A 49,869-nucleotide genomic window follows, 5' to 3' on the forward strand; every position below is an offset into this window, starting at 1 on the left:
TTCTTCGCCCACTTTTTGCGCGATTTTCTTGGTGCCTTTTTGATAAAGTTTCGCCGTGTAAGACGTTTCGGGATCCGCGTTTTTACGTTCGGCAAGTTCGCGCTCCAATTTGGCAAACCACGTCCAATCGCCTTCGGATTGAGTTTCAAACTGATGGAAACAGCTTTCTGCGCCCGTGTGGCAAGTCGGGCCGATTGGATTGGCTAAAATCAATAAGGTGTCGTTATCGCAATCCAGGCTCACATCCACCACGTTTAAGAAGTTGCCCGAGGTTTCTCCTTTTGTCCATAAACGTTGTTTGGTGCGAGAGAAAAACGTCACTTTTTTCTCGGCTAATGTTTTGTTTAATGCTTCTTGGTTCATATAACCAAGCATCAGCACTTCGCAGGTTTGGGCGTTTTGGACGATAACTGGAAGGAGGTTATCGACTTTTTGCCAGTTGATTTTGTTTTGCATATTTATCCTTACTGAGGAAGTAATCCGTAAATTTTTCTTAAATACTTAAAGAAGCTTGTTATATATTTTATATAAGTAAAAATTTTATTTCGCCCTTCTGTAATAGATAGATGCCTTGACTCTAATTTAGCAAAAGTAAACGCTATTCTGCGAGAATATAAAAGAACACTACCTGATAACTGAACATTTAAGAATAATGATAATATTTTTCTTATTTCATCAGTTGTTAAATCTAATGAATTTTCCCAAGCACCAACAACATAAAATTTTCTTTCTGGAGTAGATATTTCACTTTCTGAAGGATAAATAATAGCCACAACAGAACCATTCATAGAATAAGAAAAAACTAAATTAGTTCCTTTTTCTATCAAAACTTTTTGTTTTCCCAGAGGTTTAAGTGGAAGAGCTGTACTTCCAAATCTAATTGAAACCGTATCTCCATAATAAGTTTCTTCATCGGGTATTTTTCTTTTTTCAATATCATCTTTCAAATCTGAAATATACAAACATGTCAAACCCGAAAGAGAAGTCCTAAATAAATTTAATTCTTGTAAAATAAGTTTTTTTACACAAATATTCCAATTTAAACCTGAATAATATTTAGGGTTTATTCCTTTTCGAGTATTTATAGAATTCAAATACTCGAATTCTTCTTTATAATTGAAATTTTCCACTGATCGCTCCTCTTACTAATTAAGGCTATTACCTGCGAACCTCAACACCTTCTTTCCCTAGATATTCTTTCAATTCCCCAATATTGATAATCTGTTTATGAAACACACTCGCCGCCAGCGCGCCGTCCACATTCGCTTCCACAAACGCATCGCGGAAATGCACCATTCCGCCGGCGCCGCCTGAGGCGATCAGCGGCACGTGGCAGACTTCACGCACGAGTTTGAGTTGGGTTAAATCATAGCCGTTGCGTACGCCGTCTTGGTTCATCATATTCAGTACGATTTCTCCAGCGCCACGTTTTTGCACTTCTTGCACCCAATCAAGTAGCTGCCAGTTGGTTTGGCGAGTGCGTTTTTCATCGCCCGTATATTGATTCACCCAATACTTGCCTGTTTCTTTCTCAAACCAACTATCAATCCCCACCACAATGGCTTGTACGCCAAAGCGATCCGCAAGGCGGGAAATCAGTTCAGGATCCGCAAGTGCGGGCGAATTTATGGAAATTTTATCGGCGCCGAAGGCAAAAATTTGCTCGGCGTCGTCAATGGTTTTAATGCCGCCTGCTACGCAAAACGGAATATCGATTACTTCCGCCACGCGCTGCACCCAGCTTTTATCAACGGTTCTGCCGTCTGATGAAGCGGTAATATCGTAGAACACCAATTCGTCCGCGCCTTCTTCCGCATAGCGTTTGGCAAGCGGTACGATGTCGCCGATAATTTCGTGATTGCGGAATTGTACGCCTTTGACTACTTGCCCGTCACGCACATCTAAACAAGGGATTATCCGTTTTGCCAACATTCGATAGCCTCCGCTACATTAAATTTACCTTCCAACAGCGCACGTCCCACGATCACGCCAGCCACGCCTGTACCTTTTAACGCTTGAATATCCGCAAGCGAACCAATACCGCCCGATGATTGAAAATTCACATCAGGGTATTTGGCACAAATTTCTTTATATAAATCCACGTTTGACCCTGCCAATGTGCCATCACGGGAAATATCGGTGCATAAAACGTGCTGCAAACCAACTGATTGAAAATCGTCAATCAATTCTTCCAACGACACACCGCTTGCTTCTTGCCAACCGCTAATCGCAATAATTTTTTGACCGCTTGCATCAATGTTCACGTCCAACGCTAACACGAATTTTTCTGCGCCGTATTTGTTAAACCAGCCCTTAACTATCTCACGTTCTTTGACCGCTGTGGAGCCAATCACCACACGGTTCGCTCCCACCGCCAATAAATCCGTCACATCTTGCTCGGTGCGAATACCGCCGCCCACTTGGATTTTACATTTGGTCGCCGCAATAATCTCACCGATAAGTGCGGTCTGTCTTTTGGCAGGATCTTTCGCCCCCGTCAAATCCACCAAATGCAACTGCTCCGCCCCTTGTGCAAGGTAGCTCGCAAATTGCTCAATCGGGTTGTCGCTATAAGTCGTCTGTTTGGCATAATCGCCTTGGTGCAACCGCACCACCTGCCCATCAATCAAATCAAGGGCAGGGATAATAATAGATTTTTTCATGTTGTGTTTGTTCCTGATTAAAATACTGAGAGCGAGGTTTTCTGTATCCCATGCTCATCAAAATTACTATCTGATAGCCAATTCTGAAATCGTTTTTTCTGCGAGAGCCATTCACTATCTAACATTGAAAACCAAGCTGTATCGCGAGTTCTCCCTTTGTAAACCTGTGCCTGGCGGAATGTACCTTCATAGGTAAAGCCTAATCGTAATGCAGCCTTTCGTGACGGTGCATTCAAACTATCGCATTTCCATTCATAACGACGATATTTCAAATCTTCAAAGACATACTGAGCCAATAAAAATTGAGCTTCGGTGGCAATTCTTGTTTTTTGTAATTGGGGAGAGTAAATTACCCAGCCCACTTCAATTACGCGGTTATTCGGGTCAATTCGCATTAATGCAAAAGTACCTACCGCTTGTTGCGTTTGTTTATCAATAATCGCCAAATAATAAGGATCTTGGCTATGCTCTAACAACTGTAAAAACTGATCAAAATCAGATTTTTGTATGAAGGGAGCCAAGGGCAAATATGTCCAATTTTCCAAAGGTGAAGAGTAAACTGCAAATAAATCATTGTGATGTTTTGCAAAAGACAGTTTTTCCAAGCGACAAAAATGCCCTTCCAATACGTTTACATCAGGTCTTTTCCCTACAGAAAAATCGGGCAAGGCTTCGCCAATCGGTTGATTAAATTCGTTATATCTCATTTCTTAACACCTAACATTGCAATATTCCAAGAATATTTAACCGCTTTAAGTTAACTAAATCCGCCCCAACTGATTTCTCAACGTCCGCTTAAACGCCTCTGCCAACACTTCGCAAGCCAACGCTTTTTCTAGCTCCGCACGCATTACCTCGGTTGGCTTTTGTGCGGCAAGTTGGTTTAGATGCATAATGTTTAAATCTGGATATGGGCGTTGCAAGCGGTGGATTTTGTCGCCTTTTTTGCAAACACCGGTTTGAACCACACGCACATACCAACCCGTTAAACCTTGCTCTCGCACGATTTTTTGCGTCTCCTCACACTCAGAATTGAGCGACAACCGCTCACAAGGTTTACGCGGTTGCGACACTTCTAAAATTACATCGCCGATTTGATAACGGTCGCCCACACAAACATTGGTTTCGTCCAATTCGGAAACGATAAAATTCTCGCCGTAAATCGCCGTGTTCTTCCAATCGAAATCTTTACCGATAAGTGCGGTCAATTTTTCAAAGGTTTTTTCCGCCATAAAAAATAATGCTTTATCCACACCGCCGTGATGGGCTTTCAAACCTACATCATTGCCTTCTGCCCCTAATTCGTGAACGGTGATTTTGTCCACTGGTTGCTTGCGAATGGCGCTTTCTAAGGTCGTACCGTCCGCAAAAGTCACGTTTTTTACCAAACCGATTTTTAAAGCTAACACTTCCGCCATTAAATATTCTCCACAAAATTTTTCAACAACTGCGCTCCGTTTTTGCCCGAACGCTCAGGGTGGAACTGCACGCCATAAAAGTTTTTGCTCGCAATCGCCGCCGAAAAATCCACGCCATAGTTGCTGGTCGCGATAGTGTTTTCATTCGGCAACACCGCATAACTATGCACAAAATAGAAATGGCTGTCTTGCTCAATACCAGCAAACAACGGATGATCCGCCGCATAACGCACACGGTTCCAGCCCATATGCGGCAACGGCAAGCCTGTATTCGGAATTAACTCCGTTTTACCGCTCATCAGGCGCAAAGTTTCCACATTGCCCTCGGTGGAAAATTCCGTCATCAGCTGCATCCCCAAACAGATCCCAAGCATCGGTTGAGTAGCGTTTTGGATAGTTTCAATCAGCTGACGATCCTGCAGATTTTTCATCGCCGCAATCGCCGTCCCCACGCCTGGTAACAACAATTTATCCGCCGATTTGATTTTTGCCAAATCACGGCTAATTTCCGCTTGAATCCCCAAACGGTCGAATGCAAATTTTACAGAAGACAGGTTTGCACAGCCTGTGCCGATGATGGTGAGATGTTGTGTCATAATATTTCCTATAAAACGTTCAAAAAATTGACCGCACTTTTAATAATTTTTGAGGTAAATTAGCTTAAACATCGCTTTATAGAGCCTGTTTAACTAAGCTCATTATATATTCTAAATTTTTACTATCTTCAATGAGTAATTCATAATCACCCGTTCCCCAATGACCTGTTTGAGAAACATCCCGAGCTAAATTTTTAGGATCGTCAAGTTTCCCCGAAACAAGATTAATCCAAAGTTTAAGCGCTTTTTTCTGTAAGTGTATTGCAGCAATATTTCTTTCTGTTTTAAATACCATATACAGCTTTTTAGGTTCAATATTGATATCATTATTTAAATTTAGAATAGCATTTTTAAAAGTCATATATAGATCCTGAATATCTTCGGATTTATCTTTTAAGTGATCTTCTTCACTATACACTTTTAATTCTTTTAGCGTATTAATTTCCCCCTTATTTTTTATAGAGTTAATGCTTGGAGAGGCTTTGGATTTTTTTATAGAACTTACATAGATAATACCATCTTCAAATTGTTTTACTGTCCATAACTCAATCGGCAAGTCTTTAAAGTTAGAAGCTTGAATTTGAAAATCGGTAAATGATGATGAAATAAAAATAACTTTAGATTGAGACCAATCTACATCACTTCGTTTTAAATTCTTATTTTTCTTTTCATTATACTCAATAATGAAATCAGCTTTGTACTCCAACATTAAATTAAGGTAAGAAATACCTTGATCTATGACACTGATATTTTGACTGCGTTTATATTCAATAATAACAAAAGAGTTATTTTCCGGATCAAATGCTAATGTATCAATTCTACTATTTTTTATAGTGAATTCACTTGAGATAAAGTGATAGTCTGTAATTTTAGATAAGTTTTTTCAAATAAATTTTGTAAGTACCTTTCTTTTTCAAAAGGTTTATCATGTAAGAGAGATAATTTACCATTTATATTTTTAAAGATACGCATAAGTTATAATTCCATTATAATTATTCAACTTTAATATTCTCTTTTTGCAAAATGAACCGATCTTGCTCTTGCTGTTCTTCTTCAAAAATCCGCTTGCCGATATGCCAATACATTAGCACCTATTGGAAATCCACCGCTCGAATTGCGGTTTCGTGGGATTGAAGAATAATTTGTTTGATGTCGGTGGCTATAAGGTTTGTTATTAGCACTTTTACTCCTGTTGATTAAATACAAAAATTTACAGCGAATAAATAATGAATTTTTGTAGTTTGTATTAGATAATAGCAAACATATTATGTTTTTTCCTATAAAACATCCAAAAGTTGATCTTGTTTTAATTATATTTCATAAAGTTTGTCTATTAGTTATTGAGAGAAAGTATTTCTCTTAATAAATTTATTATATCTTACATATAATTTATTATAATTGATATTTTGAGAGAATGCTCTATCGTCAAACCCACGCAATATTTTTATTAATAAATGATCTGCGATGTTATATACATCTTCATCTTCCAATAAAGATATATCTATTTCTCTATTATTATGCATCGTATCAAATAATTCCTTAACAAATGGATTTTTGCTAAAATTAATAGAGATTTTTTCTTTATTTATTATTAACATATCTTCTTCATTTAAGACATTTTCTAGAAGTAAAATTTCTAAAAATTTTAGATCTAAATTTTGAAATAGAGAAAGGTCTGAGATATATTCTTTTTCGTTTCTACCCAAAGATAAACATGCTAATAAAATCATATCATTGCTATCCAATACAGATTTTAGTAAATTCAAATAACTGTTTTGCTCATCATATTCTCTATTATCATAAAGATATTTGATGATTGAAATTAAACATAAATAATATGGTAAGAATTTAGTATACAATTCTCTATTTTCTTTGAATTTCTCAGAAAAATCATAGTCATTTCTATTTGCCATAAACAAATAGTAAGTGTTATTAGAGCAAATTACTTCAATTATTTTCTCAATATCTTTTTTAAGATTTTTTTGTTTTATGTTCTTTTGTTCTAAAAGAATAAAGAAATTTCTCTCAAAATCTTCTTTTCTTCTTCGTTCTTCTTGCTCTTTCTTATCTTTCTCAAATTCTTCTTTTTGTTCATTAAAACGTTTACGTTCTAATTGCATTCCATGCAAAACACTTAATAAAGTAACAGCTGAAAAAATTCCACCAATATAACTTCCGAAATGATCCCATTTTTCACTATCTGATGATAAGCCACCATGAAATTGATAAAAATATAATCCTAATAACCCCAAAACTAATAAAACATACCATTTGTTATTTTTTATAAAATTAAAAATTTCTTTAAGCATTTATAACCTCTATACAAACAGCCGCTTTCCCCAAAAAACTTTGTAAAATTTCACCGCACTTTTCTTTATCCGAAACCGTTTGCGTATGGACTTTGGATTCTAGCAGATAATTTCGGAAATTGTTTAAATCTTTCTAGGTATCACAAAAAATGCGATTGCCGCCAGGGCCGACATGGTGATGAACATGGCTTGCGGCGAGAGCGGATAAATTTTTCCGCAGATCATGGTCATCACGGCGACGCCCAGACAGTTCGCCAGGCCACTGTATAACGATTGCAATTTGACGATCGTATTTTGCGGTTGGCGGGCGATGTAGCGAATCATGGCGATATGCATGACGGCGAAAGTGAGGGCGTGGAACGTCTGCAATAATGTCAGCCAGAGGATGGATGTAGTGCTGCCGTATACGCCCCAGCGGATAACGGCGGCGAGGGTTGCCAGCAACATTAAATGACGCACGGACCAGTCACCGAATAAGCGTTTGGAAAAGAAAAACAGCAGAATTTCCGCCGTCACGGCGCAGCCCCAAAGCAGGCTGGTGAGTTGGACGGGAATACCGTTTTCGTTCCAATACAATATGCTGTAAACGTAATAACCGGCGTGGGAGCCTTGAATAAGAAAGGCGGCGAGCAACATTCTGGCGTGGTCGGCATTTTTTAGTAACGTCCAATAATTTACCGAATTTTCGCCCGCACTTTCCGCTTCGTCGTGGGGTTTTGGATGCGGATTAAGCATTAACAGCAAAGAATAGAACACGAAAAGTACGGTCAAAATCCAGATAATATTTTGTTCGCCGGTGAAACGGATAAGCTGCCCCACCGCAACCAGGGCGAGAGTAAACGCCAGCGAACCGAGCAGGCGCGCTTTGCCGTAATCCAGTTCCAGCTGTTTTTGCCAGGTGGCGGCGAGGCTGTCGGTTAACGGCATGCCGGCGGCGTTCAACATACTGAAAATGCCGATACTGACAGACAGCCACCAGAAATTTTGTGCCGTCAGCGCCATTATGCAAGTCATGCCCACCATAGACCAGGCGATCAGCCGCAAAGCGGTGAAAAGCTGATGGCTGTGTTTAATCATTCGCCCGAAGAAAAAGCTGCCGATAAAGCGAAAAAAATAGGAAGAAGACAGAATGATGCCGATAAATTGCGGATCGTAAGCGTGGGATTTCACCCACACCGGCAGGTAAGGTACCAGCACGCCGTAGGCAAAAAAATAGCCGAAAAAAGCCAATGCCAGCCAGTTGAACGGAGAGAGTCGCATCAAAATAATTTTTCCATTTCCTGTGAACGGGCAACGCAGGCCTGCATGGCAAGTTGCACGGTTTGCGCGAATTGACGTTCGTTGAACACCGCCAGTGCGGCAGCCGTGGTGCCGCCCTTGGACGTGACGTTTTCGCGCAAAACGGTAAGCGGCGTTTGCGGATTTTCAATCGCCATTTTTGCGGCTCCTAAAGCGGATTGCTGAATCAGTTCACGCGCCTGTTGATCGTTTAATCCCATCGCTAATAAAGCTTGCTGCATGGCTTCCATAAACAGGAAAAAATAAGCGGGACTGGAGCCGGAAGCGGCGGTGACGCTGTGCATATCCGATTCGTTTTCCACCCAACAGATTTTTCCCACCGCTTTCAGCAGCGATTCGGCCTGTCGTTTTAATTCGTCGGGCACGGACGGCGGCGCGAACAAGCCGGACATGCCGGCGGAAACCAAGGCGGGCGTATTCGGCATGACGCGAACAATATGGCGAACCGTAGGAAAAAGTGCGGTCAATTTTTTCACTGAAATTGCCGCCATAATGGAAATCAAAAATTTATCGGAAAAATCGACCGCACTTATTGTTTGCGCGAGTGTCGACGCGCCTTGCGGTTTCACGGCAAGCACCACAATTTCCGCCTGTTCGGCGGCGGTTTGTGGATCTTGTGTAACCCGCACGCCTTGAGCCGCGAACAACTCGCGTTTGGCCTGGTTGCGGTCGCAAACGGTAATTTTGTCGGCAGGGTAGCCCTGTTTTAACAAACCGAAGACGATAGCTTGCGCCATATTGCCGCCGCCGATAAAAGAGAGGAATTTATGTGACATGGTTTCAACCGTTTTTTATTTTCTTAAATGTAGATCACATTCTAATGAAATTTAGAAAAAACTAAACCCTGAGTTTAGTATTCTTTTCAGGATTTATGATAGACTACCGCCCAGATTCGCCAATCGGCTTTAGGAAATAAATGTATGAACGCTTTTTTAAATTTATACCGTAAAACTTTAGCATGGCCGTTGTCTTTTTGGGTGAAAGACAACCCGATTCCCAGTCATCCTATTGAAGAACTGACGCTCAATATCGAGCAACCTATCGTTTATGTTTTGCCTTATACGTCGCAGACTGATTTGGTGGTGTTGCGGAAAAACTGCCTCAGCCTGGGCTTGCCGGATCCTTTTCAGGATAACCGTATCGAGGGCAAAGTGCTGCCGCGTTATGTGTTTTTAGACGAAGGTCATCAATTTTTTAAATCGAAAGGCGCCAAAAAAGAAACGGAGAAGATTTTCAAAAACTATCTGGAATTGCACCGCACTTTGCCGGATTTGGACGTGCAGGTGGTGCCGGTTTCGGTGTTATGGGGCCGTTCTCCGGGGCGCGAGGACAAAGGCTTACCGAAATTGCGTTTGTTGAACGGTTTGCAGAAAACCATCGCGGCGATTTGGTTCGGGCGGGATACTTTCGTGCGTTTTTCCCAGGCCATGTCCATGCGTTACATGGTGAATGAATACGGCGAGGATGAGAAATTAGCGCAAAAACTGCCGCGTATTGCCAAAATGCACTTCGCCAAACAACGGATTTCGGCGACGGGCCCGCGTTTACCGAATCGTCAGGCGATGTTTAACAAATTGTTGCAACATCCGGCCGTGTTGCAGGCGATCGAAGATGAAGCCCGTACCAAAAATATGTCGAAAGAGAAAGCCCGTAAAGAAGCGAAAAAAATTCTGGATGAAATTGCCGCCGACACCAATTACGGCAGTTTGCGCATTGCGGATCGATTCTTAGGCTGGTTGTGGAATAAGCTTTATCAGGGCATTGAAGTGGAACATGCCGATCGGGTGCGCCGTCTGGCGCTGGAAGGACACGAAATCGTGTACGTGCCTTGTCACCGCAGTCATATCGATTATTTGTTGCTTTCTTATGTGTTGTATCATCAGGGCTTGGTGCCGCCTCATATCGCGGCGGGTATCAATCTGAACTTCTGGCCGGTGGGACGTATTTTCCGAAGCTGGGGCGCCTTTTTTATTCGCCGTACGTTCAAAGGCAATCGCCTGTATTCCACGCTTTTCCGCGAATATTTGGGCGAACTGTTCCATCGCGGGTATTCCGTGGAATATTTTATTGAAGGCGGACGGTCGCGCACCGGGCGTTTGTTAACGCCGAAAACGGGGATGATGTCCATGACGTTACAGGCGTTACAGCAGGGCCAAACCCGTCCGATTTCCATTGTGCCGGTGTATGTGGGATACGAACACGTACTGGAAGTGGATACCTACGCGAAAGAATTACGCGGTGCCGAAAAAGAAAAGGAAAATGCGGGCTTAGTGTTACGGGTAATTAAAAAATTGCGTAATCTCGGACGCGGTTTCGTGAATTTCGGCGAACCGATTACGCTGAACACGTATTTAAATCAACATTTTCCGGAATGGAAAAACGAAGAGCAGGAAGAACGTCCGCTTTGGTTTAACAAAGCGGTGGATTCCATTTCTCATCAAGTGATGGTGAATATCAATAAAGCGGCAGCGGTGAATGCCATGAACTTAACGGGCACCGCTTTGCTGTCTTCCCGCCAACGTGCGTTGTCGCGCGAACAGTTGCTGGAACAGCTGGAAAGCTATCAGCAATATTTACTGAACGTTAGCTATTCCGATGATATTCTGGTTCCTACCGCTCCGCCGAAGGAATTGCTCGATCACGTGCTGGGACTGGACCGGGTAGGAATTCTTATTGAAAAAGACAACTTTGGCGAATTAGTTCGGCTGGAACGTAATCACGCGGTTCTCATGACCTATTACCGCAATAATATTCAACATTTACTCGTGTTGCCGTCTTTGGTGGCGAGTATTGTTCTGCATCACGAATCCATTCAAAAAGACTTGGTGATTGCCGCGGTGGAAAAACTTTATCCGTTTTTAAAAGCCGAGCTTTTCATGCACTTACCGCTAGAAGCGTTGCCTGAAAAAGTGGAACGCATTATTGCGGAACTGCATCGTCAGCAACTGATTAAGCTGAATGAAAACGTGCTGAGTATTAACCGCCCGCGGGTGCGCACGTTGCAGTTGTGGTCGGCGGGGATGCGTGAAATTTTACAACGCTATTTGATTACGGTTGCCATCCTGTTGCAAAATCCGACCGTTTCACGGGGCATGCTGGAGAAAGAAAGTCAGTCTATCGCGCAACGTTTATCCGTATTACACGGCATTAATTCGCCGGAATTTTTCGATAAAGCGGTGTTTTCTACTTTTATCGCAAGTTTGAAAGACAACGGCTATTTCGATACGGCGGGCGAAGCGGATGTCGCGAAATTGCAAGGCATGGCGGATATTCTTGAACACGTAATTTCCGCAGAAATTAATTTAACCATTAAAAGTGCGGTGGAAACCGCGATGGATTTGGATGATATTGAGAGCGAATAAACGGTGAAAGATTCGGCATTAGTGGAACTTTTTCTTAACGATATTTGGTTGGAAAAAGGGCTGTCTGAAAATACGATTCAATCATACCGGTTGGATTTGACCGCACTTTGTGATTGGCTGCTGGCGCACAATTTGTCGTTAATCTCACTGGATGCCGTGGATTTGCAAGGGTTCTTGGGGCAACGGGTGGAAGCGGGGTATAAAGCCACCAGTACCGCCCGTTTGTTGAGCGCCATGCGAAAATTATTTCAATATCTTTACCGTGAAAATTATCGCACGGACGATCCCTCGGCGACATTGAGTTCGCCCAAATTGCCGGGGCGCTTGCCGAAATATTTAACGGAGCAGCAGGTGAGCGATTTGCTCAGCGTGCCAAGCACCGACATACCGCTGGAATTACGGGATAAAGCGATGCTGGAACTGCTTTACGCCACCGGTTTGCGGGTGACGGAACTGGTTTCTCTGTCCATGGATAACATAAGTTTGTCGCAAGGCGTGGTGCGGGTGATTGGTAAAGGCAATAAAGAACGCATTGTGCCTATGGGCGAAGAAGCGGCTTATTGGGTGGGCGAATTCATTCGTTACGGTCGTTCGATGTTGCTGAACGGACAAAGTTCGGATGTGGTTTTTCCTAGCAGACGGGCTGTGCAAATGACGCGTCAGACCTTCTGGCACCGCATTAAATATTATGCCGTATTGGCGGATATTGACAGCGACAGCCTGTCACCGCACGTATTGCGGCACGCTTTCGCCACCCATTTGGTGAATCACGGCGCGGATTTGCGCGTAGTGCAAATGTTGCTGGGACACAGCGATTTATCCACCACCCAGATTTACACCCACGTGGCGAAAGAGCGGCTCAAACGTTTGCACGAAAAATTTCATCCGCGCGGCTAACCGTTTTAGAAAATAGAAAAGTGCGGGCAAAAAATTTAACGTTTTTTGCCCGCACTTTTGTTTTTTGCGTCTGATTTTCGGGTTTATAATTAAGCCACGATACCGAATTTTTCTTTCATTAGCGCTTCGAAATCTGTGCAACCGCCAATAGGTTTCTCATCGATAAAAATTTGCGGCACGGTTTCAACCGGTTTGCCGACGGATTTTGATAAATCTTCTTTAGTGATGCCTTCCGCATGAATATCCACGTAGCGATAGTCGAAATCCGCCACTTCGTTTTTCAATTTTTCCGCTAAATTTTTTGCGCGAACGCAATAAGGACAACCCGGACGGCCAAAAATCACTGTAAACATAGTTTTCTCCTTGAATGAATTTTCCCGTATTTTACCGATTCGTGATAAAAGAAAAAAGCGGTTTTCGCCGAATAGTCCGATTGATATTTCGTATCAAATTGACGACGAAGATCACAAAACGGGCAAAATGTGAAGATTTTTGACCGCACTTTAGCGTAAGATGTCGGTACAGGCTAAAAAGAGGAGGTACGTCGATGATTATTTATTTACATGGCTTTTCTTCAAGTCACGCCAATGATTACGGAAAACTGATGCAGCTGCGTTATATTGACGAAGACGTGCATTTCGTTAATTACAGCACCATGCATCCCCGGCACGATATGCAGCATTTGCTGCAGGAAGTGCATAAACTGATTTCCCGCAGCCCGGATAAATCACCGCTGATTTGTGGCTTGGGGCTGGGCGGTTACTGGGCCGAACGGATTGGTTTTTTGTGTGGAATTAAACAGGTTCTGTTTAATCCGGATTTGTTTCCGAACGAAACTTTGCAGCATAAAATTGATCGACCGGAAGAATTTGAAGACATCAAAACCAAATGCGTCAGCCATTTCCGCGAGAAAAACAAAGGTCGTTGTCTGGTGTTTCTGGCCAGTCTTGATAACCATATTAACGCCAATCGTACGGCGGACGAACTGGTGCCTTATTACGATATCGTGTGGGATGACATTGAAACCCACGAGTTCGATAAAATCGCTCAGTATGTGCTGGCGATTAGAGATTTCAAAAATAAAGATTGAAAGCCGAGAAAACAACAAGCCCGCATATCGAGGCGGGCTTGTCCGTTAAAACAGCGTTAATAAGGCTTGCACCGGATGTTTGAGCGTTTGCCCTTCAAAGCGTTTTACCTGACTGCGGCAGGAATAACCGGTGGCCAGGCAATATTCGGGATCTTTGCCGGTCAGTTTTTCGCGCCAGGATGCGTCATAAATGGCTTTCGACATGGACTGATTTTGCACTTCGTGTCCGAATACGCCCGCCATACCGCAACAGCCTACATTTTGAATCTGCAGATTTTCGCCGAAGGCAGAGAAAATCAGTTGCCATTCTTTCGGGCTGGTCGGCATAGCCGTAGCTTCCGTACAATGCGGAAATAAATGCCATTCATGACAAGTGCGGTCAGATTTTTGCCATTTTTTTACCGCACTTTGCAGGTGTTCCGACGACAATTGAGAGCGCAGCCATTCATGGGCGGTAAGGACGTGGAAATCGCCGCGGGCGGCGCCCAACACTTCTTTATATTCGTCGCGGTAAGACAACACAATCGCGGGATCCACCCCGACCAGCGGTAAATCCAGTCTGGCCACGCGATTCAGCATTTCCGCCTGATTTCTGGCGGTGCGCGCAAATTGTTTTAAGAAACCTTTAATATGTTGGGCTTTTCCGTTCGGTTTGAACGGCAGCAAAATCGGTTGATAGTCCAGTTTTCGGCACAACGCCATAAAATCCGCCACTACTTTGGCGTCATAATAAGACGTCCAAGGATCTTGCACCACCAACAGCATGTTTTCTTTTTCCGCTGCACTCAGTTTTTCCAGTTGTTCTAAGGATTTTCCCTGATATCCGATTTCCACCAACTGAGTTTGCAGATTCGGTATGGAAAGTAACGGTAAATCCGTCATGCCGACGGTTTTTTCCACCGCGTTTTGTACGATTTTATTTCTGACAAAAAAATTGAAGAACTGCGGCGCTTTGGCTAAATAAGGTGCGACGGTTTCCAGATTCGCCACCATATAATCTTTTGCTGGTCGCAAGTAACGCTGGTGATAGAAATAAAAGAATTTTGAACGGAAGCTTGCAACATCGATTTTGATCGGACATTGACTGGCGCAGGCTTTGCAGGCAAGGCAAGTGTCCATTGCCGCTTTTACTTCGTGAGAAAAATCGTATTCTTTCTTTTTATTGAAGCTGTTTTTTATTTTTTGTACGAATTCGGACAGCTTGACTTCCACATTACGAAAATCCAATTGTTCCGGCGAGACGTTTTCGTTCGCCATTAAACGTAACCATTCGCGTACCATAGCGGCGCGTCCTTTCGGGGAAAATACGCGATTGCGGCTGACTTTCATGGAAGGGCACATGGTGCTGTGAACATCGAAGTTAAAACACAGGCCGTTGCCGTTGCAGTTCATGGCTCCGCTGAATTCTTCGCGCATTTTGATCGGAATTTGGCGATCCTGATCCGCCCGCATCGGCGACAGTATGTCATAAAGCGGCACGTCGGAACCCAGCGCGGAGCAGATTTTGCCCGGATTCAGACGATTATGCGGATCGAACAGAAATTTGATGTAACGCAATTCCTGCCATAATTCCGGGGTGAAGAATTTCTCGCCGTAATGGGAACGCACGCCTTTGCCGTGTTCGCCCCAGATTAAACCGCCGTATTTGCGGGTAAGTTCGGCCACTTGATCGGAAATATGTTTAAACAGTTTCACCTGTTCTTTGTCGGTTAAGTCCAGCGCGGGACGAACGTGCAACACGCCGGCGTCCACATGCCCGAACATGCCGTATTGCAAATGGTGCAGGTCAAGTAATTCGCGGAATTCCAGAATGTAATCGGCGAGATTTTCCGGCGGCACGCAAGTGTCTTCGACAAAAGCGATAGGTTTTTGGGCGCCTTTGGCGTTGCCCAGTAATCCCACCGCTTTTTTGCGCATGGCGTAAATCCGTTCAATAGAAGGTAAATCCGAAGTGATTTGATAACCGATGATGTTGTCTTCGCCGTTTTTGATTTTTTCGTCTAAAGCGCGGCAAAGTGCGGTCACATTTTGCTGAATTTTTGCATGATCGCCGCCTGCGTATTCCACAATATTCAAACCCAGAATCGGCTTGTCTTCTTCCTCTGTTAACAGGTCTTTAACGGAATGCCATACAATGTCTTCTTTGGCTAGTCCCAATACTTTACTGTCCACGGTTTCCACCGAAAGTGCATTAGCGTTGACCATAAAAGGCGCGTTACGCAGAGCGGCGTTGAAAGAACTGTATTTCACATTAATCAGGGTGCGGAATTGCGGAATCGGCGTTAAATCCAATACGGCTTCGCAAATAAAGGCGAGGGAACCTTCGGAACCGGTCAGAATGCGGGTGAGATTGAATTCCGTTTCGTCCTGATTAAAGACGTTTTTCAGATCATAGCCGGTAAGAAAACGGTTGAGTTGCGGCAAGTCGCGGATGATGGTTTGTCGCTTTTCCCGAGTGCGGGTGAAGATTTCTTCATGCAGACGACGACCAAGTGCGGTCAAATTTTGCGGTAAATTTTTGGAAAAACCGTCGGTTTTGATCGCCCTTGTTTCAAGAATTTCGCCGTTAATCAATACGGCTTTCAGACCGAGCACGTGATCGGAAGTTTTGCCGTATTGCAATGAACCTTGTCCCGATGCGTCGGTGTTAATCATGCCGCCCAAAGTGGCGCGATTACTGGTGGACAGCTCCGGTGCAAAAAATAAGCCGTACGGTTTCAAATAACGGTTGAGCTGATCTTTCACTACGCCGGCCTGTACCCGAACCCAACGTTCTTTCACATTCAGCTCGAGAATGCTGTTCATGTGGCGAGATAAGTCCACAATAATATTGTTATTCAGCGATTGTCCGTTGGTTCCCGTACCGCCGCCGCGCGGTGTGAAGGTGAGCGATAAATATTTTTCCTGCTGTCCTAATTTGGTCAGCCGCACTACATCCGCCACCGATTTGGGAAATAAAACCGCCTGGGGCAACATTTGGTATACGCTGTTGTCCGTGGCAAGGCTTAAACGATCTGCATAATTGGACGCGATATCGCCTTCAAAGGCCTGTTTTTTTAAATCGGCTAAAAAATCTACCACTAAAGGCGTAATTTGGGGGATATTTTGTAAACGGGGGAGCATAAATCATCACTCATATAAAAAGAAACTGATGAGATTTTAGCATAAGCAAAAGCGTAGTGATATTTTTTGCTGCCAGAATTTTTAGGGCGTATTTTGCGCTATTTAATGAATGATCGTTCAGAAATATGGTTCTTTTGCTCAAAAAATAACCAAAAATAAGAAAAAAAAATTGATTTTCTATTTATATGGTAGATAATACGCACACTTTTGAAGCATTTTTGCGTTTTTATCATTTGCTCGAAAATGTGAATCTGCCAAAAGATGTTTGGGGTAAAGTCATCCCTTTCCGAACGGTGTCTTAGATGTGGAATGAAGAAAAAAGTTCACTTTTTTATCAAAAACATTTAAGATAAACACATAATACAGGCAACTGTATTAGGATTTCAGCTATATCAGCTGATAATTTTTTAATTAAGATGACTAAAATTTAAAAGAGGATCATCACAATGAAAAAAACAGCAATCGCATTAGCTATCGCTGGTTTAGCAGCAGCATCAGTTGCGCAAGCAGCTCCACAAGAAAACACATTCTACGCTGGCGCCCGTGTGGGTTGGTCAGCAATGCACCATGGTTTAGAGCGTGCATTCGGTGAAGATGGTTTCAACCGTAACTCTGTAACTTACGGTGTATTCGGTGGTTACCAAATCTTAAACCAAAACAATTTTGGCTTAGCAGCAGAATTAGGTTATGACTACTTTGGTAAAGCCAAAGCATCAGCTCAAGATGACCAAGGCTATCATGTAGCTCATGGTGCAAGCTTTGCATTAAAACCAAGCTATGAAATTTATCCGGATTTAGACGTTTACGGTAAAGTCGGTGTTGCATTAGTTCGCAACATGTACAAAGATGATGTTGGTGAGAAATTCAACAAAACTAAACCTTCTTTAATTTTAGGTGCAGGTGTTGAATACGCAATTCTTCCTGAATTGGCAGCACGTTTAGAATACCAATGGTTAAGCAAAGCAGGTAACTTAGATTCTGCTTTAGAAAAAGCTGGTTACTATGGTGCTGACGCACGTTACAGCCCGGATATCCACTCTGTAACTGCCGGTTTATCTTACCGTTTCGGTCAAGGTGCAGCACCGGTTGCAGCTCCTGAAGTTGTAAACAAAACTTTCACTTTAAACAGTGATGTTACTTTCGCATTCGGTAAATCAACATTAAAACCTGAAGCTTCTACAACATTAGACGGTATCTATAGCGAAATCGCTCAAGTGTCTAATCCGGCAGTAGCGGTTAACGGTTATGCTGACCGTATCGGTAAAGATGCAGCTAACTTAAAACTTTCACAACGTCGTGCTGAAACAGTAGCTAACTACTTAGTTTCTAAAGGTGTTAACTCTAACGCAATTACAGCAACTGGTTACGGTGAAGCAAACCCTGTAACTGGCAACACTTGTGATTCAGTTAAAGGTCGTAAAGCATTAATCGCTTGCTTAGCACCGGACCGTCGTGTTGAAGTTCAAGTTCAAGGTAACAAACAAGCTACTATGTAATTTGGACTTATCTAAGTGATTAGATAAATCAATTTAACAAAGACCTAGACCTCGGTTTAGGTCTTTTGTCATATAAGATTATTTTATCTATAGGAATAGAAAAATGAAAAAATGGTTAGTCGTGATTATTGTTGCAGTCATTGCCGGTTTTATGTTGATGTCGAGCTACAATAGTTTAGTAAAAGCGGAAGAAGAAATCGATTCCGTTTGGGCAAATGTTGAGACGCAATATCAACATCGTTCGGATTTAATTCCGAATTTAGTGAATACCGTAAAAGGTCAGGCAAATTTTGAGAAAGAAACCCTTACCAGCGTAATGGAAGCACGCGCCAAAGCGACTCAAACCAAAATTGATCCGGCGAATTTAACGGAAGAACAATTGGCGCAATTCCAACAAAATCAAAACCAAGTGGGTTCGGCATTGTCCCGTTTGTTGGTGACGGTTGAGAAATATCCCGAATTAAAATCCGGCGAAGCGTTCATGACGTTACAAGCGCAGCTTGAAGGGATGGAAAACCGTATTAATGTTGCGCGTAATAAATTTAACGAGGCGGCAAAAGTCTATAATGCGAAAGTACGGACTTTCCCGACCAAATTAGCTGCAATGATTTTCGGATTCAAAGAAAAACCTTACTTTAAATCCGTATCCGGTGCGGAAAACGCGCCATCCGTTAATTTCCAATAATTGCTGAGAGGTGCGTGATTGCGCACCTTTTTCTTATAAAGCGAGAAAATTATGTCTTTATTTTCCCGAATTCCTTTCGATAAACAGCTCATTGAACGGGCAATTGTCAAATTAGAGCAACAAACTTCTGCCGAATTGCGGGTATATATTGAACGTTATTTGAAAAATATGCAGGTTTTAGACCGCACTTTGCAGGTGTTTGACGAGCTTGAAATGGGCAAAACCCAAGCGCGCAACGCCGTGCTGATTTATATTGCTCATAAAGATCGTCAATGTGCGGTTATCGGCGATATCGGTATTCATCAGTTTGTTGGCAACGAATTCTGGCAACAGACGACGGACGCCATGATTGCCCGATTTAAACAGGATAACTACACCGATGGTGTGGTAGAGGCAATCCAAAAAATTGCGAAAGAACTGGCGGCACATTACCCGAATCGTCCGGATGATGTGAATGAGTTACCGAACGAGGTGATTATTCATGAATAAATGGTTAAAAAGTGCGGTCATTTTTTGCGTAGTTTTTTTCTCAAGCCTGGCTTCGGCGGTGGATTTCCCGAGTTCGCCGAATCCGTTTCGTTATGTGAACGATTATACTCATACGTTGACGGAAAACGAAAAAAATGCGTTGGAAAACAAGCTGATTCAATACAGCCGGGAAACCAGTTCGCAAATTGCCGTAGTGCTGATTCCGACTACCGGCGAATATGACATTTCTCAATACGCCTTTGAATTGGGAGATAAATGGGGAATCGGTCGTAAAAACGACAATAACGGCGTATTGATGCTGGTTGCGAAAGATGATCGCAAAGTCTTTATTGCCACCGGGCAAGGATTGGAAGGGGCTTTGCCCGATGCTTTTTTGTCACAGGTGATTCGTAAAGTTATGCTGCCTAACTTCCGTCAGGAATTCTATGCAAACGGTATCAGCAAGGCATTGGATTACATCATTGCGGCAAGCAAAGGCGAATTTGCGCCGCAAGCGCAGGAAGAAAATACGGCTGACGAATACATTCCGTTTATCATGATTGCGTTGTTCGTGTTTTTTGTGATTCTGGCGGAATGGAACTGGCGTAGAAAACCTTATATCAGCCCGACGTCAAATCATAACAATTTGCAAAATGCGGCAATTATCGCTTCTATGATTGAAAACAGCCGGCGTAATCGTCGCGGTGGCGGAGGTTTCGGAGGCGGTTTCGGCGGAGGCTCCGGCGGTGGTTTCGGTGGCGGCGGCTTTGGCGGCGGCGGTGCCGGCGGAAGTTGGTAATACTTTATAAATGCGCTTGGTTTCTCAAAAACTTGTGCTAAAATGACCGCACTTTACCGAATCGTAACAACAAGGAAACAGAATGGAAACATTAGATAAAATCAAAAAGCAAATTGCAGAAAATCCGATTTTAATTTATATGAAAGGCTCGCCGAAATTACCGGCATGCGGTTTCTCCGCTCGCGCAGTGGAAGCGTTAATGAATTGCCAGGTGCCGTTCGGTTACGTGGATATTTTACAACATGCGGATATTCGTGCCGAATTGCCGAAGTTTGCGAATTGGCCGACATTCCCGCAATTATGGGTGGAAGGCGAGTTAATCGGCGGTTGTGATATCGTGCTGGAAATGTACCAGGCGGGTGAATTGCAAACTTTATTGAAGGAAGTGGCGGAACGTCATGCCGCGTAACTTCCGATTTGAATGAAAATGGCAGCGAATTAACGCTGTCATTTTTTATGGAAATTGAATCCGTGAAATTATTCGGAGAGTTAACGGTAATAAAAAGCGATGAGAATTCATCGCTTTTTACATGATTAAATTTTGAGAATGCGGAATTAGAACCCTTCTTCAAAATCTTCTTTTTCAACCACTTTAACTTGCATATGCTCGCGTTTCAAACCGAGATCATAGGCGATAGAAATTGCGACGAAGATGGATGAATAAGTACCGAATGCAATACCGATTAATAATGCCAATGAGAAGCTGTAAATCGTCGGACCGCCGAACGCCAATAAGGCGATAACCACGAATAAAGTGGTAACGGACGTCATCATTGTTCTCGATAAGGTTTGCGTTAACGAGATATTAATGATTTCATCGCTTTCCAACCGTCGGATTTTACGGAAGTTCTCACGTACACGGTCGAATACCACGATACTGTCGTTGAGCGAGTAACCCACCACAGATAAAATTGCCGCCACGAAGGTTAAATCCATTTCAATCTGTAAGAAAGAGAAGATGCCCAATGTCACAATCACGTCATGGGCTAAGGCCAGGACACCGCCGGTGCCTAAACGCCATTCGAACCGTAAAGCGACATAACCTAATAAAAGCACTAATGTGGCGAGCGTGGCATAAACGGCGCTTTGCGCCAACTCATCACCCACATTCGGACCTACGAATTCCACGGATTTGATCGCGATATCGGCATCAAGTGCGGTCATAATTTCTTTGATTTTTGCCCCGATTTGCGCATCGCCGGCGGCTGCCGGCAGACGGATCATGACATCGCTGGTTGAACCGGTGGTTTGCACCAATGCGCTTTCAATACCGTTTTGATTTAACGTTGCCCGAACTTTGTCAAGATCCGCAGGGTGAGAGAAATGGGTATCGATAACCACGCCGCCGGTAAAATCCAGTCCCCAGTTAAAACCTTTGGTAAAAATGAAGAAAAAGCAGGTTGCCGTTAATAAAATCGAGAAAAGATAACCCCATTTCCGATATTGCATGAAATGCACTAAGTTGAAGGGCAAACCGACGCCTTTATATTCGTGCTTTTGTTTTATTGAACTCACAATATGTTCTCCGCACTAAATTAATAATTTTTCAACACGTTTGCCGCCGTAAATCCAGTTCACGAGCATACGTGTGCCCGTAATCGCGGTAAACATGGAAATCGCCACCCCTAATGACAAGGTGATGGCAAAGCCTTTAACCGGACCTGTACCCACTGCGTACAGAACGATAGAGGTTAAGATCGTGGTTAAGTTGGCATCGAAGATAGATGTCCAGGCGCCGTTATAACCTTCGTGAATGGCTTGTTGAATCGGACGGCCGTTACGAATCTCCTCTTTGATTCGTTCGAAAATCAGCACATTGGCATCCACCGACATCCCCACGGATAAAATAATCCCTGCGATACCCGGCATGGTGAGCGTTGCGCCCGGTAATAACGACATCAAACCGACCACCAGAATCATGTTAGCACACAGCGCCAGACTGGCGATAAGACCGAACAGTTTGTAATAAGCTAAACAGAATAGAATGACGATAGCCAAGCCCCATAGACCGGCTTTCAGCCCTTGTTCCACATTTTGTGCACCCAGTGACGGTCCGACCGTTCGTTCTTCTACGATTTGAATCGGCGCAATTAACGCACCGGAACGGAGCAATACGGAAAGATTTTGCGCTTCCGCCATGGTGCCGGAACCGGTGATCTGGAAGTTACTGCCGAAACGCCCCTGAATGGTCGCCACACTGATAACTTCTGCGTGTTTTTCTAAAATCACTTTGCCGTTTGCGTCTTTTTTACCGGAATCCTTGTATTCAACGTACAGGGTTGCCATCGGTTTTTTCAAATTCAGCTTGGTGATTTGCGACATAATATCGCCGCCTTCCGCATCAAGAGTCACGCTGACTTGAGTACCGCCCGTTTGGTTATCGATACCGGCGGAAGAGTTGATAATATGTTCGCCGCCCAGCATGGATTTCTTGAATAACGCCACAGGCGTACCGTCTTGTTGATATTGAATTTCGGTGTCCGACGGAACAATATTACGGCGCATGGCTTCAGGCGTCACATTGGTATTGACCAAACGGAATTCCAGCGTAGCCGTCGCACCTAGAATTTCTTTGGCGCGCGCCGTGTCTTGAATACCAGGTAATTCAACCACAATACGTTCGGCGCCCTGGCGTTGAATAACGGCTTCCGAAACACCCAGTTCGCCCACACGTTTACGTAAAATGTTGAGATTCTGCTCAATCGCGCTGTCGCGGGCTTCAATTAATGCCGCATCGGACAGTGAAAGGGAGATGGTGTTTTCGTTGGTATCCGTCACGGTTAAGTTCGGATGAGATTTACGCAATAACTGTAATGCCTGGAAACGCTGTTCCGGGTTGACTAAAGTCACTACCGAACTGTAATTTTCGCCGTTTCGTACGCCGGCATATTGAATTTTTTCTTTGCGCAGTTCGGTTTTAACGCTGTCCTGCAGTTGTTCCTGGCGTTTGCTTAACGCCGTATTCATATCCACTTCCATCAGGAAGCGTACGCCGCCGCGTAAGTCCAGACCCCATTTCATCGGGCTGCCGCCAATGCTGCTTAACCAGGCAGGCGTCGCCGGTGCCAGGTTTAACGCAACGGAATAACCGGTACCGAGTTTTTCAACGATTTTATCTTTGGCTAACAGCTGATCATTGGTGTTTTGAAAACGGGCTAAAATCGAGCCGTTTTCCAATACGATAGATTTGGTGTTAAGTCGGTTATCCGCCAACAGATTTTGCACGTCGGCTAACGTTGTCTCGTTCGCCTCGTGGCCGCGGGTACCGGAAATTTGTACGGCGGGATCTTCACCGTAAATATTTGGAAGGGCGTATAAAGCACCAATGGCGATCGTAAAGATCACCATTAGATTCTTCCATAAAGGGAAACGGTTTAACATAAGTTAAATACCTTTTGGAACGGATTAAAGCGTTTTGACTGAACCTTTCGGTAATACGGCCGCAATGTAGTTACGATGAATGGTGATTTCAGTATCGGCGTTCAATTGAATCACGATTTCATTGCTGCCTTCGGTAATTTTGCTGATTTTACCGACCACGCCGCCGGCGGTTAAAACTTCGGTTCCTTTGCTTAATGAAGCCATTAAATTTTTGTGTTCTTTATTCCGTTTTGCTTGCGGACGGTAGATCATAAAATAAAAAATCAAACCGAAAATCACAAAAATCATCAGCATTGACATCGGGCTACCTTGTTGAGCTTCCATGTTTTTTTCCTTTTTGTTAGTAAAATGAATGACAAATAGGCGGTTAAAATAGCATAAAATCGGCGGAATGTGAAAATGATCTTGCGCGGCGAGTAAAAATTTCGTGAAAATCGGCAATAAGATTATTCGTTTTTCCCGGGGCGTTGGTAAAACCGGCGTTCAAAAAACTTCGCTTTTTTGCCCGCACTTTTAAGCCGGATTCCCGTCGCTTAATTTTTGAATCCGCAATTTGAGATGCGCATCCGTATTTTCCAGCAACGTCAACGAACAGTTCTGCTGTTCGCAAAGCAGTTCCATGTCCTGCAAGGCGGTGCTGTGATTCATCAACAACGTGAGGCGGTCGCTGCGCGCTAATTTCGTCAGCGTTTGTTTAGCCATGATAAGCGGCAACGGGCAGAGATATTCGCGAAGATCCGATTGATAATCCATGCGCTAATCCAACTTGGCCCGTTCGAAACCGCAATGATGAAGCCATTCGCGCATAAACAGCAAATGTCCTTTGATTTCTCCCGAATTCGATAAATTATCGGGCATGCTTTGATATCCGGCGGTATATTGGAAAACCCGTTCCAAATGGTCGCGGTAGAGCACGCCTTGCGGGGCGAGCGGGCGCAATAGTTCGTCCTGCACAATCAGCTCCGCTTGCGGCGGAATATATTTCTGCACGGAGGAAATCATATCTTCGATCAGTATAATGGCTTGTTCCCATTCGCATTCGTCCGGGACGTCATGCAGAAATAGTTTTCCGACGCTGACGGGCAAGCTGTAACGATCGGTTTGCGTTGTGATCACCACATTGTTTTCTTCAATGGAAAGATAAACGGTTTGCTGCATATTGCCTCCGGAAGAAAAGAGTTCATAAAACAAATCTTAGGCGGATGAGCGGGGAATGTCTAGCGGATTGAAAAGTGCGGTAGATTTTTTCACAGTTTTTTAGGGTGAAGCGATACGTCCGGCGGGCTATTTGCGGATTTTTCTGCGTTCCGCCATAATTTTGCCCATGGCGGTTAATTGGTCCGCCGGAATATGTTTTTGTCCTAATTCAAACAAGGGTTCTTCCAGCGCGATATGGCGCGCATAGGCGGTGCGATAATCATCCAGTAGATTTTGTTCGACGTCGGTACGTTTTTCGTCAATCAGTTCCTGCAGTTGAACGCCTAATTGCGCCCAGATTTTGTGAATGCCGACATGTTCCGCTTCAAGCTTCAATATATCGGCTTTGGCTTGCGGTACATAGCGCAAAAGGGCGGGGAAAAAATCCGTTTCTTCGTCTTCGTGGTGCAGCGGTGCGGCGACATTAAAATAGGTAATGATTTGTTTAACGTCATTTTTAACCGCCTGATTTATCCCGTTTTTGGCTAAATAATCCGGCAGCATGCCCAGTTGCCGACAGAAATTCTTTACCCGACCGTGACAGGCAAACAGCATTTCGATAGGTTGCGCCCAACTGGCGGATTGAGCGTGGACGGTCGGTTGGATGTGGATCATATTCATTTCCTCTTAAAATGTTCCGCCCTTCGTTGGTGAAAAGGGCGGAGGAGATCAGGCTTTTTGCAACGGCGGTACGTCTTTGCCTATACGTGCGTAAAATTCCGTCACGAAATCATCAAAACGATCTTGTTCGATAGCGGTGCGGATTTCTGCCATTAAACGTTGATAATAACGCAAATTGTGAATGGTGTTTAAACGCGCGCCCAGAATTTCTCCGCATTTATCCAAATGGTACAAATAAGATTTGGTGTAATGCTTGCAGGTGTAGCAGTCGCAATGCGGATCTAACGGGCTAGTGTCGTCTTTATATTTGGCGTTACGAATTTTCACAATACCGTCGGTGACGAATAAATGTCCGTTCCGAGCGTTGCGGGTCGGCATGACGCAATCGAACATATCAATTCCGCGGCGCACGCCTTCCACTAAGTCTTCCGGTTTGCCTACGCCCATTAAGTAACGGGGTTTGTCCGCCGGTAACAGAGGCGTAGTGAATTCTAAAATACGGTGCATTTCTTCTTTCGGTTCGCCCACTGCCAAGCCGCCGATAGCGTAACCGTCAAAACCGATATTAACCAAGCCTTCGGCGGAGATTTTGCGCAATTCTTCGAAAGTTCCGCCTTGTACGATACCGAATAAAGCGTTTTTATTGCCTAATTCGTCGAAGTGCGCACGACTGCGTTGCGCCCAGCGTAACGACATTTCCATGGATTTTTTGGCATAATCGAAAGTCGCCGGGTAAGGCGTACATTCGTCGAAGATCATTACGATATCCGAGCCTAGATCATACTGAATTTCCATGGATTTTTCCGGGGAAAGGAAAATGCGTTCGCCGTTAATCGGATTCTGGAATTGTACGCCTTCTTCCGTAATTTTGCGTAATTTGCCTAAGCTGAACACCTGAAAACCGCCGGAATCCGTTAAAATCGGGCGATGCCATTGCATAAAATCATGTAAATCGCCGTGTTTACGCATCACTTCCTGCCCCGGACGCAGCCATAAATGGAAGGTGTTGCCGAGCAGAATTTCCGCACCGGTGGCGCGCACTTCTTCCGGCGTCATGCCTTTCACCGTACCGTAAGTTCCCACCGGCATAAAGGCCGGCGTTTCCACTTTAAATTCCCCTTGCGGGCGTTGGAAAATCAGTCGCCCGCGACGCGCGAGACCGTTGGTTTTGTCGAGTTCGTATTTCATTTTATCCTCTATCAACGAATAAACAGTTCGAAGACCTATTAAAAGAGCGGTATTCTAGCATAGAATTTGAAGAGGCTCATTTTTATCATGATATTTTGGCGTTAAACGGGATTTTTTGTTTTAGTTTGACGAAATACATTAGCAATGCGCTAAGGCTTTAACGGCGGAGTTGATAGGGCTTCTTATCTTTAAAAAAACTTCTGAAAAATCGCCCGCACTTTTCAGTGATAAAACCCTACACCGGAGTGTAGGGGTGAGTCGATTAATGATCAATTCGGCCGAATTTGCCGCTGTTGATGTCGTTGAACGCTTGCACGATTTCTTCTCTGCTGTTCATTACGAACGGGCCGTAACCGACAATCGGTTCGTTTAACGGCTCGCCGCTTAAAATCAGCAATTTGGCTTCGTTATTGGCTTCAATTTGCACATCGGCGCCGCTTTTTTCAAAGGTCACCAGTTCGCCGCGACGGGCGATTTCGTCACCGTTAAATTGAACGGTGCCGTCCAACACCAACACAATCAGGTTATGGCTTTCCGGCATGGCAAAAGTATGGGTTTTGCCGGCATTCATGCGTACATCCCACATATTGATCGGGCTGAAGGTGGATGCCGCGCCTTGAGTTTCCGCCAAATTGCCGGCGATAATGCGGGCGCTTCCGGCGTTGTCGGCCAGTTCGACGGTCGGAATTTCCGCCGTCGTAATGGCTTGATATTTCGGCGCCGTCATTTTATCTTTCGCCGGTAAATTCACCCAAAGCTGTACCATTTCAAACATTCCTCCCTGTGCGGAGAATTTCTCGGAATGATATTCCTGGTGCATTAAGCCGGAACCTGCGGTCATCCATTGTACATCGCCGGTACCGATGGTTCCGCCGCCGCCATAAGAATCCCGGTGGGATACTTCGCCTTGATAGGCAATGGTGACGGTTTCGAATCCGCGATGCGGATGTTCGCCCACGCCGCGGAAATCACTTTTGCGACCGCCGTCGAAATAACGCGGCGGGTTGTAGTCCATCAGCAGGAACGGATCAAGATTTTTATCGGTATCGTTATAACTGAACATGGATTGCACTTGGAAACCGTTACCCACCCAATGTTTTGCCGGGGCGGTGTGTACGTTTGCAACCTTTTTCATATTTTGCTCCTTTGTTAATTTTTTATTTGAGCGTTTATCTCTCAAAATTAATACGTATCGGGAATAAATATACAAAATGCGGATTTTTCCGAAAATGAAATACTTATCCCTTGAAATTTTTCGGTAATTCAGGGGCGACCAAACGTTTGAGTAAGGTACCCTGTAAGTCAATATCGCCGAAGCGCGGATGTCGGTTATTCCAGTCCGTCACGGCTTGTTCCAGAGCTTCTTTGCCGTCGGCCACAAAATTCCACCAAATCACCGTCGGATGCGGCAGCGGTTCGCCGCCGAGCAGCATGATATGGGAACCTTGTTCGGCCCAAAGTTGAAGCCCGTCGTCAGCGTGTGCGCAATCGGATAACACCACCAGTTCGTCGGCGCCGTAGCCTTTACCGTTGACTTCGATTTCGCCTTTTAACACCAAGATGCCGTATTCGAATGTCGGTTGGCGCTCGATATTGAAAGACTGCGCTTGTTTAAACTGCATATCGACACCGACTAAAGGGCTGAACTGCGTGGTCGGCGCTTGATGACCAAGATAATTGCCGGTGGTCAGAATATATTGAACGCCGTCTTGTTCCCACTCCGGCAATACGGGATAGTGTTCGAAATTAGGTTCGATTTCCTGATCCATCGGTAACGCAATCCACAATTGTACGGCGTGTAAATCATGCACGCCCTCGGGCGTTTGCTCGGTGTGACTGATACCGCGCTTGTCGCCGGTGCCCGCCGTCATTAAATTGACCTGTTTCGGTCGAATAAGCTGGCGATTGCCGAGACTATCCTGATGCCAGACCTCACCTTGCAGCATCCAAGTGAAGGTTTGCAGATTAGTATGCGGGTGAGAGCCAACCTGTAAGCCCGCAGAATCTTCCGCAAATTCCGCCGGGCCGGCATGATCTAAAAAACACCATGCCCCGACGGTTTTACGCCGGCTCTGAGGCAATAAACGCGCAACGGGGATGCCGCCTACGTCTTTGGTATTGGCGGTTAATTTATCAATACTCATATTTAATCCTTATTCACCCAATTAAAGAACGAAGCGGCAAATTTATCTAAAAATGCGCCGGTGCGCTCGTCAATGTCTAAGCTCGCCTTGCTTAAGTAAATTTCCGGCGCTATCAAAGTGTCGGCGCCGACCGCCTGTAAAATCTGACGCAAATGTACGCCGGCGTTAATGCCGCCGTAAGTGCCGGGAGAGGCGGTGACCACAGCGATTTTTTTATTGGTCCAAAGGTTCTGTCCGAACGGCCGGGTCGCAATATCCAAGATATTTTTTAAAGCCGCAGGGATGCTGCGATTATGCTCCGGCGAGACGATTAATACGGCATCCGCCCGTTTGAGCTGATTACGCACGCGTTCATAAGAGGGAACGACCTGTTCGTCCAAATCCTGGGTATAAAGCGGCAGATCATGGATTTGAATTTCTTCCGCTTGCACATCCGTCGGTGCATTTTTAAGAATGTGCTCGGCGATATGGCGGTTAACGGATTGACGGCTGAGACTGCCGACGATAAAAGCGATGTTGCGCATATAAAGTTCCTGTTGAAACGATTTAAGTTGTCATATTAATAAAGGCAGGATTTCCCCGCCTTTAAATTCATAAATGTTATTTTTGCATAAGCTTATTATAGCTGGTAATAAGATTACGGTAATCCGGAATATGGCTGGAGAATAACGCGCCCAAGCCTTCGATATCATTGCGCCAGTCGCGGTGTAATTCGCAGGCCGCACCGAACCAGGTCATCAACTGAACGCCCGCCGCTTCCATTCGGCGCCATGCCGAATCGCGGGTTAATTCGTTGAAGGTGCCCGACGCATCGGTAATCACAAAGACGTCATAACCTTCTTCAATCGCGGAAAGCGCGGGGAACGCTACGCACACTTCGGTGACGACGCCGGCGATAATCAATTGTTTTTTGCCGGTTGCTTTTACCGCTTTCACAAAATCTTCGTTATCCCACGCGTTAATGTTGCCCGGGCGAGCGATATAAGGCGCGTCCGGGAAGATTTCTTTCAGTTCCGGAACTAACGGACCGTTCGGACCGTCTTCAAAGCTGGTGGTCAAAATAGTCGGCAGACCGAAATATTTCGCTAAATCGGCGGTGGCCAAGACGTTATTTTTGAATTTGTCCGGCTCAATGTCGCGCACTAATGATAATAAGCCGGTTTGATGATCCACCAACAGCATTGCCGCGTCGTTTTTATCCAACCGAATGTAAGGTTTTTTGTTTGCCATTTTATTTTTCTCCTCATGTCTTGTTGCCGCACGAATAATTACCTAAAAGTGCGGTCGGTTTTTGCGAAGTTTTTTGTTACTGGCGTTCGGAATCCAGTTGTTCGTGATTATGTTCCACTTCACGGGCTTTCAGATAGCTTTCAATTAATAATTGATATTCCGGGAACACGGCTTCATACGCTTTCGCCCATTCTTCCGCATCCGAACGGTTCCAGGTTTGCTGAATTTCGGAACATACCGCGGCGGTATCCATCGGCACGGCACCGGCTTGTACGATACGGGCAAGCGTAATTTCCTGCGCCATTTTCGAATAAGTGCCGGAAGCGTCGATTACACAGAACACTTGATAACCTTCCGCAATCGCCGAAATTGCCGGGAACGCCATACATACGCTGGTGATGGTGCCCGCAATAATCAATTGTTTTTTGCCGGTCGCTTTAACGGCGGCGACAAAGTCGGGATTATCCCAGGAATTGATCTGCCCTTTGCGCGCTACATATTGCGCATGCGGAGCGGCCTGGTGAATTTCCGGAATTAACGGACCGTTCGGACCTTGCGGTACGGAAGCGGTAGTAATCACAGGCATTTTCGCCAAGGTGGCGACTTTTGCCAGAGTAACGGCATTGGCGCGCAGTTCGCGCACGTTTAAATCACGTACGGTATTGAACAAACCGCTTTGGTGATCGATAAGCAACATAGCTGCGTTGTTTGGGTCGATTTTAGGGGTGGCGCCGTTGAAATTAGCCGGTTGACTCATAATTCGTTTCCTCATAAAAAATTAAGCTAAAACTAAAATTGATGTCTAAAATTAAGACAAGAGCTATTATAATGATTAACGTTATTGCAACAAGACTGTATTTTGGAGCGGTAAGTTGCACTGATGGAACGGAGGAGTAAAGTGAACAATATCGATCTTAATGATATCCGCTTGTTTGTTACCGTTGTGCAGGCGGGCAGTTTAACGAAAGCGGCAAATTTGCTGAATATGCCGAAATCTTATTTAAGCCGCCACTTAACGCGTTTAGAACAGGATTTGGGCACCACGCTAATGGATAGAAGCCGTCAGGGAATCCTGTTAAACGAATTGGGGGAACGGTTTTATTTAAAAGCGCAGGATATGCTGCAAACCGTACAAACGGCGCTCGACAGCGTTCGCAGTAATCTGGAAGCGCCGCACGGTTTGTTAAAGATGTCCGTTTCTACCGAAGTGGGGCGCGGTTTTTTAATGTTTCATTTAGCGGAATACATGCGCCGTTATCCCGATGTGTCGCTGGAAATTCAAATCGACAATCATAAAATCAACTTGATACGGGAAGGCGTCGATATCGCGCTGCGTTTGGGCGATCCGAACAATAACAACGTCGTGGCGCGTAAATTATTCGATATTGAGTTGGGCTTATTCGCTTCAAAGGCGTACCTGGCAAAAGCCGGCATACCGCAAACGCCGCATGAATTGCACGGCCATGATTTATTATATAAATACGACGGTCCCGATTGGCATTTCAGCTATAAGCAACGCAGCGTTCATATTGAAGGCAAAAACAAGCTTTACAGCAACGATTTTAACCTGATTGGTCATATGGTCGGCGAAGATATGGGCATTGCCATGCTGCCTTGTTTTAATAATATGATTCGCCCCGATTGGGTTCGTCTGCTGCCCGAATGGAAAATAGCAAAGGTGCCGCTGTATGCCGTGTATTACAAAAACAGAGGCTCGGTTTTAACGGTGCGAAGTATGGTGGAATTTTTGTTGCAGAAAAGTTCCGTACCGCAACCGTAATTATTCTTTAGATTGTGGTACGGACGAATAAAAGTGCGGGCAAAAAACGATCGTTTTTCCGAATTTGAACGGACGGAATATTACGCCGTCCCCGCGACATTCGGATTTTTCGTAATAAACATCGCATCGCCGTAACTAAAAAATCTGTACCGATTTTCCACCGCACTTTTATAGGCGTTCATGGTGTTTTTATAGCCGGCAAAAGCGGAAACCAACATAATCAAGGTGCTTTCCGGCAGGTGGAAGTTGGTAATCAGACAATCGATAACGCGGAATTTTTTGCCCGGATAAATAAAAATTGAGGTATCGGAAAAATAAGGTTCGAGCAAATTTTGGCTCCCTTTTTCTTCCGCCGCCAACGCCGCACTTTCGATGGAACGCACGGAAGTGGTGCCGACCGCAATGACGCGTTTGCCCGCATTTTTAGTCGCCAACACCGCATCCACCGTATCTTGCGGCACTTCCGCATATTCCGCGTGCATCCGGTGATCTTCGATGTTATCCACGCGTACGGGCTGGAACGTGCCGGCGCCCACGTGCAGGGTGACAAAAGCGAAATTCACGCCTTTGGCTTTTAATCTCGCCAACAGTTCATCGTCAAAATGTAGCCCGGCGGTTGGCGCCGCCACCGCACCGGGAACCTTGTTATAGACGGTTTGATAACGTTCCTGATCCGCCTCTTCATCGGGCCGGTCGATATAAGGCGGCAACGGCATATGCCCGATTTTTTGCAGCACATCTAAAAGTGCGGTAGATTTTTCCGCAATTTTTAATTCAAATAAGGCGTCCTGACGACCAATCATCATCACTTTTACGCCCTTGCCTTCGCCCAGTTTGTCTTCGCCTAAAACGAGCTCTACGCCGATTTTCGGCGCTTTGGAGGAACGCACGTGCGCGAGAAACGTGGTTTCGGTTAAAATTCGCTCCACCAGAACTTCCACTTTCCCGCCTGAAATTTTGCGTCCGTACATGCGGGCGGGAATCACGCGCGTGTTGTTGAACACCAGCAAATCGCCTTCATGAATTAAATCGATGATGTCGGAAAAAGTGCGGTGAAAAATTTCGCCGTTTTCGCCGTTCAGCTGCAGCAGTCGGCTGGATGTGCGATCGGGTTTCGGATAACGGGCGATGAGCTCGTTAGGCAGGTCAAAATGGAAATCGGAAAGTAACATATCAAATCTAACGCCGGTACGGGTCGTTTCGCCCGTTGATTTACCATAAAAATGGCGGACGCATAAGTCCACCCCAAAATGCCCGTAGTCTAGTGGTTATTCCGCTTGAGTACAAGTAAAAACCTTTATTTTTCGCTAATTTTTCGCTAAAATCGCGCGGTTAATTTATCGCAAAATGAAATCGCCAAATGACTAAACAAGCCCAATTTTATCTCATCGAAACCGCACGGCCGCAGGGCGAACTTTCCGCCGTCGAAGCGCTGGCCTGCGATTTAGCCGCGCAGGCGTGGCGATTGGGTAAGCGCGTGCTGATCGCCTGCGAAACGGAAGAACAGGCGTTTGGTTTGGATGAAGCCTTATGGCAGCGCGATGCGGATGAATTCGTGCCGCATAATTTATCCGGCGAAGTTACCCATTTCGCTACGCCGATTGAAATCAGCTGGATTGGCAAGCGCAATGCGCAACGCCGCGATTTATTGATTTCGTTGCAAAATAATGTGCCGGATTTTGCCCGCACGTTTAACCATGTAATTGATTTTGTGCCGGCGGAAGAAGCACAAAAAGTACAAGCCCGCGAGCGTTATAAAATTTACCGCCGACTTGGATTTGCGATGGCGACGGAGAAGGCGTAAATGTGGCAAACAAAAACTTTCCAAAATCTGACCGCACTTGAACTGTGGAAAATCTATCGGCTGCGCGTGGCGGTGTTTGTGGTGGAGCAAAATTGTCCTTATCAGGAAGTGGACGAGTCGGATAAAAGTGCGGTACATTTTTGGCAGGAAATTGACGGCGAGATTCGCGCTTATTGTCGCATTATCGATACGCCTGATTGGGTGAAAATCGGTCGGGTAATTGTGGCGCCGGCAGCACGCGGAACCGGATTAGGGCGCGAGTTGATGTCGAATGCCGTTGAGACGGTTAAAACCCGGTTTCCAACCAAACCGGTTTATGTACAGGCTCAGGCACGCCTGCAGGATTTTTATGCCGCTTTTGGATTTAAAGCGATTTCCGATATTTATTTGGAAGACGGGATACCGCATTTGGATATGGTGTTGGAGAAATAAAATGACCAAGGCTGAAATTTTAGAAAAACAACGTCAGTTAGATAGTTTATTTTCTGCGTGGTTTGAAGATAAAAAAAAGCATGAAATGGTAGTTTATCGCCGTGAAAACGGCGATTTAATTGAGCATTATCCTGACGGCACAATAAAAGTGATTGAATATGCACAATAATTTAGCGATTTTTTATTGCGGAACGAATGGTGCGGGAAAATCTACATTACGTTCATTAAATCAAGACGTTGTGCAGATTGTGATTGATTCCGACCATATCGCAATGCAGATAAATCCGACAAACCCCCGTTTAGCGGATTTAGAAGCAGGTAGAAAAGCGATTGAATTATTTAAGTTTGCGATAAAAAATCAGATTTCATTTTCAATGGAATCCACGCTTTCGGGTAAATCCATTCTACAACGAATGAAAACGGCAAAGGAAAATGACTTTAAAGTTCGTTTAAATTATGTCGGCGTAGATAGCGTAAATATCAACATTGCTCGGGTGTGCGCAGGGGTGTTATCCGGCGGGCATTTTATTGATGAACGAACAATTAAAAATCGTTATACCATTAGTCGGGAACACTTAAACTCAGCTATTTCATTTTGCGATGAAGTCATTGTGTGAGTGAATCTATCCTAATTCACGAAGGCAAAAATTAGAGAAATCCATTTAAATATATGGATACGGATGAATTGTTAAAAGCATTAAAGCTAGATTTAAATAAACTTGAATGGCAACCATTCAGCGGATAACAAAGAGAAAAGATAAATGACAAAAAAACTAGAAATGGCAGATCGTTTCGACGCTTCGGCAGTCGAACAAGCCCTTTATAACCACTGGGAACAACAAGGATATTTTAGACCTTCTTATGATGCGGGTCGTCCGAGTTATTCCATTGCCATTCCGCCGCCGAATGTGACGGGTTCGTTACATATGGGACACGCATTCCAGCAAACGTTGATGGATACCTTGATTCGTTATCACCGTATGCAAGGCGATAACACCTTGTGGCAAGCGGGAACCGACCACGCGGGTATTGCTACGCAAATGGTGGTGGAGCGTAAAATTGCGGCGGAAGAAGGCAAAACCCGTCATGATTACGGTCGTGAAGCGTTTATTCAAAAAATCTGGGATTGGAAAGCTTATTCGGGCGGCACAATCAGCCAGCAAATGCGTCGTTTAGGGAATTCCATCGACTGGGAACGCGAGCGTTTCACCATGGATGAAGGCTTGTCTGAAGCCGTGAAAGAAGTTTTTGTTCGTCTGCATGAAGAAGGCTTGATTTATCGCGGTAAACGGTTAGTGAACTGGGATCCGAAATTACACACCGCTATTTCCGATCTTGAAGTGGAAAATAAAGAAAGCAAAGGTAGCCTGTGGTATTTCCGTTATCCTTTGGCAAACGGTGCGAAAACCGCAGAAGGCTTGGATTATCTGGTGGTGGCGACTACCCGTCCTGAAACCGTGTTAGGGGATACCGCCGTTGCCGTTCATCCGGAAGATGAACGTTATCAGTCGCTTATCGGCAAAACCGTGGTGTTACCGTTGGCCAACCGTGAAATTCCGATCGTAGCCGACGAATACGTGGATCGTGAATTCGGTACCGGTGTGGTGAAAATTACGCCGGCGCATGATTTTAACGACTATGAAGTGGGTAAACGTCATAATTTACCGATGGTAAACGTCATGACGTTTAATGCGGATATTCGCGAAGAACCGGAAATTATCGGCACGGACAGTCAACCGCTCACTACTTACGAAGCGGTGATTCCTGAAGATTATCGAGGCTTGGAACGTTTCGCCGCCCGTAAAAAAATCGTAGCGGATTTTGACGCTTTGGGTTTATTGGAAAAAATTCAACCGCACGATTTGAAAGTGCCTTACGGCGACCGCGGCGGCGTGCCCATTGAGCCGATGCTGACGGACCAATGGTATGTATCCGTTAAACCGCTGGCGGAAGTGGCGATTAAAGCGGTGGAGAACGGCGAAATCCAATTTGTGCCGAAACAATACGAAAACCTTTATTATTCCTGGATGCGTGACATTCAGGACTGGTGCATTTCCCGTCAACTTTGGTGGGGACACCGTATTCCGGCCTGGTATGACGAGCAAGGTAACGTGTATGTGGGTCGTTCGGAAGATGAAGTGCGGTCAAAAAACGGCTTAAATTCAAGTGTGGCGTTACGCCAGGATGAAGACGTGCTCGACACTTGGTTCTCGTCGGCGTTATGGACGTTCTCAACGCTCGGTTGGCCGCAGCAAACCAAAGAATTGGCGATGTTCCACCCGACCAGTGTATTAATCACGGGATTTGACATCATCTTCTTCTGGGTGGCGCGTATGATCATGATGACCATGCACTTCATCAAAGACGAAAACGGCAAACCGCAGGTGCCGTTCAAAACCGTTTATGTCACCGGCTTGATTCGTGACGAGCAAGGTCAGAAAATGTCGAAATCCAAGGGCAACGTTATTGATCCGCTGGATATGATCGACGGTATCGATCTTGAATCTTTACTGGCGAAACGCACGGGCAATATGATGCAGCCGCAGCTGGCGGAAAAAATCGCTAAAGCCACGCGCAAAGAATTCCCCGAAGGCATTCAGCCGCACGGCACGGACGCGTTGCGTTTCACATTGGCTGCGCTTGCTTCCACCGGTCGCGACATCAACTGGGATATGAAACGTTTGGAAGGTTACCGCAATTTCTGCAATAAATTGTGGAACGCCAGCCGTTTTGTGTTAACCAACGATAAGTTGGATCTCAGCGCCGGCGAGCGTGAATTCTCGCTGGCGGACAAATGGATTCAGGCGGAATTCAACAAGACGGTGCAAAATTTCCGCAATGCGTTGGATCAATACCGTTTCGACCTGGCGGCAACCGAGCTTTACGAATTCACCTGGAACCAATTCTGCGACTGGTATTTGGAATTAACCAAACCGGTGTTTGCCAACGGCACGGAGGCGGAAAAACGCGCGGCAAGTTTCACTTTGGTACAGGTACTGGAAAAACTATTGCGCTTAGCTCATCCGCTGATTCCGTTTATTACGGAAGAAATCTGGCAAAAAGTGAAAGATTTCGCCGGCGTGGAAGGCGAAACCATTATGACTCAAGCCTTCCCGACGTTCGATGAGGCTTTGGTGAACGATGACGCCGTCGCGCAAATCAACTGGATTAAAGACGTCATCACCGCCGTGCGCAATATTCGCGCGGAATCTAACATCGCGCCGAGCAAAGGTCTGGATTTATTGCTGCGTAATTTATCCGCGGAAGAACAAAAAACGCTGGAAAACAACCGCACTTTAATGCAGATTATGGCGAAATTAGACAGCGTGAAAGTGCTGGCGCCAAGCGAAGAAGCGCCGCTTTCTGTGGCAAAATTGGTAGGTAACGCCGAGTTGCTGGTGCCAATGGCCGGTTTCATTAATAAGGAAACGGAACTTGCCCGTTTAAATAAGGAAATCGAGAAATTGGTCGGCGAGGTGAAGCGTATCGAAAGCAAGCTCGGCAATGAAGCTTTCGTGGCAAAAGCGCCGGAAGCGGTGATTGCCAAAGAACGTGAGAAAATGCAGGATTATCAAAGCGGTTTGGAAAAACTCAAAGCGCAATATGTGTGCATTGAAAACCTGTAGTTTCAAATAAAATTTAACCAAAGTGCGGTCAAAAAAACGAAAGAATTTTTGACCGCACTTTTATTTTTATTGTTAAAAAATTGTAAACAAATTAGCAAAATTGTGATCTGGCTCTCATTTTTACACGGAATTTTGTGGTCAAATAGTCAAACCTTAACCAAACGGCGGATACCCGATAAGTATCAAAGGCTGGGGAAGGCAATAGTTTTTTAACCGCAACGTTAGCAAAAGGAGAGCGTATATGACAAAAGATCTCAATGTATTTGATAAACATTACGGTTTATTGATTAACGGCGAATGGACCGACGGTTCCGAAGGCAAAACCTTAACCGCGCACAATCCGGCCAACGGGGCGGAATTGGCGACTTTTATTGATGCGTCGGATGCCGATGTGGATGCGGCGGTGGCGGCGGCACAGGAAGCCTTTAAATCTTGGCGGCATACCAGTGCGGCGGAACGGGCGGCGATTCTAAATAAAATTGCCGATGTAATCGATGAAAATACGGAATTATTCGCTTTGCAGGAAACTCTGGATAACGGCAAACCGATTCGTGAAACCCGGGCGGCGGATATTCCGTTGGCGGCGGATCATTTCCGTTATTTCGCGGCGGTGATTCGTTCCGAAGAAGGCAGCGCCAATCAATTGGATGACGAAGATTTGTCCTTGATTTTGCGCGAGCCGATCGGCGTGGTCGGGCAGATTATTCCTTGGAATTTTCCGTTCTTGATGGCGGCATGGAAAATTGCGCCGGCATTGGCGGCGGGGTGCACGGTGGTGATTCACCCGTCTTCTTCCACTTCGTTAAGTTTGCTTTCTTTGGCGCAGAAAATTAATCATTTATTGCCGAAAGGCGTGTTTAACGTGATTACCGGTAAAGGTTCCAAATCCGGCGAATATATGCTGCATCATACGGGCTTTAATAAGTTGGCGTTCACCGGCTCCACCGAAATTGGGCGTAAAATCGGGGTGGCGGCGGCCGAGATGTTGATTCCGTCCACCTTGGAATTAGGCGGTAAATCGGCCAATATTTTCTTCGATGACATGCCGTTCGATAAAGCGCTGGAAGGAGCGCAAAAAGGGATTTTGTTTAATCAGGGGCAAGTCTGCTGCGCCGGTTCGCGGATTTTCGTACAGGAAAACATTTACGATAAATTCATCACTGCGTTGAAAGAGGAATTCAAAAAAGTAAAAGTCGGTTTGCCTTGGGAAGACGATACGCAAATGGGCGCGCAGGTCAATGCCAACCAAATTAAGGTGATCAGCAAATACGTGGATATCGCCAAAGAGGAAGGGTGCGAGGTGATTATCGGCGGCGAAAAAGCGACGGATCCGGTATTGGCGAAAGGCGAATTTTTCCAGCCGACCTTAATTCTGGCGCCGGACAACACCAAACGGGTGGCGCAGGAAGAAATTTTCGGTCCAGTTGCCGTGGTGATTAAGTTCAAAGACGAAGCGGACGTTATTCACATGGCGAACGACAGCGAATACGGATTGGGCGGCGCGGTATGGACCCATAATATTAATCGTGCGCTGCGCGTGGCGCGTGCGCTGGAAACCGGTCGCGTATGGGTGAACTGCTACAACCGCTTACCGGCGGGCGCGCCGTTCGGCGGCTATAAAACTTCCGGTATCGGGCGTGAAACCCACAAAATGATGCTGGCAGCTTATACGCAGGTGAAAAATATTTTCATCAGCACGCGTGAAGAACGGGAAGGCATGTATTAACGCAATAAAAGTGCGGGCGATTTTTTCAATGTTTTTCCGGATAATCGCCAAACAGCGTGCCGGTGAACGGAACTCAAAAAAACTTCGTGATTTTTGACCGCACTTTTCCGCCGAAACTTGGCGTGAATTGAAAAATCCCTTTCGTACAAAAGGGATTTTTTCTTTACAACACTAAGTTACCGATTAAGCTGCGGGTTTCTTCTTTCACTTCCGTCAGCTGAACGTTAATAATATCGCCGATTTTGTAACGGCGTTCGCCATTAATGTAGAGCGCCAGTTCATCGCTATTCACCTGAATTTCTTCCTTATTCGGATGAATAGTGGAAGTCGGCACGAACACAGTGGCGCCGTTTTCCAGCAGCTGAACCCGTAATCTGCCACGCGTGCAGTCCTGAACTTCGGCCTGGAATTCGGGCTTGTTTTCCACTTTGTCCGATAAATAACGGCAATATAGCCAATCGGCGATGTCGCGTTCCACCATACGGTTTTGCTTACGCGCTTCCTGTAAGCGAGTAAGAATCTCATCGGCGGGTTTCGCGCATTCCTGCCCGGTGATGCAGGCTTTAATTAAGCGATGGTTCACCATATCGGAATATTTTCGGATTGGCGAAGTCCAGGTGGCATAGCCGGTTAAGCCTAAACCAAAGTGCGGTGCGATCTCCGATTTAAATTCCGCAAAGGTCAGAAAACGGCGTAAACGGAATTCCAAATAATCGCCTTCGATAGGTTCGATGTCATGCCGCATGCGGCAATAACCCGCCAAAGTGGCTAAATTCTCCACGGAATAACGCTCGGCGAGTTCCTGCCGATTTTGTTCGTTACTTAGATTCGCCATTAAAAAATGATGCGCGTTCGGCAGGAATTTTTTATCGAATCCTACATGAGTATTGAAAATGCCGGTTTTGGCGTTGTCCGCCAGATAATGCGCGCAGCAAATATTGGCGATAATCATGGATTCTTCCACGATTTGATTGGCAATGCGGCGATATTCCGCCTTGATTTCCTGCACGTGACCGTTATCCGCCAAGACAAAACTGTAATCCGGTTTTTCTTTGAATAATAAACCGTGAGTTTGACGCCAGTTAATTCGTGCTAAGGTAAACTGATGCAACCGGTGAATTTGTTGCTGCGTGGCTGCGTTTTCAGGTTGCCAGGCGCCTTCCGCTTGTTCCAGATAATCGGAAACGCGGTTATAGGCTAATTTGGCCTTAGACTGCACATTAGCCAGCAAAAATTCGGGTTTGCCCTGCAATTCGCCTTGCAAATCGGTTTGCAAACGGCACACCAAAGCGGCGCGGGTTTCATTTTCCATTAACGAACAAAGTTCGTCGGAAAGTTCGCGAGGCAACATGGGAATGTTAAAACCGGGCAAATAATTGGTGAAACAACGTTGACGCGCGTCTTTTTCAATTTGCGAATCAACGGCGATATAAGCGGTCGGATCCGCAATTGCGACGGTCAGCTTCCAACCCGTTTGTTCGCCGTTTTGTTCGAGCGGTTCGATATAAAGCGCGTCATCCATGTCTTGCGTGCTTTCGCTGTCGATGGTCACAAAGTGAAGTGCGGTCAGATTTTCGCGAGTTTTTGTATCGAGCATGTCATAACGATCTTGCCCTTGCACCGGATAACGGGATTGTTGATGACGCGCCAGCGTGACCCACCAAGGCGCGAATTCGTCTTCGGCGCGACAGATAAATTCCACAATTTGCGCATAGAAAAAACGATCATCCCGCAACGGATGGGTTTTTAACTGAGCGACCACCCAATCGCCTTCATGTAATTCTTCTTTTACCGCTTTGGCTTGTGCCGCACCGATAGGCTGATTAATGTTCGGATGATCCACCAGAACTTGCAATTTCTTGTCTTTATTGAACCGCACTTTGGCGATAAAACGGGTTAACATCGGCTCCAGCAATTCTTCCGGTTCCGCCTGTTTTTTATCGCCGACGGTTTCAATGGCGGCTTTGATTTTATCGCCGTGCATCACCTTTTTCATGGCGGGCGGCGCAATAAAGAAGGTTTCTTTGTCCGTTTCCAGGAAACCGTAGGCTTTATCCGTACTTTTCACCACACCTTCAACGTGCGGTTTGCTGTCGTGCAGTTGTTGTTTTAATTGAGAAAGAAGAGGGTTGTTTTGAAACATTTTGCTTTGCTATAACTTTTTGCGATGAGCTTTCTGCCATCGGGTCGAATAAACAAAAAGGCACACGTTAGAAAACGTGCGCCGTTAATCAGATTAAATAAACGAATTACTCTTCACCTAATTCACCCATGGCGGTGATGCTGAAACCGGCGTCAACGTGCAAGACTTCGCCGGTTACGCCGGAAGCTAAGTCCGAACATAAGAATGCGGCGGAGTTTCCTACATCGTCAATGGTGACGGTGCGGCGTAATGCGGCGGTTTTTTCGAATGCGGAAAGCATTTTCTTGAAATTTTTGATGCCGGAAGCCGCAAGCGTACGGATTGGACCGGCAGAAATGGCGTTGACGCGAATGCCGTCTTTACCTAAATCCGCCGCCATCACGCGGGTTGCCGCTTCAAGAGACGCTTTTGCCAGGCACATAACGTTGTAGTTAGGGATTGCGCGTTCCGCACCTAAATAAGTTAAGGTTACCAATGACGCGTCTTTGTTTAAGAACGGACGTGCTGCCTGCGCCATGGCGACAAAGCTGTATGCGCTGATGTCGTGAGCAATGCGATAACCTTCGCGCGTTGCGGCGTTAACGTAGTCGCCGTCTAATTGATCACCCGGTGCGAATGCGATGGCATGTACAAAACCGTCGAATTTATCCCATTTTTTGTTTAATTCGGCGAAACAGTTGCGAATGCTTTCATCCGTTGCTACGTCTAACGGCAATACGATATCGGCGCCGAATTCTTTAGCGAATTCTTCTACGCGCGGTTGTAATTTATCGTTTAAGTAGGTGAAAGCCAATTCTGCGCCTTGCGCTTTTAAGGCCTTTGCGATGCCGTATGCGATTGAACGGTTGCTGGCAAGACCCGTGACTAAAATTCGTTTACCTGTTAAGAAACCCATGTTGAAATCCTATTTGGTTGTTGAAAAATCGTGGCTAGTATAAAGGAAAATCCGCGTGATTACAAAGCAGATGAGTGAAGTATTGCGACAAACCGCCGGAAAAAACGACAGAAAAATAGCCCGCACTTTACGCTTGTTTCGCAGCAAAAGTGCGGTAGGATTTTAGGCAGGATTATCAATGTCGATGAATTCCGCTTCAAGCTTATATTCCTGCGCCAACCATTCGCCCAACGCCCAAACGCCGTAACGCTCGGTGGCATGATGACCGCAGGCAAAATAATGAATGCCTTGTTCCCGCGCGCTATGTGCGGTTTGTTCGGAAATTTCGCCGCTGATAAACGCATCGCAGCCTTGTGCCGCCGCCAAATCGATGTAACCTTGTCCGCCGCCGGTGCAAATGCCGATTTTGCGGATTAAGTGCGGTGGATTTTGCGACAGTTCTTCCGCATTGCAAACCGTCGGTTTACGCTTAAGAACCCGTTCAATGCGTTGGCTGAAATCCGCCGGAGAAACCGGTTGGGCAAGTTGACCGAATACGGGAATGCTGAACGTATCGGATTCCAGCGGCCGTAAGTTTTCTATGCCTAATAATTTTGCCAACCGGGCGTTGTTGCCTAATTCGGGGTGAACGTCGAGAGGAAGATGGTAAGCGTATAAATTAATGTCGTTAACCAATAAGGTTTTGATTCGTTTACCTTTCATACCGCGGATGCACGGATCTTCGTTTTTCCAAAAATAACCGTGATGCACGATGATCGCATCGGCGTTGCAAGCGACAGCCTTGTCGATTAAGGCTTGACTCGCCGTGACCCCCGTCACGATTTTGTGAATTTCGGCGCGGCCTTCCACCTGTAAACCATTAGGCGCGTAATCGCTGATCGCCGCGATATTGAGTTTTTGATTGAGTAATCGTTCAAGTTCAAACTGATTCATATTTTATTTCCAATGAAAAGCCCAATCGATCGATTGGGCTTGTAAAATTATTTTTTCGGCGCCTGCATAAAGCGGAAGAATTCGCTGTCCGGTTTCAGAATCATCATATTATCCGAGCCGGCGAAGCTGTTTTCATAAGCTTTTAGGCTGCGCACGAAACTATAGAATTCGGGTTCCGAACCAAATGCGTCGGCATAGAGTTTTGCCGCCGTAGCGTCGCCTTCACCGCGTAATTCCTGAGCTTTTTTATTGGCGTTTGCCGTGATGAGAGTTACTTTGCGATCCACATCCGCCTGAATGAACGCCGCTTTTTCTTTACCTTGCGAACGATGTTCGCGGGCGACGGCATCACGTTCCGCGCGCATGCGCTGATAAATGGAAGAAGAAACTTCATCCGGCATATTGATTTGTTTAATCCGCACATCGATTACTTCAATGCCAAGTTCGGCCGTGCTGTCCTGTCCGGAATTCAGCGCTTTTTTCGCCCCTTCCATCAATTCGCCGCGGGTGCCGGATACGATGTCTTTGATGGTGCGGGAACCGGTTTCCGAACGCAGGCGATCGTTTACTTTACGTTTAAGCAAATTGGATGCCTGAGTATAATCGCCGCCGCCGGTTGCGGTATAAAATCTGCCGAAATCGCTGATTCGCCATTTAACATAGGAATCCACTAACAAATCTTTTTTCTCTACCGTAACAAAGCGATCCGCCTGACCGTCTAGGGTTTGAATTCGCGCATCAAGCAATTTTAAGCTGTCAATAAACGGTAATTTGAAATGTAAACCGGGTTCATAAACCACAACTTTGTTATCCGCATCGCGTTGAACCTTGCCGAAGCGCAGCATAATGCCGCGGCTGCCTTCCTGTACCACGATAAGGCTGGAATAAATTACGAGTGCCAACAGGATGACCAGTGGCGTTAAAAATCTACGCATTAGTTAAATCTCCCTTGGCGTTCTCGTTGTGTCGGTTCGACCGGCGCCGGTTGTTTTAAAATCGATTGAGAATTGACCGCACTTTGGCTTGTCGGTTGGTTGGACGGCTGTTCGTTTTGGAACGGCTGAGCGGGTTGCGCGGCCTGTTGTTTGTTACGTAACAGTTGATCCATCGGTAAAACGGCTAAATTATTGCCGCCGTCCATCATCACTTTCGGTGTTTTCGCCATTAAATTTTCCATAGTCTGGATATACAAACGTTCTTTTGTAATGGCGGGAGAAGCCTTAAATTCAGGCAATAAACGTTGGAAACGTTCCACTTCGCCCTGCGCATCCAGCACGATTTGATCTTTATAGGCTGTCGCTTCTTCAATGATTTTCTGAGCATTACCGCGCGCAATTGGCTCACGTTCGCGGGCGTAGGCTTCCGCTTCACGGATATAGCGTTGTTCGTCTTCCTGGGCTTTAATCGCGTCGTCGAAAGCGTCTTTCACTTCTTCCGGCGGACGAGCGGACTGGAAGTTAACGTCAATCACTTCCAAACCCATATCGTACGGTTTAATGATTGAATTCAACGCTTTCCAGGTGTTTTCACGTACTACGGCGCGTCCGGTGGTGAGAATATTGTCCATTGTCATATGACCGACCACATAACGCAGGGCGCTGTCTGTAGCTTGCCCTAAGCTGTCGTCCGCATCCGTGACGCTGAATTTATATTTGGCGGGATCCACGACACGATATTGCACCGTGAGTTCCACTTTCACCATATTTTCGTCCTGAGTCAGCATTGAACCCTGGGTTTTTAATTCGCGTACGCGTTCGACGTTAACCGGAATCACTTGATCAATAAACGTCGGTTTCCAGTTTAAGCCGGGTTGCACAATGGAATGCAATTGTCCGAAACGGGTGACCACGCCGCGCTCGGCTTCTTTTACGGTATAAAAGCCGCTTAATCCCCAAATCACCAGGCCCACGGCGGCCGCAATCGGCAACAGTTTAGCGTAATTTTTCGGATTGAGTTGTTGCGGTGCGGAACCTTTTTTACCGCCGCCTAATTTTTTCAGCAGATTCGCAAACGCTTCTTCCAAATCGGGCGGGGATTGTTCTTGATTGCGCCCTGTCGGCTCGTCATTGGAACCGTTAGCGGGCTTGTTGTCGGACGGTCGGCTTCCTTTGCCGGGCGCCGCCCAAGGATCTTGATCCTGTGCCATTTATTTCTCCGTAGAATGTATCAATAAAATAATGTAAAAACTTTGTAACAGTCTAAACAAATTTAAGGGCGAAGTCTAATGCTATAATGGGGATTCAGAGCGGTTTTTAAAGTGCGGTCGAATTTGACGCTATTTTTTAATTTCTGCATAATAGCCGCCCTAATGAACCGAGAGGAATTTTTATTTATGTCTGAGGAAAAAACTTCGCCGTTTTTGACCGCACTTTGGTCGGCGCTTCCGATAATTTTGCTGTTTTTGCTGGATTATTACGGTTTTATAATTAGCAAACAAACTTACCCCGTTTCTCAATTCGGCGCGGGGATTTTTGTGACGGAAATTTTAGCCTTAATTGTGTTCATCAAAGGGCAAATCTGCAATGGTCAACGAGCCCGTTTGATTAAGGCGAATCGGTATCTCGGCGCGTTTTGGCTGGTGTGGCTGGCATTAAGCTGTTGGATGTTACAGGGCGAAAATTTATTGCCGGTGGGCGTCGCCGTTTTGGGGCTTATGGTGTCGCTGATTATTCGCTTCCGCCAGTTTTTAACGGTCGGTATTTGGTTGTCCGCGCTGGGGATTATCGCTTATCTCGGTTATTTGCTGTCTTTGGATTCGCCCGATTGGTTGCGTTATAACCCTGTTGCGCAAGCGCTGACGGGGGTGATTTTGCTAAATATTCTGCTGGTGGTTTCAAGCAATCGTCTGCAGGGGTTTATGGCATTATTGCCTTTTGCGATGGCAATTTTGCTGGCGGTTAACCTGATATTTACTTTGACGGCGCTGGATACGGAGTTAAACGCTTATCCGGTTTTGTTTTATTTCCTGTTGCATTTGGTCATGATGGGAATTGTCGCTTTGCATGTGTTGCGTAAAATCAAGTTTGAATATAATGCGCTGATGATTATGTTGTTCATTGCGGCAAGTTTACCGATCTGGACGATCTTTTTTATGCTTTGAATGAAAACAGTCCATAAAAAATGCACCGGTTCCGGTGCATTTCTTTGGATTATGTTATTGTTTGGCCGCCGCATCGTCTTCCGTGAGGGAAACGACAATTTTGGAACCGTCGCTGAAACTGATTTCGCGCGCAACGATAAGGACGTTAACCTGTTTTTTCGGATCTTTTAATGCGGTTTGCGCTTCTTTCGACATGGATTTGAAATAATCCATGACTTGAATGCTTTTATCCTGCCGGGCGGCAAGCGGTTCTTTGCTGAAATCCGCTATGATATTTTCATTGAACAGAATGGTATTGCCGTCCAGAAACGCCGTCGTCCATTTTACGCTCAGAATCGGTTTGGCGCTGATGTTATTAATTTGGTAAGTCACCAAAGATCCCGTTCCTTTATTTTTATCCTGCGCAATCGTCCGCGCTGTGGCGGCAATTTTTACGGACTGATTGAACGCCGCTAATAAAGGATCCTGTTCAGGCGTTTCGTCTTCAATCGGGGTTTCCGGCGCCGTTAAAGGAAGCGCATTGCCTTGCTGTTGATTTGCCGGTTGTTGAGCGGGCTGCTGGGGTTGCGGTTTTGCCGTCGCCAATTTTTCACAAGCGGTCAGCAGTGAAGCGGCAACCAATATGCTGCACAAAATCGCAAGAGGCGTCTTTTTCATAATGTCCCTTCATAGTTGAATAATGAATCGGCGGTTATCATAAGAAATCCCTGCCGGGACGTCAATGAAATCCGCCGAACTTTCGCATGTGATTAATTTATGCGTAATACGCTATTCGGGATAGTTGCGCATAAATTCGTTGGCTTTTTCCACCATTTCTTTCGAACCGACAAAAAACGGCACGCGCTGGTGAAGTGCGGTCGGTTCGATATCTAAAATCCGGTTGTGACCGTCATTGGCTAATCCGCCGGCTTGTTCCGCTAAGAACGCCATCGGATTGCCTTCGTAAAGCAAGCGCAATTTGCCGTTAGGGTAGTTGGTGGCGTTCGGGTAAATATAAATACCGCCTTTTAGCATATTGCGGTGAAAGTCGGAGACCAATGAACCGATATAACGCGAGGTATAAGGACGATTTGTCGCTTTGTCTTCTTCTTGGCAGTATTTAATGTATTTTTTTACGCCCATCGGGAATTTGAGATATTGCCCTTCATTGATGGAATAAATTTTCCCCGTAGGCGGAATTTGCAGGTTTTCATGAGATAAACAGAATACGCCCAGAGACGGATCATAGGTGAAGCCGTTTACGCCGTTGCCCGTGGTATAAACCAGCATGGTGGAAGAACCGTAAACCACATAGCCTGCCGCAACCTGTTTGTGACCGGGCTGCATAAAATCTTCTAAGGTCACGGGCGTTCCGACGGGCGTGATTCGGCGGTAAATGGAAAAAATGGTACCGACCGCAACGTTTACATCGATATTGGATGAGCCGTCCAACGGATCGGTCAGGATGATATAACGGGCGTTGCGGCCGCGTTCCGTATCAAAAGCGACGAAATCGTCCTCTTCTTCCGAAGCAAAACCGGCGACCTCTTCGCGCGCCATTAAAGCGCGTTTAAAAGTATCGTTGGCGAAAACGTCCAGTTTCATCTGACTTTCGCCCTGAACATTCTGATTGCCGGCATAGCCCAGAATGTCATTGGACAAACCGGCGCGGTTAATATCGCGGTGAATAATTTTGGCGACCAAGCGAATGGACGATAAAATCCCGGTTAACGCCCCTTTGGCATTTGGGTATTCGGCTTGTTTTTCGACGATAAATTCATCAAGCGTTTTCATTCTGTTTTCCTATAAATGATGAAAAAAGAAAGGGATAACGATAAAAAATTTCCCCTTTCGTTTCTGAGAACATTAATTTAAAAAATAATTCATTTTTTGACCGCACTTTCTGCGATGGACGCGGTCAATGAGTTGGATTATCATAAGCCATACGGGGTTGTTGTAAATAACGAAATTTTAACAATGAGACACAGATCACATTTTTTGTTCTGTATTTAAAAAAATTAAAGAGTTAACGAATGACACAAAAACATATTCATATTTTAGGCGTGTGCGGAACGTTTATGGGAGGCGTTGCCATCATAGCCAAACAAATGGGGTATCAGGTAACGGGCTCGGACATCAATGTTTATCCGCCTATGTCTACTTTTTTAGAGCAAAGCGGTATTGAAATTATTCCGAATTTTGACGTCGAACAATTACAACCCGCACCGGACATGATTCTGGTGGGAAATGCGATGAAACGCGGCAACCCGTGCATTGAATATATGCTTGAAAACCGACTGCCGTTTACTTCGGGTCCCCAATGGCTGCACGATAATTTGTTGCGTAATCGTTGGGTTTTTGCCGTATCCGGCACCCACGGCAAAACCACTACGACGGGCATGTTGAGCTGGATTTTGGATCAAAACGGCCTGGCGCCCGGTTTTTTGATCGGCGGCATTTCGGGAAATTTCGGGGTTTCGTCCCGTTTGGGAAACAGCGACTATTTTGTCATTGAGGCGGATGAATATGACACCGCATTTTTTGATAAACGCTCTAAATTCGTCCATTACAACCCGAAAACTTTAATTATTAATAATATCGGCTTTGATCATGCGGATATTTTTGATGATCTCAAAGCCATTCAACGACAATTTCACCACATGATCCGCACCATGCCGCAAAGCGGCCTTGTGCTTTCTAATGCCGCCGAAACCAGCGCGAAAGAAATGTTGGCGATGGGCTGCTGGTCGGCACAGCAATTCATTGGTGAAGAGCAGGAATGGTACGCAGAACGCATAACTAACGATTGTTCGCAGTTTGCCGTTTTCCATCATGGGGAAAAAGTCGCCGAAGTGACATGGAATATCGTTGGGCAACATAATATGCACAATGCGCTTATGGCGATTGCGGCGGCCCATCACGCCGGCGTTTCCATTGAAAATTCCGCCAAGGCGTTGGCCGGCTTTGTGAACGCAAAACGCCGTTTAGAAGTGAAGGGCGAAGTAAACGGCGTCACCGTCTATGATGATTTTGCTCACCATCCGGCAGAAATTCAGGCGACACTGACCGCACTTCGAGATAAAGTCGGCGGCGGAGTCCGCATTTTAGCCGTGTTGGAGCCACGGTCGAATACCATGAAAATGGGACATCATAAAGATGAAATTGCGCCGGCGTTAGTCAGGGCGGATCACGTTTATCTGCTGCAACCGGACAATATTCCATGGGAAGTGGTGGATATCGCTAATAATTGTATTCAACCGGCAAGCTGTACGGCGGATTTGGATAAACTGGTAGACATGATTGTAGCGGAAGCGCATCCGAGCGATCATATTCTCGTGATGTCAAACGGCAGTTTTGGCGGTATTCATCAAAAATTATTGACTAAATTGGCGCAAAAATCATAAAAAAATCGCCCGCACCTTTACAATGGTATAAAGTGCGGTCAAAATTTTGAGAGTTTTTTATTGGTTTGGATGATTTTTAAA

The 49,869-nt window shown here is 45.5% G+C and carries 49 protein-coding genes and 1 pseudogene (1 of these 50 cut by a window edge); 17 read left to right on the forward strand and 33 right to left on the reverse strand.

Going from position 1 to position 49,869, the window contains the following annotated elements:
• The 11 genes from hisIE to proC form a co-directional block, all read right to left on the reverse strand.
• Positions 1–456: the 5' portion of a bifunctional phosphoribosyl-AMP cyclohydrolase/phosphoribosyl-ATP diphosphatase HisIE gene (gene hisIE, locus P7M01_RS09930; RefSeq protein ID WP_317483165.1), read on the reverse strand. The gene continues 186 nt to the left of window position 1, outside the view; 456 of the gene's 642 nt are visible here — the first part of the coding sequence; the start codon lies at positions 454–456; its stop codon lies off the left edge, out of view.
• A gap of 8 nt (positions 457–464) precedes the next feature.
• Positions 465–1,130 carry a hypothetical protein gene (locus P7M01_RS09935; protein ID WP_317483164.1) on the reverse strand — a complete coding sequence of 222 codons (666 nt, stop codon included), beginning with the start codon at positions 1,128–1,130 and terminating at the stop codon, positions 465–467.
• 28 nt (positions 1,131–1,158) lie between these two features.
• Positions 1,159–1,932 carry an imidazole glycerol phosphate synthase subunit HisF gene (gene hisF, locus P7M01_RS09940; protein ID WP_317483163.1) on the reverse strand — a complete coding sequence of 258 codons (774 nt, stop codon included), beginning with the start codon at positions 1,930–1,932 and terminating at the stop codon, positions 1,159–1,161.
• Complete coding sequence (gene hisA / locus P7M01_RS09945) at positions 1,914–2,663, reverse strand: 1-(5-phosphoribosyl)-5-[(5-phosphoribosylamino)methylideneamino]imidazole-4-carboxamide isomerase (protein WP_317483162.1); 750 nt, start codon at positions 2,661–2,663, stop codon at positions 1,914–1,916. Before hisA ends, hisF begins: the two co-directional genes overlap by 19 nt.
• 17 nt (positions 2,664–2,680) lie before the next feature.
• The gene (locus P7M01_RS09950; protein WP_317481342.1) at positions 2,681–3,370 is read right to left on the reverse strand and encodes a GNAT family N-acetyltransferase; all 690 of its coding nucleotides are present in this window, start codon (positions 3,368–3,370) and stop codon (positions 2,681–2,683) included.
• A gap of 54 nt (positions 3,371–3,424) precedes the next feature.
• Positions 3,425–4,081 (reverse strand): MOSC domain-containing protein, encoded by a 657-nt coding sequence (locus P7M01_RS09955; protein WP_317481343.1) that lies wholly within the window; start codon positions 4,079–4,081, stop codon positions 3,425–3,427.
• Entirely contained in the window at positions 4,081–4,677 is a 597-nt protein-coding gene (hisH, locus tag P7M01_RS09960; RefSeq protein WP_317483161.1) for an imidazole glycerol phosphate synthase subunit HisH, read from the reverse strand. The genes P7M01_RS09955 and hisH overlap by 1 nt, the downstream gene beginning before the upstream one ends.
• A gap of 76 nt (positions 4,678–4,753) precedes the next feature.
• Positions 4,754–5,386 carry a DUF5655 domain-containing protein gene (locus P7M01_RS09965; protein ID WP_317483160.1) on the reverse strand — a complete coding sequence of 211 codons (633 nt, stop codon included), beginning with the start codon at positions 5,384–5,386 and terminating at the stop codon, positions 4,754–4,756.
• A gap of 628 nt (positions 5,387–6,014) precedes the next feature.
• Complete coding sequence (locus tag P7M01_RS09970) at positions 6,015–6,986, reverse strand: putative phage abortive infection protein (protein ID WP_317483159.1); 972 nt, start codon at positions 6,984–6,986, stop codon at positions 6,015–6,017.
• A 123-nt stretch (positions 6,987–7,109) separates the two neighbouring features.
• Entirely contained in the window at positions 7,110–8,246 is a 1,137-nt protein-coding gene (locus P7M01_RS09975; RefSeq protein ID WP_317483189.1) for a 3-phenylpropionate MFS transporter, read from the reverse strand.
• Positions 8,246–9,061 carry a pyrroline-5-carboxylate reductase gene (gene proC, locus P7M01_RS09980; protein WP_317483158.1) on the reverse strand — a complete coding sequence of 272 codons (816 nt, stop codon included), beginning with the start codon at positions 9,059–9,061 and terminating at the stop codon, positions 8,246–8,248. The genes P7M01_RS09975 and proC overlap by 1 nt, the downstream gene beginning before the upstream one ends.
• A 144-nt stretch (positions 9,062–9,205) precedes the next feature.
• On the opposite strand from proC, the gene plsB reads away from it, so the two are divergent.
• Positions 9,206–11,647, forward strand: coding sequence for a glycerol-3-phosphate 1-O-acyltransferase PlsB (gene plsB / locus P7M01_RS09985; protein ID WP_317483157.1), 2,442 nt, complete (start codon positions 9,206–9,208; stop codon positions 11,645–11,647).
• 3 nt (positions 11,648–11,650) lie between these two features.
• On the forward strand, positions 11,651–12,544 hold the full coding sequence (xerD, locus tag P7M01_RS09990; RefSeq protein WP_202937131.1) for a site-specific tyrosine recombinase XerD: 894 nt from the start codon (positions 11,651–11,653) through the stop codon (positions 12,542–12,544).
• Positions 12,545–12,633: 89 nt separating this feature from the next.
• Here the strand turns inward: xerD and P7M01_RS09995 are convergent, their stop codons facing one another.
• Positions 12,634–12,897, reverse strand: coding sequence for a GrxA family glutaredoxin (locus tag P7M01_RS09995; RefSeq protein WP_012072785.1), 264 nt, complete (start codon positions 12,895–12,897; stop codon positions 12,634–12,636).
• Between the two features lie 194 nt (positions 12,898–13,091).
• Here P7M01_RS09995 and ycfP point away from each other — a divergent pair, with 194 nt between their 5' ends.
• Positions 13,092–13,634: an alpha/beta hydrolase YcfP gene (gene ycfP / locus P7M01_RS10000; protein ID WP_202937132.1), complete on the forward strand. Its 543-nt coding sequence runs from the start codon at positions 13,092–13,094 to the stop codon at positions 13,632–13,634.
• Positions 13,635–13,679: 45 nt separating this feature from the next.
• Here the strand turns inward: ycfP and ydiJ are convergent, their stop codons facing one another.
• Positions 13,680–16,757, reverse strand: a complete 3,078-nt coding sequence (ydiJ, locus tag P7M01_RS10005) for a D-2-hydroxyglutarate dehydrogenase YdiJ (protein ID WP_317483156.1) — start codon at positions 16,755–16,757, stop codon at positions 13,680–13,682.
• A 446-nt stretch (positions 16,758–17,203) separates the two neighbouring features.
• Here ydiJ and ompA point away from each other — a divergent pair, with 446 nt between their 5' ends.
• The 5 genes from ompA (at position 17,204) to grxD (ending at position 20,614) form a co-directional block, all read left to right on the forward strand.
• Complete coding sequence (gene ompA / locus P7M01_RS10010; RefSeq protein WP_202937134.1) at positions 17,204–18,253, forward strand: porin OmpA; 1,050 nt, start codon at positions 17,204–17,206, stop codon at positions 18,251–18,253.
• 103 nt (positions 18,254–18,356) lie between these two features.
• Positions 18,357–18,938 (forward strand): LemA family protein, encoded by a 582-nt coding sequence (locus P7M01_RS10015; protein ID WP_202937135.1) that lies wholly within the window; start codon positions 18,357–18,359, stop codon positions 18,936–18,938.
• 51 nt (positions 18,939–18,989) lie between these two features.
• Complete coding sequence (locus P7M01_RS10020; RefSeq protein WP_317481350.1) at positions 18,990–19,427, forward strand: TPM domain-containing protein; 438 nt, start codon at positions 18,990–18,992, stop codon at positions 19,425–19,427.
• Positions 19,420–20,205, forward strand: coding sequence for a TPM domain-containing protein (locus tag P7M01_RS10025; RefSeq protein WP_317483155.1), 786 nt, complete (start codon positions 19,420–19,422; stop codon positions 20,203–20,205). The genes P7M01_RS10020 and P7M01_RS10025 overlap by 8 nt, the downstream gene beginning before the upstream one ends.
• 82 nt (positions 20,206–20,287) lie before the next feature.
• Complete coding sequence (gene grxD, locus P7M01_RS10030) at positions 20,288–20,614, forward strand: Grx4 family monothiol glutaredoxin (protein ID WP_317476194.1); 327 nt, start codon at positions 20,288–20,290, stop codon at positions 20,612–20,614.
• 146 nt (positions 20,615–20,760) lie between these two features.
• Here the strand turns inward: grxD and secF are convergent, their stop codons facing one another.
• The 12 genes from secF to P7M01_RS10090 all read right to left on the reverse strand — a co-directional run bounded on the left by secF (position 20,761) and on the right by P7M01_RS10090 (position 30,723).
• Complete coding sequence (gene secF / locus P7M01_RS10035; RefSeq protein WP_317483188.1) at positions 20,761–21,654, reverse strand: protein translocase subunit SecF; 894 nt, start codon at positions 21,652–21,654, stop codon at positions 20,761–20,763.
• 81 nt (positions 21,655–21,735) lie between these two features.
• Positions 21,736–23,586 (reverse strand): protein translocase subunit SecD, encoded by a 1,851-nt coding sequence (secD, locus tag P7M01_RS10040; protein WP_317483154.1) that lies wholly within the window; start codon positions 23,584–23,586, stop codon positions 21,736–21,738.
• A 24-nt stretch (positions 23,587–23,610) separates the two neighbouring features.
• Positions 23,611–23,910, reverse strand: coding sequence for a preprotein translocase subunit YajC (yajC, locus tag P7M01_RS10045; protein WP_202937141.1), 300 nt, complete (start codon positions 23,908–23,910; stop codon positions 23,611–23,613).
• 189 nt (positions 23,911–24,099) lie between these two features.
• Positions 24,100–24,339 carry a sulfurtransferase TusA family protein gene (locus tag P7M01_RS10050; protein ID WP_317483153.1) on the reverse strand — a complete coding sequence of 80 codons (240 nt, stop codon included), beginning with the start codon at positions 24,337–24,339 and terminating at the stop codon, positions 24,100–24,102.
• 3 nt (positions 24,340–24,342) lie between these two features.
• Positions 24,343–24,744 carry a hypothetical protein gene (locus P7M01_RS10055; RefSeq protein ID WP_202937143.1) on the reverse strand — a complete coding sequence of 134 codons (402 nt, stop codon included), beginning with the start codon at positions 24,742–24,744 and terminating at the stop codon, positions 24,343–24,345.
• A gap of 126 nt (positions 24,745–24,870) precedes the next feature.
• Positions 24,871–25,398, reverse strand: coding sequence for a hemerythrin domain-containing protein (locus P7M01_RS10060; RefSeq protein WP_394853287.1), 528 nt, complete (start codon positions 25,396–25,398; stop codon positions 24,871–24,873).
• A gap of 54 nt (positions 25,399–25,452) precedes the next feature.
• On the reverse strand, positions 25,453–26,592 hold the full coding sequence (gene tgt, locus P7M01_RS10065; RefSeq protein ID WP_202937145.1) for a tRNA guanosine(34) transglycosylase Tgt: 1,140 nt from the start codon (positions 26,590–26,592) through the stop codon (positions 25,453–25,455).
• Between the two features lie 262 nt (positions 26,593–26,854).
• Positions 26,855–27,727 (reverse strand): pirin family protein, encoded by an 873-nt coding sequence (locus tag P7M01_RS10070; RefSeq protein WP_317481355.1) that lies wholly within the window; start codon positions 27,725–27,727, stop codon positions 26,855–26,857.
• Positions 27,728–27,830: 103 nt separating this feature from the next.
• The gene (locus P7M01_RS10075) at positions 27,831–28,736 is read right to left on the reverse strand and encodes a pirin family protein (RefSeq protein WP_317483152.1); all 906 of its coding nucleotides are present in this window, start codon (positions 28,734–28,736) and stop codon (positions 27,831–27,833) included.
• Between the two features lie 2 nt (positions 28,737–28,738).
• The gene (locus P7M01_RS10080) at positions 28,739–29,260 is read right to left on the reverse strand and encodes an NADPH-dependent FMN reductase (protein ID WP_317476560.1); all 522 of its coding nucleotides are present in this window, start codon (positions 29,258–29,260) and stop codon (positions 28,739–28,741) included.
• Between the two features lie 76 nt (positions 29,261–29,336).
• Positions 29,337–29,966, reverse strand: coding sequence for an isochorismate family cysteine hydrolase YcaC (ycaC, locus tag P7M01_RS10085; RefSeq protein ID WP_317481357.1), 630 nt, complete (start codon positions 29,964–29,966; stop codon positions 29,337–29,339).
• A 76-nt stretch (positions 29,967–30,042) separates the two neighbouring features.
• On the reverse strand, positions 30,043–30,723 hold the full coding sequence (locus P7M01_RS10090; RefSeq protein ID WP_317483151.1) for a hydrolase: 681 nt from the start codon (positions 30,721–30,723) through the stop codon (positions 30,043–30,045).
• Positions 30,724–30,864: 141 nt separating this feature from the next.
• Between P7M01_RS10090 and P7M01_RS10095 the strand changes: the two genes are divergently transcribed.
• Positions 30,865–31,746 (forward strand): LysR family transcriptional regulator, encoded by an 882-nt coding sequence (locus tag P7M01_RS10095; RefSeq protein ID WP_317483150.1) that lies wholly within the window; start codon positions 30,865–30,867, stop codon positions 31,744–31,746.
• 80 nt (positions 31,747–31,826) lie between these two features.
• On the opposite strand, the gene queA is transcribed toward P7M01_RS10095, so the two are convergent.
• Positions 31,827–32,918, reverse strand: coding sequence for a tRNA preQ1(34) S-adenosylmethionine ribosyltransferase-isomerase QueA (gene queA, locus P7M01_RS10100; protein WP_317483187.1), 1,092 nt, complete (start codon positions 32,916–32,918; stop codon positions 31,827–31,829).
• Between the two features lie 188 nt (positions 32,919–33,106).
• Here queA and P7M01_RS10105 point away from each other — a divergent pair, with 188 nt between their 5' ends.
• The 6 genes and pseudogenes from P7M01_RS10105 (at position 33,107) to P7M01_RS10130 (ending at position 39,334) form a co-directional block, all read left to right on the forward strand.
• On the forward strand, positions 33,107–33,550 hold the full coding sequence (locus P7M01_RS10105; RefSeq protein ID WP_317476561.1) for a DNA polymerase III subunit chi: 444 nt from the start codon (positions 33,107–33,109) through the stop codon (positions 33,548–33,550).
• Positions 33,551–33,982: a GNAT family N-acetyltransferase gene (locus P7M01_RS10110; protein WP_317483149.1), complete on the forward strand. Its 432-nt coding sequence runs from the start codon at positions 33,551–33,553 to the stop codon at positions 33,980–33,982.
• 1 nt (position 33,983) lies between these two features.
• Complete coding sequence (locus P7M01_RS10115; protein ID WP_202937155.1) at positions 33,984–34,151, forward strand: hypothetical protein; 168 nt, start codon at positions 33,984–33,986, stop codon at positions 34,149–34,151.
• A pseudogene (locus tag P7M01_RS10120) lies at positions 34,141–34,596 on the forward strand (zeta toxin family protein); the annotation flags it as partial. The gene P7M01_RS10115 and the pseudogene P7M01_RS10120, both read left to right, overlap by 11 nt.
• A gap of 147 nt (positions 34,597–34,743) precedes the next feature.
• Positions 34,744–37,608, forward strand: coding sequence for a valine--tRNA ligase (locus tag P7M01_RS10125; protein WP_317476563.1), 2,865 nt, complete (start codon positions 34,744–34,746; stop codon positions 37,606–37,608).
• A 241-nt stretch (positions 37,609–37,849) separates the two neighbouring features.
• Positions 37,850–39,334, forward strand: coding sequence for an aldehyde dehydrogenase family protein (locus P7M01_RS10130; protein ID WP_202937158.1), 1,485 nt, complete (start codon positions 37,850–37,852; stop codon positions 39,332–39,334).
• Positions 39,335–39,497: 163 nt separating this feature from the next.
• Here P7M01_RS10130 and rnb read toward each other — a convergent pair whose 3' ends face one another.
• The 5 genes from rnb to hflK all read right to left on the reverse strand — a co-directional run bounded on the left by rnb (position 39,498) and on the right by hflK (position 45,451).
• Positions 39,498–41,477 (reverse strand): exoribonuclease II, encoded by a 1,980-nt coding sequence (rnb, locus tag P7M01_RS10135; RefSeq protein ID WP_317483148.1) that lies wholly within the window; start codon positions 41,475–41,477, stop codon positions 39,498–39,500.
• Between the two features lie 106 nt (positions 41,478–41,583).
• Positions 41,584–42,372 (reverse strand): enoyl-ACP reductase FabI, encoded by a 789-nt coding sequence (locus P7M01_RS10140; protein WP_202937160.1) that lies wholly within the window; start codon positions 42,370–42,372, stop codon positions 41,584–41,586.
• Between the two features lie 162 nt (positions 42,373–42,534).
• On the reverse strand, positions 42,535–43,305 hold the full coding sequence (locus P7M01_RS10145) for a Nif3-like dinuclear metal center hexameric protein (RefSeq protein WP_317476180.1): 771 nt from the start codon (positions 43,303–43,305) through the stop codon (positions 42,535–42,537).
• 47 nt (positions 43,306–43,352) lie between these two features.
• Positions 43,353–44,240, reverse strand: coding sequence for a protease modulator HflC (gene hflC, locus P7M01_RS10150; protein WP_202937162.1), 888 nt, complete (start codon positions 44,238–44,240; stop codon positions 43,353–43,355).
• Positions 44,240–45,451: an FtsH protease activity modulator HflK gene (hflK, locus tag P7M01_RS10155; protein ID WP_202937163.1), complete on the reverse strand. Its 1,212-nt coding sequence runs from the start codon at positions 45,449–45,451 to the stop codon at positions 44,240–44,242. The genes hflC and hflK overlap by 1 nt, the downstream gene beginning before the upstream one ends.
• 186 nt (positions 45,452–45,637) lie before the next feature.
• On the opposite strand from hflK, the gene P7M01_RS10160 reads away from it, so the two are divergent.
• Positions 45,638–46,405, forward strand: a complete 768-nt coding sequence (locus P7M01_RS10160; RefSeq protein ID WP_317480272.1) for a hypothetical protein — start codon at positions 45,638–45,640, stop codon at positions 46,403–46,405.
• 54 nt (positions 46,406–46,459) lie between these two features.
• Here the strand turns inward: P7M01_RS10160 and P7M01_RS10165 are convergent, their stop codons facing one another.
• Together P7M01_RS10165 and fbp are read right to left on the reverse strand one after the other, a co-directional pair.
• Positions 46,460–47,062 (reverse strand): hypothetical protein, encoded by a 603-nt coding sequence (locus P7M01_RS10165; protein ID WP_202937165.1) that lies wholly within the window; start codon positions 47,060–47,062, stop codon positions 46,460–46,462.
• A gap of 111 nt (positions 47,063–47,173) precedes the next feature.
• Positions 47,174–48,178, reverse strand: coding sequence for a class 1 fructose-bisphosphatase (gene fbp, locus P7M01_RS10170; protein WP_317476178.1), 1,005 nt, complete (start codon positions 48,176–48,178; stop codon positions 47,174–47,176).
• 239 nt (positions 48,179–48,417) lie between these two features.
• Here fbp and mpl point away from each other — a divergent pair, with 239 nt between their 5' ends.
• Positions 48,418–49,788 (forward strand): UDP-N-acetylmuramate:L-alanyl-gamma-D-glutamyl-meso-diaminopimelate ligase, encoded by a 1,371-nt coding sequence (gene mpl, locus P7M01_RS10175; protein ID WP_317483147.1) that lies wholly within the window; start codon positions 48,418–48,420, stop codon positions 49,786–49,788.
• Positions 49,789–49,869: the final 81 nt, after the last annotated feature.

Origin of the sequence: Exercitatus varius (genome assembly GCF_029577735.1) — a bacterium.
Classification (GTDB): domain Bacteria; phylum Pseudomonadota; class Gammaproteobacteria; order Enterobacterales; family Pasteurellaceae; genus Exercitatus; species Exercitatus varius.

Coding starts and splice junctions, on each gene's coding strand:
- hisF (WP_317483163.1), bottom strand. CDS start 1,932: ATGTTGGCAAAACGGATAATCCCTTGTTTAGATGTGCGTGACGGGCAA.
- hisA (WP_317483162.1), bottom strand. CDS start 2,663: ATGAAAAAATCTATTATTATCCCTGCCCTTGATTTGATTGATGGGCAG.
- P7M01_RS09950 (WP_317481342.1), bottom strand. CDS start 3,370: ATGAGATATAACGAATTTAATCAACCGATTGGCGAAGCCTTGCCCGAT.
- P7M01_RS09955 (WP_317481343.1), bottom strand. CDS start 4,081: ATGGCGGAAGTGTTAGCTTTAAAAATCGGTTTGGTAAAAAACGTGACT.
- hisH (WP_317483161.1), bottom strand. CDS start 4,677: ATGACACAACATCTCACCATCATCGGCACAGGCTGTGCAAACCTGTCT.
- P7M01_RS09965 (WP_317483160.1), bottom strand. CDS start 5,386: ATGTTGGAGTACAAAGCTGATTTCATTATTGAGTATAATGAAAAGAAA.
- P7M01_RS09970 (WP_317483159.1), bottom strand. CDS start 6,986: ATGCTTAAAGAAATTTTTAATTTTATAAAAAATAACAAATGGTATGTT.
- P7M01_RS09975 (WP_317483189.1), bottom strand. CDS start 8,246: ATGCGACTCTCTCCGTTCAACTGGCTGGCATTGGCTTTTTTCGGCTAT.
- proC (WP_317483158.1), bottom strand. CDS start 9,061: ATGTCACATAAATTCCTCTCTTTTATCGGCGGCGGCAATATGGCGCAA.
- plsB (WP_317483157.1), top strand. CDS start 9,206: ATGAACGCTTTTTTAAATTTATACCGTAAAACTTTAGCATGGCCGTTG.
- P7M01_RS09995 (WP_012072785.1), bottom strand. CDS start 12,897: ATGTTTACAGTGATTTTTGGCCGTCCGGGTTGTCCTTATTGCGTTCGC.
- ycfP (WP_202937132.1), top strand. CDS start 13,092: ATGATTATTTATTTACATGGCTTTTCTTCAAGTCACGCCAATGATTAC.
- ydiJ (WP_317483156.1), bottom strand. CDS start 16,757: ATGCTCCCCCGTTTACAAAATATCCCCCAAATTACGCCTTTAGTGGTA.
- ompA (WP_202937134.1), top strand. CDS start 17,204: ATGAAAAAAACAGCAATCGCATTAGCTATCGCTGGTTTAGCAGCAGCA.
- P7M01_RS10015 (WP_202937135.1), top strand. CDS start 18,357: ATGAAAAAATGGTTAGTCGTGATTATTGTTGCAGTCATTGCCGGTTTT.
- P7M01_RS10020 (WP_317481350.1), top strand. CDS start 18,990: ATGTCTTTATTTTCCCGAATTCCTTTCGATAAACAGCTCATTGAACGG.
- P7M01_RS10025 (WP_317483155.1), top strand. CDS start 19,420: ATGAATAAATGGTTAAAAAGTGCGGTCATTTTTTGCGTAGTTTTTTTC.
- grxD (WP_317476194.1), top strand. CDS start 20,288: ATGGAAACATTAGATAAAATCAAAAAGCAAATTGCAGAAAATCCGATT.
- secF (WP_317483188.1), bottom strand. CDS start 21,654: ATGCAATATCGGAAATGGGGTTATCTTTTCTCGATTTTATTAACGGCA.
- secD (WP_317483154.1), bottom strand. CDS start 23,586: ATGTTAAACCGTTTCCCTTTATGGAAGAATCTAATGGTGATCTTTACG.
- yajC (WP_202937141.1), bottom strand. CDS start 23,910: ATGGAAGCTCAACAAGGTAGCCCGATGTCAATGCTGATGATTTTTGTG.
- P7M01_RS10050 (WP_317483153.1), bottom strand. CDS start 24,339: ATGGATTATCAATCGGATCTTCGCGAATATCTCTGCCCGTTGCCGCTT.
- P7M01_RS10055 (WP_202937143.1), bottom strand. CDS start 24,744: ATGCAGCAAACCGTTTATCTTTCCATTGAAGAAAACAATGTGGTGATC.
- P7M01_RS10060 (WP_394853287.1), bottom strand. CDS start 25,398: ATGATCCACATCCAACCGACCGTCCACGCTCAATCCGCCAGTTGGGCG.
- tgt (WP_202937145.1), bottom strand. CDS start 26,592: ATGAAATACGAACTCGACAAAACCAACGGTCTCGCGCGTCGCGGGCGA.
- P7M01_RS10070 (WP_317481355.1), bottom strand. CDS start 27,727: ATGAAAAAGGTTGCAAACGTACACACCGCCCCGGCAAAACATTGGGTG.
- P7M01_RS10075 (WP_317483152.1), bottom strand. CDS start 28,736: ATGAGTATTGATAAATTAACCGCCAATACCAAAGACGTAGGCGGCATC.
- P7M01_RS10080 (WP_317476560.1), bottom strand. CDS start 29,260: ATGCGCAACATCGCTTTTATCGTCGGCAGTCTCAGCCGTCAATCCGTT.
- ycaC (WP_317481357.1), bottom strand. CDS start 29,966: ATGGCAAACAAAAAACCTTACATTCGGTTGGATAAAAACGACGCGGCA.
- P7M01_RS10090 (WP_317483151.1), bottom strand. CDS start 30,723: ATGAGTCAACCGGCTAATTTCAACGGCGCCACCCCTAAAATCGACCCA.
- queA (WP_317483187.1), bottom strand. CDS start 32,918: ATGTTACTTTCCGATTTCCATTTTGACCTGCCTAACGAGCTCATCGCC.
- P7M01_RS10105 (WP_317476561.1), top strand. CDS start 33,107: ATGACTAAACAAGCCCAATTTTATCTCATCGAAACCGCACGGCCGCAG.
- P7M01_RS10110 (WP_317483149.1), top strand. CDS start 33,551: ATGTGGCAAACAAAAACTTTCCAAAATCTGACCGCACTTGAACTGTGG.
- P7M01_RS10115 (WP_202937155.1), top strand. CDS start 33,984: ATGACCAAGGCTGAAATTTTAGAAAAACAACGTCAGTTAGATAGTTTA.
- P7M01_RS10125 (WP_317476563.1), top strand. CDS start 34,744: ATGACAAAAAAACTAGAAATGGCAGATCGTTTCGACGCTTCGGCAGTC.
- P7M01_RS10130 (WP_202937158.1), top strand. CDS start 37,850: ATGACAAAAGATCTCAATGTATTTGATAAACATTACGGTTTATTGATT.
- rnb (WP_317483148.1), bottom strand. CDS start 41,477: ATGTTTCAAAACAACCCTCTTCTTTCTCAATTAAAACAACAACTGCAC.
- P7M01_RS10140 (WP_202937160.1), bottom strand. CDS start 42,372: ATGGGTTTCTTAACAGGTAAACGAATTTTAGTCACGGGTCTTGCCAGC.
- P7M01_RS10145 (WP_317476180.1), bottom strand. CDS start 43,305: ATGAATCAGTTTGAACTTGAACGATTACTCAATCAAAAACTCAATATC.
- hflC (WP_202937162.1), bottom strand. CDS start 44,240: ATGCGTAGATTTTTAACGCCACTGGTCATCCTGTTGGCACTCGTAATT.
- hflK (WP_202937163.1), bottom strand. CDS start 45,451: ATGGCACAGGATCAAGATCCTTGGGCGGCGCCCGGCAAAGGAAGCCGA.
- P7M01_RS10160 (WP_317480272.1), top strand. CDS start 45,638: ATGTCTGAGGAAAAAACTTCGCCGTTTTTGACCGCACTTTGGTCGGCG.
- P7M01_RS10165 (WP_202937165.1), bottom strand. CDS start 47,062: ATGAAAAAGACGCCTCTTGCGATTTTGTGCAGCATATTGGTTGCCGCT.
- fbp (WP_317476178.1), bottom strand. CDS start 48,178: ATGAAAACGCTTGATGAATTTATCGTCGAAAAACAAGCCGAATACCCA.
- mpl (WP_317483147.1), top strand. CDS start 48,418: ATGACACAAAAACATATTCATATTTTAGGCGTGTGCGGAACGTTTATG.